This window comes from Flavobacterium cupreum (assembly GCF_003996965.1).
GTDB classification, from domain to species: domain Bacteria; phylum Bacteroidota; class Bacteroidia; order Flavobacteriales; family Flavobacteriaceae; genus Flavobacterium; species Flavobacterium cupreum.
On record NZ_QWDM01000003.1, the window covers coordinates 115,344 to 173,014 of the forward strand.

Below are 57,671 nucleotides of genomic sequence, written 5' to 3' on the forward strand. Positions count from 1 at the left end.
GGTGCGCACCAGGTCGCCCAGAAATTGACCACATACGTACTGTCCTGCCCTTTTTTTATTCTTTCCTGAAGCTGATCAACACTCAGCAGCTTTACGTTCTGACTGTAGGAAAGTCCCGAACAGCTCAGCAAAACACAAATTATAAAAGTTCTTATTTTCATGAGCTAATGGCGTAGTAACCGTTTTTACATATTGATTTACCCTTACAAATATAAACTAATACCGAAATATTTTTAAGAATCAAATCCAACATTTCATACCATTAGGAGCAATTTAACAAAAACTGTTTACGTTAATTTTGAAAATGAAGTTGTGCAAAACCCGGCATTTATTGCCATTGCAGCCAAAATACCTGTTTTTACCCAAATCCCGCCGAAGGAAAGCATTATGAAATTGGATATTGCAGAATAAACTTTAATTTTGCGGAAAATAAAACTCCTGATGAATAATCTGTACGAGCTTACCGTAAACGATACCGAAAAAATTGCGCTGAATGATTTACTTTTTAGTGCTGAAAAAAGCGGCTTTGACGCAAACAATCAAAGAGCATCAGTATCTGGAGGAATTAAAAAAATACGATCTCAAAGCAGATCATAAAATATTGCTGCACGGTCATTCGGGCTGTGGAAAAACAACCACTGCCAAGGCCATTGCCACTGCGCTGAACAAGAATATAGTCATCATTAACCTGAGCACTTTAATCAATGCCCGAATTGGCGAAACCTCCCGAAATGTAAAAGCCCTGTTTGATAAAGCGATTCGCGAGAGAGCTGTTTTATTTCTGGATGAATTTGACCAGATCGGAAAAAGCCGTGACAGCGAAGATAAGGATGTCGCCGAAATGAGACGTCTGGTAAACACCATTATCCAGCTGATTGATTATTTACCGGCAGACAGTTTGCTTATTTGCGCCACCAATCATTACAACAGTATTGATACCGCTTTACTGAGAAGATTTCAGATCCGCCTGAAATTTGAAATGCCGGACAAAAATCAGCTTGATATTTATTACGATAAACTGCTGGAACGTTTTCCTTCCCACCTGCAGGACATTCCCCGACACTTTAATATTTCATATGCCGAGGCTAAAGATTATATTCATACCACAATGAAAAAACAAATTATTGCCGAATTGGAACTTGCCCATAAAAAAAACAGCCTTTAGAATACTTGTTTCTAAACGCTGTTTTTTATTTTGTGAAGAGCGAAAACCCTTAATGCTGCCTTTTTGACATTATCTTTTTTCAGGTCATTTCTCCGTCACCGCTCCGTCACTCCTATACGAAAACTTCGGGAGCGCGTTTTTAGGGCATTTGCGTTTTTCAGACAAATAGTCAGGTACATAATACACAGTTCCTGACTGCAATTCGCCAGAAAACTGTATCATTAATCTTGAATTAAATTATGTTACATTATTTCACAACAGTTGCCTCTACTTCTACTTTTAAAGTTTCGAAAAGCATTTTCACTTCCAGTAAGGTGGTAGTTTGTCGGATGCCGTGTTCGGCGATCCAGTCCTGAAAAATATCGAAACAGGCAAAAAGTTCCGCTTCTGAAGTGGTGTAAACATTCAGCCTCACTATATTTTTACAATCATAACCAGCCTCTTTTACTACTTTTTCCAGATTCGCTAAAGCCTCAGTCAATTGCGTTTTCATGTCGGCGTTGCTGGATATACCGGCAGCGTTAATTGCCGTTTGCCCTGAAACATAAAGCGTTCCTTCTGGATTTTTGACTTCTACTGCCTGTACATAACTTCTTTTGTCCTGCCATTCCCAGGGGTTAATTACCTTCTTTTCCAGTTTGTTTGTTTTGGTTTGTGCCATTACTGGCAAAGCAATTACCATTGCCATTACCAGAATCTTTACAACATTTTTCATTTTTGCAGTTTTAAATTATACCTGCAAAATTGAATCGATTAGAGCATTCTAACGCGTGACAAACATCACAAATGTCAAATGGAAAAGAAAAATTAAGACGAAAGCCGGCTTAAGGTTTCGCGGGAAACGCCGAGATAGGAAGCCAGCATGGTTTTATTGACCCGCTGAAATAACGATGGATGCTGTTTCAACAGCAAATCATAACGTTCTTTTGCACTGGAAGTCAGAAAAGACAATATTCTTCTCTGAGAGGCAATATGTCCTGAATTTGATTTTTTAAGAAGAAAATGTTCCATCTTCTGCAAGGAATCACATAACTTCTGATAATTTTCAATTGAAATACAGAAAACATCGGTGTCTTCAATACACTGCAAAGACATGGTTGCATGAGTATTAGTGAAAAACGCTATAAAATCGCTTTCCCACCAATCTTCCATCGAAAAGGATACAATGTGTTCATTTGCGTTTTCATCGTCGTAAATGAGCTTTAAAAGACCTGAAACGATGTAATAACAATCGACGTTGCTGTCGCCTTTGCTAATAAGAAATTCTTTCTTCTTAAAACTCCGGAAATGAAAATGGGAAAGTACCAATGAAAATTCATCGTCCGTGAGGGTTATTACTTTCTCAATATGTTCTCTTAGTTTTTGATGCATTTGGTTTTTGGAAAATGGATAATTCTTAAATTTTATATGAGCAATGGGAAAGCAAAAATATTCTTTTTATGAACAGCTCCGTTTTTTACAATCATTTAATTGACTCAAAATATCGTAGCAGCCTTGTAATCAAAAAGCAGTTTTTTAAAACCAATTTAGAAGTAAACCGGCTTTCCATTTGGTAAGGTAAAGGAGCAAAAAAATAACAAAAACTTCGTAAAAGCCCCGTCTTTTTAAATCACCTTCAATGCAGAGCTTGCCGTGCAAAAAAAGTATTAACTGCAACTAATGCAAAACGCGCTGGAAATTGTAAGCCGCTGCAAAAAAAACAGCAAATTAATTCTATTCCTTTAAAGCAAATAATAACTTTAAATATAAACACATAAAAATACTGACAATTAACATTTTATAAATAATCATAACACTATAATATCAGCATAAAAGGTATAATAAATACTGTTTTATTTTTTGTTTTGAGCTGATAATAAAAGCAGCACTATTTCATATATTAATACCACTGTTAGGGTGCAAATTCCAAATAAAAGAGACTTATAACCGTTTTTGCAAGTTAGGTTCCCGAAAAACCGGTAAGATTACATTTAGCAACCATATTTACCCAACAAATGGTGAAAATGAATCGCAAAAAATAGCGTATTATACACTGATTTAATTGCTGAGATCATAAAATATACAATAAGTATTGATACCGTCTTTTCTAGATACTATAATAAATCATTCATTCAGATAATAAAACATAAGCTTCTGGTTTACATCATAATTACATCGATTCCTACAAATTTATATTTTAACAAAAAAGTACACTTTTCAGTCCCTTAAAGAGCAAATTTAATTTCTAAACGATTGAGCTGACCTGTTTTAAAAACTTCGAATCCGCCTCCACTTAAAACTTCCCGATTTTTAACGAAAGTCCGTTAAAAAAAATTAAATTTGGGCACCCTAATTCATACATTCAATTATGATTCAAAAGAGAAGTTTTATTGGTTTATCAGCGGTACTGGCATTCCTTTTTTTTGCACCGCTCACCTACTCGCAAACGACTGCTAAAAAAACAGAAAGCCGTTCTAAATTATTTGAAGAAACAACAACCGACAGTGATTACCTCATGGCGATTGAAAAAGCCAGTGCCGTAATGGAAACGGCTTACAACGATGCCGATTTTGACGGGGCAAGCCATCATTTGTTTGGCGAAATCAGAAGAACCCAAAGCAAACTCGATTTAATTTTAGCCAGTTTGAAAGGTGCCAATCCAAACGTCAGGAACCAGCAAATGTACCGTGTTGTTTTGAAAGAGATCCAACAGGAACTGGACGAACAGAATGACGCGATCAACTTACGCAATAAAAACCTTGAAAAAATCAAAGACCGTTTTATCGAATTGCGCAAGGACAAAACGCTGATTGGTCTGATCAAAGACACCATTCGCCGCAAGCAGTTTAAAAACGAATTTGCCAATCTTAGAAAAAAATACAAGAATACCGACAGTCTGATGACTAAAAATCAGGGTATTTTAAACAAAAACAAGAGATTAACCGTAGAAAGAAAGATCGCGGTCTCTAATGCGCTTATTACCGTAGAAAACAAGCTTGAGCAGTCAGGGATCAGTATGCTGAAGAAGGAATATCCTTTTATCTGGAATATTACCGATTCGATCCCCAAAAATCAGGTTGCCCAAACAATCAGTGCAAAAGTACTTATCGAAGAAAGCGTGGCGGCCTATTACCTGAGCTACCGCGCCGGAGGACTGATTACGCTGGCTTTTCTGATGGGATTGCTGGGCTGGTATATTTTCCGCAATCTGAAATACCTGAAAAGTAACGGACATGCCGAAAGTCTGGCGCTTTTTAATTTTAAATACCTGAACAAAGGCGTTGCGATTCCCGTAGCGATTATCGGGCTCAATATCGCTGTGGTAAGCAACCTGTATGCACCCGCCCTGTTTATCGAAATACTCGAACTGATCTTGCTGGGATTCCTTACAATACTTTTCAAAAACAAATGGCCGGCAAATGCCATGAGAAACTGGACATTCCTTTTAGGACTGTTCCTGGCCCTTTGTTTTCTGGACTTATTCATTAGCGTGGGACTATTGCAACGTTGTTGCTTTATAATAATTAACGTCTTTGGAATCCGTTATGGCCTGGTTCAGATCAAAAGCCTGAAAGAGGAATTGTACATTAAAGGTTTCTTTAAATGGGCCAGTATTATTTTTATTGTTTTTAACGGTTTGTCGATTTTGTACAACATTTTCGGACGGGTTTCCCTTTCCAATATGTTGAGCCTGACAGCTTTTATTTCGCTTACCCAGATTATTGCACTGAGTGTTCTTTTAAAAATACTTCTGGAAGTGATTATCCTTCAAATCTACACGACAAGGGTAAAACGCGGAATCGAAAAAATCTTTGATCACGAAAATTTATCCGACACACTCAAAAAGCCTTTCATCATCATCATCAGTTATATGTGGCTGGTGGTAATCGGATCGAACCTGAATATCTGGGAATCGCTGCGCACTTCTTTCGGAGCCATACTCAGCCATCCGAACACCATTGGCAGTATTACCTTTACGTTAGGAAATATTTTATTGTTTTTTATCATTATCTGGATCGCACACTTACTGCAAAAGTATGTAGCGTACTTTTTTGGCGAAATTGATGATGAAAACGAAGAAAACATCAATAAAAGACAGCATTCCAAATTACTTATTACACGTCTTGTGGTTTTAATCGTCGGCTATTTGCTGGCAGTAGCCGCTTCAGGCATGCCGCTGGACAAACTAAGCATCCTTCTGGGCGCTTTGGGTGTCGGTGTCGGATTGGGACTGCAAAGTGTCGTAAACAACTTTGTTTCGGGTATTATCCTGATTTTTGACAAACCGATTCAGATTGGCGATGTGGTCGATATCAGTTCCGAATCCGGCCGCGTAAAATCGATGGGACTTCGTACGACGAAAATCAATGCTCCAAATGGCGCCGAAATTATTATCCCGAACGGAAACCTGTTGTCACAAAACATCACGAACTGGACGTATACAGACAATTTTAAACTGGTTGATATCGCTATTGAAATTACCGGAGATACGACTCCTGATGATATCAATACGACCATAACCGAAGCCCTGGAAAGTATCGCTTTGGTAAACAATTCAAAACCATCGCAAATTTATTATACTGCCATCTCTGACGGAAAATATAAAATTCAAGTCAAATTCTGGTGCAGCATTTACAGAACAGAAGAAAGTGTGAGCACTGCCCGTCAGGTATTGTTCCAAAATTTCAAAGCAAAAGGCCTGACTTTTTCCGCCTAAAAATTAGTTTTAATTAAAATCAAAAAAGCCGTCAAGTATAATGCTTGACGGCTTTTTTATGGATTCTTTTTTACTTAAAACTTCCCTGCAAATTCTTTGGCAAAATCTTCCAGTTTGATTTTTCCATCCACAGGGAAATTACCATTTACGAAATCTGCAGCAATTTTACCGCTTCGCAAACCCGTACCCATTTCGGTATACAAGCCTGCAATTTCTTCCGGTAATCCGGCCTGTGTCATCCCCTGTAACGATTGTTCGTCAGTGAATTCCACCCATGGCAAATCGGTTTCCTCGATTGCAGTTCCGATGGCTTTTGCAATTTCGCCCGGAGTACGCACATCGCTGACAATGTAACGGATATTTTTGCCTGTGGTTTCTTTTTGCAGTTCTTCTGCTGCCGCTGTTGCAATATCTTCAGGGTGTACCAGTGGCATCTTCGCATCAGCAGGATAGTTAGCGCCCATAATCCCCGCTCCTTTTATCATCGGAACGTCATTGTATAAATTGGTAAAGAAAAATCCGGCACGTAAAAAGGTAACCGCTGTATTTTCCAGTTGGTCATACAACCCTTCGATTTGGTAAAGTCCTTTAATAGGCCCGGTTCCGTCCGGCAAGTCTGCACCGATACTGCTCAGCATTACCACACGTTTCACAGCTGCTTCCTGTATCGCGCCCGCGAAAGCTTTACCGGCTTCAACCGTATTCGAAATCACATTACTGCCTCCCAAATTGGGTGGTGTCATGGCAAAAACAGCAGCTGTTCCTGCAAAAGTTTCGGCCAGAAAAGCAGCATCACTAACAGAACCGATAGCCGCCTTTGCCCCTGCTTTTTCAATGGCCTCTTTTTTGTCCGCACTACTGCTGATTACCGTTACCTCATGTCCGGCAGCTACAAGTTGATGGGTTAATGGTTTACCTATGTTCCCTAAAGAACCTGAAATTATAATTTTCATCTTTAAATTGTTTGTATTTATAAAAACAAAGGTATATTTGTACTTACTTTTATACAAGTACTTACCCTAAAGTATGTATCATGACCGCCATCAAAGAAACTTCGACCATACAGGAAAATAAACAATATGCCCTCGACACCTGCCCCGTAACGTATGTAATGGAAAAAATTGGCGGCTACTGGAAGCCCATTATCCTCTATCATTTGTCCACCAGCGATAAACGCTACAGCGAACTTAAAAGAGCCATTCCGGCCATCACCGAAAAAATGCTCATTCAGCACCTCAAACAACTGGAAACCGATGGTCTTGTGATCAGGGAAGCAAAACCGGTTGTCCCTCCTTTTGTAACCTACAGCTTAAGCAATGCCGGAAACGGTTTAATTCCCGTTATTCACGCTATGGCAGAATGGGCTTTTAAGGAAAAGGATGGGGTTTATGGGGGTTAAGTTTTAGAGTAACCCAGCTGTCATTTCTTATCTTTTTACAGTACTTTTTTTTTATTTCTTCTATTTTACATACGGTTTCTCATTCCGGGGAACGAGGAATCGCATCCTGTAATTCCTTCCCTACAGTCAGTAATCTTATTGCTTTACCTCTGCGATTTTCTTTAAAAAATAAAGATCATCCCGAACGACTACTAAGCCAGCTATAGCTCTTGTCTGCCAATTATTTCAAAAAAGCACCACTTATAACTTTCCAAACTTGCTGCCTATTATCATGAATTATTTTTGCATTGAATTTTAAAATGTCAAAAAATATGATTCTACTTTACGGTTCAAAAGCAAAAAAAATGGCTTCTAAAATTTTACCTTATGAAGAATGTCCTTCCTGCAAACAAAAAGGCAATTTAGAATTAACCCTTTACAGAAGCTATATCCATGTTTATGGTATACCAGTTTTAAATGAAGGTAAACAAACAGAAGTTGAGTGTCTGTCTTGTGAATGCTGTATAAAACCTGCTTACAAACCTTTTTTTTTGAAAAAAAGCAAGTACTCCGAAAAAATAGCGGATGAAATCAGGGAGATCAAAAAATACAACAAGCAATCTTTATGGCAACTCGCCTGGACCTCTTTACTAACGATAATTTTTTTAATTTTTCTTACAGTTGAACTGATCAAGAATAATGCAATTAAATATCTGGTTTCTACTGATAAAGAAAACATTGCGTTAATGGAGAACCCGCAAGTGGGTGATATTTATAAAGTTACCATGTTTACTGAACAAGGTGGAAACCGTTTAAGTCTATTAAAATTAATCCGTATAGCACAAGACACTATGGTATTGATTGAAAGTAAACAACATGCCGCTGTTGGAACAGTTTTATCAGATCAGGACTGGAAAAACGTGTCGAATAAAGACGGCGAGGTGTTATGGTATGTTGGAAAAGCTGACAAACTCTACAGAAGACTTACTGATCACTTAAGGAGTGGAAAACTCGAAAATAACATGCTGGATTCGATTGGATTGATTGTAAACCCCAAAGCTTCTACATCAGCGGACCACTTTAAACTAGAGGCCGACTTAATAAAGGAATTTGGAGGAAAAATAAATTTGGCTAATAAGAGGGAGAGTCCTGGTGTGAAAAAGTTAACTAAATCAACTGGAGGATGCACTCTATGATTGCCCCATACTTAGACATAACAGAAGTAAGCTATCTTTCTGAAAAATTATTTAGAATGCTACTTGTGAAGGAAAATAATATTTATGTAGCAGACTTCAAAAAGCATAATATAAATGCATTATCACTTGTTGAGCAAGGGTTAAATATCAAAGAAAAATGGATGTCAAAGGTATCTTCTGAAATAGAAGGGCTGAGGTTGAATAGCTACACTTACCCCTCACTGGTCGATATTAGTAAATTTAGTAAATTAGAATACTTTCAGCTAATAGGAATGGTTAGCAATGGAGAAATACCTTTCACTGAGTTGGATAAATTAAAAGAGGTCGATTTAAATTATCAAGATAAAACCTGCAAGCAGATATTCGATCAACAGAGTGTTGAATATCTAGATCTTAGTTATTACAAGAGCAGGTCTGGTACTGAGTTGACCCGATTAAAAAATCTAAAACAGCTAAACTTAAATCACGCCGTCTTTCCTAATTTGGAGTTTTTATCCGATATGCGTGAAATGAAGAAATTAAGTATTAGCTACAACCCTAAACTTACCCGAATAGAACAGCTTGGCGCAACTAAAGAAACATTAAAATCATTTGGCGTTCAGAATTGCAAAAAAATAAGAGACTGGCATGTTTTGCAAGAAATGAAACAGCTTGAATTTATCTATATTGAGAATTGCGGAGAAATTGAAACGCTCGAATTTTTAAATGAACTCCCAAACTTAAGAGGCTTATACATCATCGGAACGACTAAAGTACTAGATGGCAAACTAAAGAAAATCATTAACAAAGAAAGCGTAGAAAAAATAAACATCGCCATAGGGAAAAATTATGACATCACAAGAGACGATGTAAGAAAATTCGATTTTATTCCCGCTATAAAAGTTAATTAACTGTCAATAGCTCAACCCGATAAGCGCCGCTGAACCGGCAGTGCGCGTACCGTTGCTCTGGGAGTACGCCTTTGGTGGCAGCAGTGTGTGGACTACCCCCGCTCCGGTAGACATTTACCGACCCCTAAGCTCTCCGAAGTCTTCCCACAAAAAGCTGCGCAAACGTCTCTAGACTTTGCGCCCGTAACGATGAGCCAAGCAGTATAATCAACAAAAAAGCAACTCATTACCGGGTTGCTTTTTTCATGCCCCAACTTTCATTTATAATCATTGTAGTGTTATTGTGTGCCTTTTTTTTCGTTTACTGGAAAATATCGATCATCACTAAACGCTACTAAGCCAGCTATAGCTATTGTCTGCCAATTATTTCAAAAAAGTACCACTTATAACTTTCCAAACTTGTTCTCTATTATCCTGAATTATTTTTGCATTTAACATTACAGCAGTAAAAGCTGAGAAATAAAAATAAATATTATGATAGAAACAAAAGACTTTAGCAATCAGTTCCTCGGCTACAATATAGTAGACTGTGAAGTAAGGACCAAGGACATATTCTACTTTATTGCCCGTGAAGACTGTACACAATGGAGTGACTGGGAGGATACTGGAAGTTACCCTAGCACAGCCGATTTAACAGTTCGCGTTATAGCAAATTTCAGATCTTACCCCAAAGATACACAGTGGAGCCATACAGCTCTGGAAGGTCTCGACCTCTGTTGCGCAGGAATATCAAGAAGCCCGAAAGAGCAGCGGTGGTGCCCCCGGAAGAGAAGGAAAACTAAATGGATCAACAGGGAAAACCTGTTAATAATTGGTGGACTTTAAATAGGCGATATATGCTAAATAAAAATAGTCAGTATAGCTTGATAGATATAATTTCCAATATGAAGAAATTGGATTCACGGGATGATAATTTCTGTTTGTACGGTGAGACTGATGACAGATTAAGAGCGGATGGAATCTATTATATAGCAGACTACCCTGATGTTGATGACAATGATAAAGAAGTATATCCGCAAATAGTACAGTCTAAAAAATTGCATTATTTGTATTCAGGGGAACAATTTGCAGATGTTGTAGATTCAGTTCTTGAACAAAATCAATCAGCTTCACTTGATGAGTTTGTGAAAGCATTAAATTACTATTCTGCTAATGATGATTTTCTTGATTTTTAATTTTATGGAGTTGGAAAAACTTTCGTAGATTTTTCCAACTTTTTTACTTCCAGCTTCATGCTAACATATTTTTCAGATTAAACCGCCATCTCCCGAAGCGCCGCCTTCCCCGGAGCGCCGCATCAGTGGCGCTCTTAATACACTGGTTCGCCAGCTTAATATCCCGCCAGATACAGCTCACCGCTATCCCGTATCCAGTCCACGCCAATATGGGGATGAAGAACATCCACGTGTAATAATAACCTAAGCTCTCCGAAGTCTTCCCACAAAAAGCTGCGCAAACGTCTCTAGACTTTGCGCCCGTAACGATGAGCCAAGCAGTATATTCAACAAAAAAGAACTCATTACCGGGTTGCTTTTTTCATGCCCCAACTTTCATTTATAATCATTGTAGTGTTATTGTGTGCCTTTTTTTTCGTTTACTGGAAAATATCGATCATCACTAAACGCTACTAAGCCAGCTATAGCTCTTGTCTGCCAATTATTTCAAAAAAGCACCACTTATAACTTTCCAAACTTGCTGCCTATTATCATGAATTATTTTTGCATTTAACATTACAGCAGTAAAAGCTGGGAAATAAAAATAAAATATTATGATAGAAACAAAAGACTTTTCAAAACGCTTTGTAGGCTATAACATCGTTGATTGCGCGGTAAGAAGGCGTGATTTCTTCTATGGTAAAAATGGGGCTGCTAAGAAAAGTATCGGGCTTATAGAGTTAAAAAAAGGCACTATGCAGCTACCTGCATTAATTCTAATTTCAAAATATCAATATCTGAAGTAATAAAATCATTTTTACTTGTCTTTTTCAACTTATTTAAATCAAAATAACTTAATACACTGTCTTACATTACATTGTATTTGTTAAGAAGTTTTTAACAGAAAACCCGTAAACGACTTGTTAAACTGATATGTAATTTATACTATTGCTGAAATTATCTTAAGAAATAAAAATGAAAAAAATTCCTTTATACATAGCAGTTCTTGCTGTTGTTTTAAGTATTATCTCCATCTATTTTGCAAAATCAAGCTCACAATTAGTGTATGTAGATGTAAACAAATTAATTACAGGTTACAGTAAAACAAAAATAGCGAAAGCTGAGTTTGATAAAAAAGCTAATTTAATGAAAGCGAATGTTGATTCTTTAGTGAGCAATTGGCAAAATGAATTAAAAAACTACGAAAAAGAAAGAGCTAGCTTGTCTCCAAAAGAATTAAAATTGAAACAGGAGTTGTTGTCTAACAAACAGCAGCAAATAAATGGCTATCAGGAAGCCATTCAGAAAAAAATTCAGGAAGAAGACAAAAAAGTAACACAAACCGTAATTAATGATATCAATGATTATATCAAAGAATACGGAAAAGAGCACAACTACAAAATCATATTTGGAGCCAGTGGTGGAGGAAACATCATGTATGCAGATGACTCGACAGACTTAACTGAAGAAGTTTTAAAAGGCCTTAATGCAGAATATGATAAAAAATAATTACCTATTACTTATTCTAATACTACTCATTTCCTCTTGTAACAAAAAATTTGATACACAAGAGGAAATGAACATTTATATTAGTGAAGAAGACAACGGTTACCACTATAAAAAAACCGTTGCCGATGTTGATTTTGTTTTACAATACAGACCCACCGATCTTTTGGTAAAACAAGAACTGGGAGATAACACTGACCCTGCAAAAGTGGAGAAATTTCGAAAACATTACAGCCAGTACCTGTATTTTAATCTCTCTATGTCAAAAAACAACCAGGAACTATTGAATGGTGTTGCTCAGGATAAAGCAAAATTCGGACAAATGGTCAATGAATTAGCTTTTGGTATGGAGGAAAAACTACATGTTTACACTCCCACAAAAGACACCCTTGCCCTGGCCGATTTTATTTACCCCCGAATGTATGGTATGAGTAATTCAACCTCTATAATGATTGTGTATCCCAGAGATTCTAAATACATGAAACAAGAGTATCTCAATTTTGTTATTGAAGATTTAGGTCTCGATACTGGAGATATCAAATTCAAATTAAACACCAAAGCCTTAACAAACGAACCTCAGTTACGTTTTTAAAACCACTACTATGACCAAATATCAAAAGCGCCATCGTATTATTGCCACTTTTTTCTTGTTGATTTTTTTTCCGACTTTATTGCCTAATAATTTGTTTGCTTCTAATAATGGACCAGTTGCACCTGAAGCTTCTAGTTTTGAGCCCATAGATGCAACTGATATGGTGAACTTAATTTCTGGAGATATGTCTTATGTTTTACCTCTTCTAAATATTCCGAGTCCAGAAGGCGGGTATCCACTAACTTTATCGAACCATGCAGGAATTGCAATGGATCAAGAGGCTTCATGGGTAGGCTTAGGATGGAGTTTAAATCCAGGTGCTATAAATCGTGGCGTGACTGGTGTGCCAGACGATTGGAAAAGAGCTAAAGTAAATCAAATTACATACGATGAGGGAGGTGTAAGCAATTCTTATTCTGGAAGTGTTTCCATTGGCTGGGGATCCAATGGTGCTTCTGTAGGACTATATGGTTCTTATACCGAAAACAAATCATTTGGGGGACCAAACTCATATAGTACAGACGGTGGAATACTAGCTAGCTTCGCTGGAATTACTGCAAGTGTAGGAACAAATGGCTCAAATGTAGGTATTGGCGGTTATGGTATAAATGCAAATGTAGGTACAAATGGTGCAAGTGTAGGGATTAATTCATATGGCGCAGACGTAAGTATTAATCAAAGTTTTAAAAATAGTAATACAAGCTATTCAGCTGATTTAAATGTGGGATATGGCACTGAAATTTCATTTAATTCAAAAAGTGGATTATCCGGATCAGTTATTGGTCAGGGATTTACACTTTCTGGTAATAATTATGGAAGAGGAAATATAACTACAAGTACTTCAGGCTTTACTGTGCCAATACAAATTTATGCAGTTAATTTAACATTCGGTTATTCAAGAACACGCTATTGGACTTACGATAAGAAACCTGCAGGATATGAAGGCTCATTGTATTCCGGTGATATGGAAAGTTTAGAAGAGAACACAAATTTTTATGGATTAAATGCTTCCGATTCCTATAGTTCAATATACAAACAAGAATCTGAAAATCAATCATTTGACGACAATTTATCATTTATTGCCTATGATTATTATTCTGTATCTGGTCAGGGAATTTCGGGCTCATTTAGGCCTGGTATTTTTGAAAATGGAAGTTTAAAAAATAATACTAAAAGCGCCACATCATCTGATAATACATCTATAAGCTACAAAGTAGGCACTAACAGGAAATTCACAAAAACTATTGACAATGATAGTAACGATATACATTTTTATTTTGACAATGAACCTTCTTCTTTTTTAAAAATAAGTTCAGATAACTGGGCATTCGGTCCATTTCCTCCAACCACACTGCCGGAAAATTACTCCGATTCTAGTACTTTTAGTAATTTAGTTTATATAGATGGTAAAGTTTATAATGGCTATAATCCAGATACAAAACGAAAAAGAACTGGTAATTACATCTAAACTTTTACAAATAAAGAGATTATTTCTTCGAATAATTCTATAATTATTAATCCTGAAAACTACGACAGAAGTTCTGCACCTGAAGATGGAATAGGAGCCTTTAAAATTACATCACTTGACGGTAAAGTTTATCACTATTCATTACCAGTATATCAAAAAGAGCAATTTACCCGAGGCACTAACCTCGATTTTGATATTAATTCGAAGTTTTACGAGAAGCAACAATTAACACCATATGCAACTCATTGGCTTTTAACTGCAATTACAGGACCTGACTACATTGACACTAATTTAAATAACAAAGTCGATCAAGAGGACTCTGGTTATTGGACTTCATTTGATTATGGAAAATGGAGTGACGGTTATGTCTGGTCAACTCCACTAAAAAATGATGGAGTAACGAAATCTTACAGTTGGGGAATTAAAGAAGTTTATTATCTGGATAAAATTAAAACCAGAACTCATACCGCATTATTTATTAAGGAAGAAAGAAGTGATGATCTATCTTACAGCCTTCAAGTTGGTAATAATGAAAATGATTTACAAATGACGGGAGTAAGGTCAAGAAACTTAATTGTAGGAAAAAATGGATATAAATATTATGATGGTTTTTATGAACTGAATGTTCCTGTATCTTCTCCTCCCGCTTATTGGTACATGGATGCACAATGGGGACAATTTATAAAATTTAATACACACAAATCCTTACGACTAAGCAAAATATTACTACTTAAAAATGAAAATTCTAATCTATCAAAAAGTGCAGGAACTCCTACTCCTTCAAACTTTAAAGGACAGATTAAATTCGTAGATTTTTTTCATGAAGTAAATCTTTTTAATGGGGCGGCATATAGAAATAATACAGTTGTAGGAGCAAATAAAACATGGTATGGCGAATATTATAATAATGTTTATGATTCTCAAGATCTATCAGGAAAAGACTTAGAACAAAAAGCAATAAAAACCATAATCTTTGATTACGCTTTAAATACTAACTCATTAGCCAAAAATGCCCCAAATTTAGAAAGTACAAATTATGGTAGGTTAACTTTAAATTCAGTACAATTTCTTGGTAAAGAAAGTAGTAAAATTATTCCACCATATAAGTTCAGCTACATCAATACAGCTAACTACGATGCTTCAAAAGAAGATAATTGGGGATATTATAAAGATAATCCATCTATGTGGAGTTTAAACAAAATAATAACTCCTTTAGGGGCAGAAATTTCGATAACTTATGAATCTGATGATTTTGATAAAGAAGCTGTGTCTGCTCAGTCAACAGTATTATCAACCAGCGATAAAAATAGTGGTGGAATTAGAGTTAGAGAAATCTCTGTAAAGGAAAATTCAGTAGTAAAAAGCTCGATAAAATACTTTTACAATATTCCCGGTTTTGCAGAAAACAAAGGAGATATTAATTACAAATCATCTGGAATAACATCATATATGCCTTCCAAAACATTCAAAGAAGTTAAGTATTTGTCTGAACTTCCTTCTCCGGGGGTTCTCTACGAATATGTAACAGTGAAAAATTATTCGACAGACAATAAATTGGGAAGTGTCCAGGAATATAATTTTAATGTTTTAACACCAGATATAGCATCAGTTGCTACAAGTCTTAAGATTCCTAACATTTTAGAAATTGAAAAATTGCAAAATTCACCATGGGGTGGCGCATCAAATGGAGAATCTTACGATTTAAATTTCAGTAGATTTAGTATTAAAGATATGACGGCTACAATCGGAAGATTGAAACAAGTAAAAACATTTAACAATGTTGGGCAGTTGCTTTTTAAAACACAAAATAGCTATAAAGACATATCAAACATTCGACAAGGAATTTCTGAAGAAACTTTTAGTATTTATAAAAGAGTAAATGACAATTCTAATTTAACATATCGTCTAGGGAGTACAAGTAAAATACGATTCCCGAATATATTAGAAAGTACCTCTGTTGCTCAAGGAGGGTATACTGCTACCACCTTTATAGATAAACTAAATTTTTTAACAGGGGAAGTTTTAGAATCTCATTCTACTTCAAGTACAGGAAAATCAATTATGTCTAAAACTATTCCTGCCCATATAAAGTATCCTAAAATGGGTTCAAAGGCAGACGATATTACTTATAAAAACATGCTTTCTCAAACTGCTGCCAATTATTCTTACATTCTAAATAACGGTATTTGGAAAGAAACGAGTGTTGGTATAACCACTTGGAATAACGTTTGGGCATATAAAGACATAACAGGATCAGTTGCAGAACCAACTGCAGATAAAGAAAAAATATGGAGAAAACATAAATCTTATATTTGGAATGGTCCCAAAGATCCTGATGGTGTAGCCACTGGTTATGTTAGCACCAATGATACTGATGATGGTTTTATATGGGATCTTCCTGCTGGGGTAGGTGTTAATGTTGCACAACCCTCACAATGGAAACAAATCTCTGAAACCACCTTATATGATCATTTTTCTGCACCATTAGAAATGAAAGATATCAACGGAAATTATAGTTCCTCAAAAAAAGGAGATAACGATAGTAAAATAATAACAACCGGTAATGCACGCTATGGCGAAATGTTTTTTGCCGGCGCAGAAAATATAAGTGGTACAGAAAACACTAGTGCTCCATCAACAAATTGGCTAGAACAAGGATTACAAATGATAAACGCCAGAAGAAGCACTACATATTTTCATACAGGAAAACGTTCGATAGAAGCGACAAATACATCATCGTTTGGCGTTCTTTTAAGTGGTACTCTTATTAATGGGATACCTCAGCATAAAGCGGGCAAATATAAAGTATCTGTTTGGGTCGAAAAAACTAATGCCGATAAAGCGCAACTAAAAGTAAATGGAACTGTTGTTAATTTCATGGCAAATAGTCCGTCTGCCGGAAATTGGATATTAAAGACCGCCTACATTGATGTTCCATCAGGAAATTGCACGGTATATTTAAGTTCAAATGATACAACAACCGTTTATTTTGATGATTTAATGTTACGTCCCTTAGCATCATCCATTGCCGGATATGTGTATAATGAATGGGATGAACTAACCTACATCATTGGAAATAATGGTTTAGCTACAAGATTTGAATATGATAAGGCTGGAAGATTAATCAAGACATATTCAGAAATCATTGATGATTTGCCAAATGGAATTACTGGCGGCTTTAAATTAGTCAAATCAAACACATATAACAATAAATATTTATAAAATAATAATTTTTTATAAATAAAAATATCAGAGTTATAAACCAATAGAAAATCGATGAAAAGATATATATATTATTTAATCTTAGTTCCAATATTTATTTTTGGAAACCCAGGAATTGGTGATAAAAGAAAAACTAGCTTCTTTGATTTAGAAACCTTAGGAAACTATCCTGATTATAGTATAAATTTAGAAAGAACAGATTTTGTTTCAACGAGTGGTGGAGCTAGTGGAACGTTATCTGTTGTAAACAATGTTTTATCACTAAATTTTAGTGGTGGTTGGAATCAAAGTGCAATGAAAACAGGAGTTATAAAGGTATTAACTATTTCTCCCAGTTTACCAGATCTTGAATTAGGTCCAATACTAACAAGTTCTAATGGTTCCGCTAATGGATATAATGTAAAAATTGAAAACAACAGCTTAGTAATTTACAGTATCGGAGGTACTCTTCCGCTGACAACTGGTGCTTATTTTAATATAAGGCAAGATTTAAATGAAGGCAGTGCCCTCTTTATTCCTAGCGATAATCTTAATAATTGGGTCCATAGTGTTGCGTATGACAGTAAAGGAAATGTTATAAGTCAATCCAGATCTTACTTCGACGATTTAGGAAAATCAGATGTTAGTTTGTCAAAAGATTACGTTTCGAAGAAAATTTGGGGCACTGAAACTATGTTTGATAATTTTGGCAGACCAGATAAAACCTCTTTTATCGCACCCTCTCCTCTCGGTACTTTTGAAAAAGTTAATTTTTTTAAGAGCAGTTCGCAAGCACAAGGCGAAGCCTACCCTGCTATTCTTCCTCTTAACAACATAAGTATAAGCAAGGATTATAAAGCCAGTGAGTCTATTTCAGTTGTCGGAGCAGTAAGTCCGGGTTTAACAGTAAGCTTAACTGCTCCCCGTATAACCTTAGGTGATACCTTTACCATAAAAGCCACCTCCGGAAGTAGCTTTAAAATAACGGCGGCAATTTTACCAGATGCATCTGCAAATCCCAGCTTAGCCAATTACTATAGCGATACTAATACCGAAGAACCCTATCAGGCAACAGCCACACATCCGTTTACGCAGAACAATTATGATACGCTTAATCCTGGAAATGTTATAAATGTAACAGGTGGTAATAGAATAAACGGAGAATGGAGAACCGGTTATGCCTACACAGTACCCGCAGCTCAGGAAATGTATTACGTATATGGTTCGGATTATTTTGATGGCCCCGTTACTTCCGGTAAAGAAGAAGTAATTACTAAATTTTATAAATCTGTAAGTATAGATGCTAACGGAAATGAAAACGTTGCCTTTACCGATGGTGAGGGTAAACTGTTGGCATCAGCCCGTTCGGGAGGGGGTACCTCCTATCCGGTTATCTCTCTTATTGGTACACAAGGATTTGTAGATGTGCACATTCCTGCGGGAACATCCGGAATTTCATTGATTGGAGGTCCCTCATTCTACAAAGTTTATGATTTAAAAACCGGATTAATTACAGCTTCCTTAGCTAGTGGAAATGCTTATAGAATTGAAGCTGTAACACCTCCTCTTGTAGATCCTAAAATATATATTACAGCTGGTAAGCCAGAATATGTTGGTACCGTATTAGGTATTACTTACAATGTAAATTATTACGCATATGCCGTCAATGTATACAACAAAACGGGGCAACTCATAAAATCTATACAGCCAAACGGTTATATAGTAAATGCAACAATTGTAGGAACTCCCGCACATATGACCTCGACCAATTTTGCCTCCACCTACAAATTTGCTACTTTAGGACAATTGACAGAAGTATCAAGTCCGGATGAAGGAATAAGTCAGTTTGCTTACCGACAAGACGGCCAGATTCGTTATTCGCAAAGTGCACTCCAAAGTGATACAAAAGTTTCCTATACGGATTATGATACTTTGGGAAGACCACAAGAAAGTGGTGTAATTGCTAACAACTGGTCAACAGCTAAGGCCAATCCTGATGGAGCGTTAATTTCAGGCGTACGCACGGAACAGACCTTTACCATATATGATGATGCTGAAAACAATCTTACATCAGTGGCAATACCTGCCACTCTCAGTTTAAGCAGCGTATTGACGACAGCGGGCATCACAACTACTAATTATGTTCAGAACAATCTTTCCGGCAATGTAGCGATTACCTTTACAAAACCGGGATCCACTATTACGGCTATCACCTGGTACAGCTATGATGTATATGGCAGAACAGAATGGATTGTAAAATACAATGAAGGAATTGGTGCCAAAACCATTCATTACGAATATAATCATCAGGGTGGTGTAAAAAAGGTCCTGTATCAAAAAGACAAAGCCGCCGAGTTATTTGTTCACCAATACACTTATGATACAAACGGCGTATTAACAAAAGCAGAAACATCTCTTGATAACACTACTTTTATCACGCATGCCGACTATACGTATTATAAAACGGGAGAACTGAAAAGAGTGAATATTGCGCAGGGAACCCAGGGCTTAGATTATGTTTATACACTTGGAGGGCAACTTAAAAGTATCAACCACCCTAGTTTAGAAGAAACGAAGGATCCGGGTGGAGACAAAAATGACGTTTTCGGATTAACGCTTGATTATTATGGTGGTGATTATTTGCGAACGGGCAGAAATATTACATCCTCTCCTACAATTGGCGCTGATTATAACGGAAATATAAAAGCAGCCCGCTGGGCCAATAAAGGTGTACTCGCTGATGTCTCAGGTACTTCGGTTAACCAAAAAGGATATTTGTACAATTACAATCGCAACAATTGGTTAACGGAAGCTACTTTTGGAAATGCAAATTCAGCTACTGCTGTAATAAGCCCTGCTGCCAACCTCGCACTGGGTGAAAGAGGATTATCCTACGATGCCAATGGTAACATTAAAACTTTAGTACGTACTAATGAATCAGGAACTGTTGCAGACAATCTAACGTACAATTATAGTAATACCGGAAAAAACCAATTAAATAGTGTCAGCGATGCAGTCACAACTACTGATACAGCTGACATCGAAAACCAAGCCCCAGGTAATTATCAATATGACGCCATAGGGCAAATGATACGCAATAATGCCGAAGATACTGATTATACCTACAATACTCAGGGTCTTGTAACACAAGTAAAAAAAGGAACACAACTTACTGTAACCTTTTCTTATAATGAGAGAGGACAGCGTGTAAAAAAACAAACCATTGCTTATTTAACGGGCGGGAATACCCGTACAGAGACAAATTACTACATTCCCGACTTATCAGGAAGTACAATGTCCGTTTATTACAGTTTGTCGGGAACATTGATCAAACCTCCCATTGCACTTTACCAAAAAGAAATACCTATCTTTGGTTTAAGCAGGTTGGGGATCTATACCAAAGCAACCAATAAAGAGAGTGATGTAATCAGTTATGAAATTACAGATCATTCAGGTAATGTAAGGGCTGTAGTAAGTAAAGAACTGGAGGCTACTGTTATTAAATCCTATGCAGATTATTATCCTTTTGGAGAACAATTGCCAGGACGTAATGCTTTCTCAGATTATCGTTACGCTTTTCAAGGGCAGGAACTTGATGGTGAAACGGGAATGGAAGCGTTTCAGCTGAGACTCTGGGATGGTAGGATTGGAAGATGGTTATCTCCTGACCCGTATGGGCAGCATTCTAGTCCATATTTAGGAATGGGGAATAATCCTATTGGAACTATTGACCCTGATGGAGGGTGGGAATGGGAATGGTGGGCTAAAACAGTTGCTGTTTTTAGTGGCGGAAAAGCGTTTCAAAGTTCCCAAGGTGATTGGGGAGTTCAAACATCTGGCAAATCATCTGATGGGATGTATATAAAGACAGATTTTGGAGGTAAAAGATATAATGTTAATGCGCAAAATTATATAGACGCAAATCCAGATCTGTTTGATACATATGGGCTACAAAAATTTGGGATTAATGTTCAGGAAAATTATGATACTCGCTTTGAAGCCATTGCAAGTATGTTTCAAATTGTAAATCCAGAAGCACCAGCGATGAATCTTTTTAAAGCTGCAAAATCAAGTACAATACTTGGAACTGATGCAGCAACTATGGCTAATGCTGGTCGTATGGTAGAAGAATCTGGAACTCATCAACTCTTATTACATGGAGATTTTGATAATTTTATCATTGATGGGACGAAAACTTCAGCTAAAGAAGTTGCCAAAATAATGCTAAAATCTGGATTCAAAAAAGGAACTCAAATTAGATGTATTTCATGTAATACTGGAAGATTTGGCGATGGTGCAGCTTATCAACTATCTAGATATTTAAAATCACCAGTTTTAGCACCAACAGATATGGTAAGAATATTAGAAGGTGGAGCTTATGAAATACATGCAGGTGGAATTTGGAAACAATTTTAAAATATTATAATAAATAAGAAATTTAAAACATTTATGAAATTAGTTGGATTTATAAGAGAGCATAATGATATAGTTGAATCAGTAGCATACGAAAGTATTTTTTTTAATGTTAAAAATAATGAAGAAACCATTATTAATACCACCAATTATCTTAATAATGGAATACTTGTACTTGCATGGATGGGATATTTTAAAGATTTAGATAATGGTGATTTAATTGCTCCGAACAGTTATTACACAGACGGAAGTTATATTTGGCCTGCATATTTTTCTTATTATCTAAAAAAATATCCAAATTATAAAATTGATGCCGAATTTTTAGAACATCTTACACATATCAGCTTTAACTATCATAAAATAAAAATATCAGATAAATTCAGAAGTGAACTTGAAAGACAATTATCTGAAAAAATGAGATATTAATTTATAATATATTAGTTATCAATATCGAAGAAATTTTTTCTGTGTACGCAAAAATGACACATGAACAAAATAAAAGCAATTTGTAATGGGTTGCTTTTTTTAATTATATGCTTGATTCATCGTTGCGGGCTCAAAGTCAGAGACGTTTGCAGCTTTCCATGAGAACACTTCGGGAAGCAGAGAAAAGTTAGTGATATTACAGCTGATGTTTTAATTGGTCCATTTAGATATGTTTCAGTAACAGCTGCTGATATTATTGGTGGAACTGCTGAATATTCACAATCTTTCAACGAAAAAAATGAAGTTTCTTGGGATAATGTCTCATATGGAATAACAGGAGGAGCAGGAATTAGAGTTCAAGCTGGTGTAAAATATACTATGGTATTGATTCATCCGTCAGGTATATATGGAATTAAGAGAGATGGTGGTTGGGCGTCTGGATATCATTTGGGAAATTTTAGTAGTAATTAAAAAAAATGAAAAATGAAAAAAATGAAAATAGGGATAGTGATTGTTATTATGATTTTCTTTTGGTTTTCTTTTGATTATGTATGGTATCGCAATTTTAAACATTTCTACGAATTATCTATAAATGATAGAATATTAGATATTAAACAGGGAAAAGGTGGAATAAAAATTGTAATTAAAAGAATAAAAGATGATAATTTTTATATTTATTGTGACAATGAAGAATATTTAAAAATTGGAGATTCAATTTCCAAAAAAAGTAAATCTGATGAAATTAAAATATATAGAAAATCAGTAGATACGTTAAAGTGGAGTTATTATAGGAGGATATATATTAGTAAAAACTTAGACTTTTATTCTTTAATTATCAAAATATAGTTATTGGTTTACTTCAGCTCTTCTAAGTCTTCTCATAAAAAACTGTGCAAACGTCTCTGACTTTGCGCCCACAACGATGAACCAAGCAACATAATCAAACAGAAAGGCAACTCATAACCGGGTTGCCTTTTTTAATGTTGAGACGAATCACATCAGACATTCGCCAACAATCTGTACGCAGTACATTTGATTCCTCGTTCTTCGGAATGACAAACTAAGTCTGAAATATAATCCTTCTCCATTCCCTACAAAAAAGTTTCCTGAATAAGAATTTAAAATATTAAATTTAACATCCTAAATCAGAACGTACAAAAAGCATACGTACTCTTTTTTAGGATTACTTTTAATATCAAATCAAAAATAAAACAGCATCAGGATATGGGAAATCAGGACACCATTAGAAAAGTAGCAATTGTGGGGTATAACAGGATTCCGTTTGCGAGAGCGAATACGTTCTATTCAGACGTCAGTAATTTGCAGATGATGACCGCAACACTCGATGGTCTTATTAAAAAATACAAACTGCAGGGTCAATTACTCGGAGAAGTGGTCGGTGGTGCCGTCATCAAACATACTACCAACAATAACCTGATTCGTGAATGTGTCATGAGAACGGCTCTTGATCCCGCCACTCCGGCCTGCGACTTACAACAGGCTTGTGACACCGGAATTGAAAGTGCTATTTATATTGCCAATAAAATTGCTTTGGGTCAGATTGAATCCGGGATTGCGTGTGGTGTTGATTCCATCAGCGATATGCCCATTGCGGTGAGTGAAAAGCTGCGAAAAATACTGCTCGACGCCAGAAAAGCAAAATCATTGGGAGAAAAAATAAAAACCTTTTTGAAAATCCGACCAAAAGACCTGACACCCTTAGTGCCCAGAAATGAAGAATCGCAAACCGGTCTTTCGATGGGAGGACATACCGAAATTACGGCCAAATATTATCAAATCGCCCGAGAAGATCAGGATCAGCTGGCGTTGCAAAGTCATCTGAATATGGCAAAAGCGTATGACGAAGGTTTTTTCAGCGATATGATTACGCCTTTTAACGGACTGGATAGGGACAATAATTTACGGAAAGACAGTACTTTGGAAAAGCTGGCCAAACTGTCTCCCGCATTCGATAAAACCAACGGAACGCTTACGGCCGGAAACTCTACGCCGCTTACCGATGGTGCATCCAGCATTCTTCTGGCAAGCGAAGAATGGGCCAAAGAACACAATTTACCGATTCTGGCGTACATTACCCACGCGGAAGTTGGCGCTATCGAGTATGTAAAAAACCAACAGAATTTATTACTCGCGCCTTTGTTTGCGGCCTCAAGAATGCTTGAAAAAGCAAACCTGACGCTGCAGAATTTTGATTATTATGAAATTCACGAAGCTTTTGCTGCCCAGGTTCTGGCAACGCTTAAAATTTGGGAAAGCCCTGAACTTAGTGCAGCCATTGGACTTAAAAAACCGCTCGGTGCCATAGACAGAAATAAACTTAATGTAAAAGGAAGCAGTCTTGCGGCAGCCCATCCTTTTGCTGCGACGGGAGGAAGAATCATTGGCGTAATGGCAAAATTGCTTCACGAAAAAGGTTCAGGAAAAGGTTTTATCTCTATTTGTGCAGCAGGCGGACAGGGAATTACTATGATTATTGAAAAATAATATATTTTTAAAATCTGTTTTTTGGTCTGTTTTTTAATCACGCAAAGACGCAAAGTCGCAAAGTAAAATTTAATAAAAAAACTTTGCGCCTTTGCGCCTTTGCGTGAAATTAAACCTTCCATAGATGAAGGTATAAATTTGAATAAAATGTCTTTATTCTTATGGAAATCATTGTCATCCTGAGCGAAGTCGAAGGCTTTTCATAGCAAAAGGGCTTCGACTCCGCTCAGCCTGACACCTATTTTGAATGACACCCAACGAGTTAATTTCAGAAAGTTATTTTATTAAATTTTACTTTGCGACTTTGCGTCTTTGCTTGAAATAAACTTTTCATAATAACTCAAAGTGTAAATTATTTTCAATGAGAAAATCCAAAGGAAATACTCATAATAATGATACAGATTACAATTGCAGTAATCACCACATACAGATAATCTTTTTCCAGAAGAAACGAAAATAGCGAAAGTAAGACCCTAAAAACCGGGGTCAGAAAAAGCAACACAATACCCAAAAATATAATAGATTCTCCCCTGCCCTGAATTACACCCTGATAAACAGCCCCAATTACTTCAAAAATATTTCGGTCATTTTCTTTAAAAACCGAGTAATTTTCGATATCACTGCCATGGTGCAGCAAATAAACAATACCTCCGATAAAGGCCACTGATAAAGAAATCCAGACGCCGTAGCGCAATAAATTACCCACAATTTTCTGAAAATCTTTTTCTCCGAATTTTTCCTGTGTCATAACTTTAGATTTTTCCATTAAGTCCGCTGTAAATCATGTTTAACGCCAGTACAAAAATCAGGCACGCAAAAAAGATACGCAGCTTTTTAGGGTTGGTACGAACTAATATTTTGGCTCCTGCCATGGCTCCAAATAACACACCTATCACCACCGGCATGCAGATTCCGGGCTCGATGTATCCTTTTTGAATGTAGATCACCGAACTTGCCATTGCCGTTACGCCCATCATGAAATTACTGGTCGTTGTAGAAACCTTAAACGGAATTCGCATGATATTGTCCATGGCAATTACCTTAAAAGCTCCTGAACCAATTCCCAATAATCCGGACATCATTCCGGCAATTCCCATCATGCTGAACCCTCCTATTACATTTTTGGTTCCATAACGAATTACCTGACCGTCATGCGATGGATAAGATCCCTCTAACTTTAGTTTTTTGGCCAGCGGACTGGATTCCAAAACAATATGTTCTTCTTTTTTTCGTAACGAATTGATGGCCGAGAAAATCAGGGTCAGTCCGAACAAAACGGCGATGAATGACGTTGGGGCTATAACAGAAAGCAATGCTCCTCCCACAGCTCCTAAAGTAGTGGCTATTTCGAGAAAAATTCCCAGACGCATATTGGTAATCCCTTCTTTTACATAGGCTGCGGCTGAACCGGAAGAGGTTGCAATCACAGAGACCAAAGCCGCTCCGATAGCATAATGAATATCGACTCCGAGAACAATCGTCAAAAGCGGGATAATAATGATTCCGCCGCCCAATCCTGATAAGGAACCTATAAAACCAGCTAAAAATGCGCCCAGAATCATGATCAGGGTAAATGTGAGTACTGTCATTTGGATTTATTTATTTGAAAGCTAATTTACGAATACAAATTCGCTATTAAGGCATGCTATTTTCACCCGAAGCCATAAAAAGAAGAAAAAGCAAAACAACCAACTGAATATCAGTAATTTAAAGCTACACTTAAAAACACCTTAAAAATGATGTTTTTTCTAAAAAGGACTTAATTTCTGATTTTTTAAACCGTTAAAAATCCATTCTTTTAATCACAAACTTTGCTTAAAAAAACAATTAAAAAAGAGTGCTTTTTAATCACTTTATAGTATTTTTAGCGTTTCAATTTAATTTGTTTTAAACTTATAAATCCCAAATTTACAAGGTATTAACTTTTTACTTTTTTTATTTTTGAGTACGAAATTAAAATGTATGGTAATTTACAATCAAAGACTTCATTTCGCATTGTTGTTTTTATTTTTATCTTTTGGTTTGCAGGCGCAGATTGAAAATAAAAAGACGTCTTTCGTACATAAAAATCCAGTTCAGACCAGGGAAGAAAAAGCAATCGCCGATTTGTATGCGTTGTACAATAAAGGCGACGATAAAAAGGCTTATGTAAAAGCGCATTCTCTATTAAAGACTACCAAAAATAACCGTTCGACAGCCTGTGCTGATTTACTGCTTGCCTACTATTTTAATAAAAAAGCAGTAATAGATTCTTCTATTTACTACACGCAGCAGGCGCTTAAATTTAATACGGTTGTCAATGACTCCCTAAAAAACAGACTATATGCGTTAGGTTACAACCTGCTTGCCATCAATTATAAAAAAAGAGGCATTCTTGGCGAAAGCAAAAAGTGGCACCTGAAAGGCATTGATGCTTCTCAAAAATACAGGGAGAAAAATCTTTTTTATACGCATACACACGGTCTCGCTTTGGTCTACAGCGAACTGGGTGATTATAAAAATGCCCTGAAGTTGTTCAAACAATGTCTGGAATATAAAGAAGATCCTGAAATTATTTACGGAAGCTACATTAACATCGGGGACATTTATGCCGCCCAAAAAGAATACGAACTTTCAAACCAATACCTGAATAAAGCCAATGCTTTGTGCCAACAGCAAAATAACAACAATTGCAGAGCCATTATTGCGATTAGCCTGGCTGCAAATTTTGAGGCTCAGCACAAAAAGACAGAAGCATTGCGCCTGTATAATGAAGCCATAAAAATTGCCGATGCCAACGAATACAACCAAATTGCATTAATAGCAAGGCTCAATACAGGAAATATGCTGCTGGAATCGAAAAAATACGATCAGGCAAAAGTCATTTACCTCTCGGGGCTGGATAATGCGCTAAAGCTCGGGCTGCTGCACGACCAGACTGTCATTTATAAGGCGCTTAAAGAAATTGCCATTGCCCAGGAAGATTATAGAAATGCTTATCATTATACAAACCAATATTATAAAATACAGGATTCGATCACGCATCTTCAGAATCAAAAGGAGATTAATGAACTGGATGTAAAGTATAAAACATCGCAAAAAGAAAAAGAAATTGAAGCCTTGCAATTTGAAAATGCCACCAGAAAACTGACGCTCGAAAACCAGAATGAAGCGATAAAAAACATGCGCCTTCAGGAAGAGATTTCCAATAAAGTAAATGAAAACAAAATTTTATTTTTTCAGAGCTCCTCAGAAAAGAAACGAAGCGAAATCTCCCTGCTTAAAAAAGACCAGCAATTAAAAGCACTGGAAATTGACCAGCAAAAGAAAACGAGATGGCTTACCATCATTGCTTTTCTGGTGCTTCTGATTCCGATTACCGGGTTGTTGTTTCAATACTACAAACGCCTGAAAGCACAGCGTTTGTTAAACAGCAAACAGGCCGAGATCAGTTCCCAAAAGATCAACGGAATCCTGAAAGACCAGGAACTGAAACTGATCAAGGCTTCGATCAGCGGACAGGACAAGGAACGGGAACGTATTTCACAGGAACTGCACGATAGTATTGGAGGGAATCTGGCCGCGATAAAATTACAGCTGAACCATATGGCCGGCAATAATTTTTCGAATATGGAGAAGATCAACCTGCAGCTGGACGAAACGTATCAGCAGGTAAGAAGCCTGTCACACACTTTGCTTCCGAAAAAATTCAGTCAGAACAAATTTTGTGAGGTTTTAGAATCGTACCTCAACAATATAAGTGCTGCCAGCGCGTTAAAAATTTCATTTCTAGCCTATCCCAAAAAGGGAATAAATGAGATGAGTGAAGGGATACAAATTGAAATTTTCAAAATAATCCAGGAACTGCTGACCAATACGATAAAACACGCCAAAGCGTCGCAGATCGAGATTCAGCTGAACCTTGTGGACGGTGATCTGAATGTGCTGTTTGAAGATAACGGAGCGGGGTTTAATACCTCAAATTATACGCCCGGAATTGGTTATATCAACCTGGAAGCCCGAATTAAAAAATTAAACGGTTCGTTTTTAATCGATTCAAAACTCAAAAGAGGCACTATTGTGAATATCGAAATTCCGTCTTTTGAAGCAATTGCCAATCCTAAAAAGAATCCCATGAAAGGAATTGACCTGAAAGATCAGCTGGATGAATTAAAAAATAAAATTTAAGCTGTTCCTGCGATCTGACTAACCAAATTTTATACGATGAACAAAATCAAAATCCTTATTGCCGACGATCATACCATGTTTTTACAGGGAATCATTTCGTTATTGGAACAGGAATCGAATATTGAAATTACCGGGAAAGCCATCAACGGACTTGAAGCGCTCGAAATCATTCAAAAACAAACTATCGACTTGCTGATTTTAGACATCAGCATGCCTGAAATGGATGGTATTGAACTGAGTAAAATTGTAAAGAAGAAATATCCGGAAATTAAAATACTGGTAGTCAGCACGCACAGTAACGTGAGTATTATTTCCAGATTGATCCGAATTGGCGTGAACGGTTATTTACTGAAAAATGCCGAAAAAGCCGAGCTTTTACAAGCCATCAATACGATTGCAGACGGAGCTGATTATTTTTCGGAAGAAACAGAAGAAAAACATCTTTCGAATAATCTGCGGATTGAAAAACAAGTTTCAACTTTAACGGAACTGAGCTCCCGCGAGAAGGAAATCTTAGTTTTGATAGCGCATGAATACAATACTGCTGAAATTGCCGAGAAAACATTCATCAGCCTCAATACTGTAAACACGCACCGCAAAAACTTATTGTCTAAACTAAATGCCAAAAACACGGCCGGATTGGTAAAATATGCCGTAGAAAATGGCTTAGTCGATTAATCTTATTCGAAACCTCTTCCCAACCTGTAATTTAAAACGAGTCCGAAAGTATCCGGAATTACCACATTGTCAAACGATTTGTTATACGTACAGATAATTTTGAACTTATCGGACACATAAAATCCTGCCAGCAGGTTTACGGTGTCAGAAGTACGGTAACCGCCTCCGAATTCGACTTTGTTTTTATAATTGACCAGCACATTCAGATCAGCCTGAAAAGCCGCTCCTTCCATATATTTGGCCAAAAAACTGGGATTGATGACGATATCTTCCATTCCACCCGTAAAGAAACGGTAGCCGAAATAACCGTAATATACATTTTTTAAGTTGGTATTATTTTTTGAATTGAAAGCACTGTTTAAAACATTAGGCGCCGAAACTCCTGTATAAAGCGATTCGGTATTATACAAAAATCCCAGTCCGACCGTTGGCGTAAAACTGTTAATGTCTTCCTGAAATTCCGGATCATTTTCTAATCCCAGCTGCGTTAGGTTTTCATTATAAAGCATTGCTCCTGCTGTTAAACCAAACGAAATAAAATTAGAACTGTACGCTGATTTTCCGGCTTCATCGGTATTAAAGTAAATCTTATAGGCGTAGGACGTAAAGAAACTCGTGGTGTTGGTGACTCCGATTTCATCGCGGGAAATACCGGCGGCCAGCCCTACTTTATCTGACCAGGCCAGGGTATTTACGGAAATATCAAAACTTCTAGGACTTCCGTCAACAGCCGAATTAAAATAACCGTCTGTGGTAAGAACCAGGTCTGTGTTTTGATGAAAACCTGCCTGAGCCGGATTCAGGAGAACGGTGTTGTAATTATAACTTGAAAATACCGGCGTTTGCTGTGCGGAAGCAGCCGGTAAAAACAAGATCAGCAATAATGTTATAAGGATTATATTTACTATTCTTTTCATGAATTATCTTTTTAAAACAAGGTATCCCTTTAGTTTTTTGAAATGGTGATTGTCTGCATTTGGATCGATTTCGAAGAAATAAGTTCCTTCCGGAAGTTCATTCGCACCCAGATTCCTGCTTTTGTTGGCGATTCCGCTAAAAACATTGGTGGTATTATTGTATCCGGATACCTGGAAAACCAAATCGCCCCAACGGCTGTAAACCGAAACTTTATTTTTTGGATATTGGTTGATATCATCGATCGTCCAGAAATCATTGATGCCGTCGTTGTTGGGTGAAAAACCGTATTTGGTTTCGTCTGTTTCTTTTGGAAGAACCGATATCGTTACTTCATCCTGAGCTTCACAGCCATCATTACTTTTAAAATAGACCGTATAGGTTGTCGTTTCCAATGGTGAAAAGAACGGATTAGCAATTAATGCGTTGCTCACACCCAATGTTGGACTCCAGTTAAAGGTTCCGCTTTGTGTGGCTATGGCTTCAATTTGTATGTTTTCGCCTTCATTTATTTCGACATCATTTCCAGCATCTACTGCTAAAACATCAGCATTAACCTTAAAGGAACAAACGGATTCATTTGTTAAATTGTCTGTTGCTGTAATGGTGATGGTCATTCCGTCTGTAAAATCGCTTCCTGCAGGCGGATTCTGCTGGATCACCGGATTGGGATCTGCATTATCGGTCACCACAATTATACTGGTATAGTCCGGGACTTTCGTTTCAAAACAGGCTACCGACTGATCGGACAAACACGTAATCTTTGGAGGTTCTGAATCGGTCACCACCTGAATGGTAAAAGAACAGTTTGCTTCGTTTCCGCTGGTATCGTATACCGTCATCTTAACCGTCATTCCGTCTACTAAATCTGCACCGTAATGCGGAGTCTGAAATACCTTTAAATTGGTATCACAATTATCTTTTACCGTGATTAAATGGCTGTAATCCGGCAAAGTCAGGGTAGATACTACCTTTTGATTTTCGATACAAGTAATTTGCGGTGCTATAAAATCTGCGGAAGCATTTACTGTAAAACTGCAATACGATTCGTTGCCTGCCATGTCTTTTGCAGTGAGCTGTACCGTCATTCCCGGCGTAAATACAGTTCCTGCTTCCGGGCTTTGGGTAATGGTTATCGTACCGCCGCAATTGTCTGTTGCTGTGACCAAATTGGTATAATCGGCCAATAATGCTCCGCAATCCAGCGTTTGATCCCCAATACACGTAAAGACCGGTTCTGTTTTGTCCGGTGTTACGGAATGTACGGTAAGATCACAAGAAGCCGCATTTCCTGATTCATCCGTGTAGGTAATCTTGATTTTTATTCCGTCATAAAATGGTGTTCCTGCAGGAGGTGTCATGGTATGAGTGATTGTGTTGCTGCAATTGTCTTTTACATTCATTACGGGATCCATAGCATAATCCGGCAACACATCGCCACAACTCAGCGTAAGGTTGGTTGGGCAGCTAAAAGTCGGCGGAAGCAAATCCGGTCCTGAAGCGTGGATGTAAAAACTACAGGAACCTTCGTTTCCGGCATCATCTTTTGCCGTAAATGAAATTAACATTCCATCGAAAAAAGCAGTGCCTTCCGCAGGCGTTTGTATTACCTCTAACGTGGTGTCCCTGTCATCTGACACGAGCACCTGACCGGTATAATTCGGAATTACTGATCCGCAGGCCAATTGCTGGTCTGCCAGACAAATTAAGGCAGGAGCTTGTGTATCCGGCGGAGCGGTGATCGTAAAACTGCAGGTTTCGAAAAGAGAGCTTGCATCGGTAGCGGTTAAGGTTACCGTTGTTGTGGTTCCGTTAAATACTGTTCCTATAGCCGGGGTCTGCGTTACGGTAGGATTAGTATCACAATTATCGGTAACGATTACTCCTATTCTATAATTTGGAATTAAAGCACCAATCGGCAGCACAACATCTTTTGGACAATTCGTGATAATCGGTTTTTCGGTATCGGGTACAATAGCCCTGCCATACAATACATAAGCCTGACCTGGCTTAATATTGACTTTTGCAGTACCAAAAGGAGAGATATAATCGAAAAATCCTACGATGATATCGTCAAAACCATCCTTGTTTAAATCGCCTGCAAAGTTCATTCCTCCGCCATCCTTGTCATAAGCAAAATCGATTTTTGCAGCATCTTTACTGGAAACTGTCCACAGATCTACAGTAGCGGCCCAGGTAGCCTTCCCATACAAAATGTAAACAGAATCATAACTATCCCCAAAAATATAATCATCAAATCCGTCGTTGTTAAAATCTCCAATACCGCCAAAATCTGAAGTCCCTTCTACATTTTTAATTTTAAATCCGTTGGTACCATTCAGGTCTTTTAAATCTACAGCCGCCGCTATAGCCGAAGATCCGAAAAGGATGTATTTTTTACTGAAAGCCATATCATTAAAGCCATCATGATTTAAATCACCTGCTTTATTAACATGCCCATATTGCAGTGATTCTTCGGAACTTGATACCACAAAACCGTTGGTTCCATTTAAATTGGAAAGATCAAATGTAGCAGGAAAACCGGCGCGTCCATAGACGATAAACTTCTTCACCCCTGCATCACTTCCGAAGGCAATATCCGTTATTCCGTCCCCGTTTACATCCCCTAAACCTGCCGCAGATCTTCCTATTTTTTCATCAGGAGCACTGCTTGTTATGGTACAGCCATTTGTTCCGTTGATGTCTTCTCCTTTCATTACAGCAGGAAATGGTCCGTTTTTACCGTAGAGAACATAGGCCTTCTGGGATTGCCCCATACCGGCTATCAGAATATCATTCCGTCCATCGTGATTAAAATCGCCAATATTATCAATAGCGAATCCAACGGAATCACTGTTATTTGTTCCTATGAAGGAAAATCCGTTCGTTCCGTCTAAGTCCGACAAGAAGAATTCAGCTGTAAAATTGCCTGTTTTCCCGAATATTACGTAAACGGCACCCGCTGTAAATGCATTTTCAATTCTTCTGTAAGGGGCGCTAACCATACAATCGTCTATCCCATCTCCATTTACATCTCCTAAGCCGGCCACTATAAATCCCATTTTGTCATCTTCACCGGGATTAACGTTATCGCGGATTTTAAATCCGGTAGTACCATTCAGAAGCCCTAAGTCAACGGTTGCCGGAAATCCGGAAGCGGTCCCGAAAACTACATATGCACCGCCTTTTAAGATGTCTGAATTGTGTGCAAAAGTGCCTGACCATGGAAATTCAATGCCAGCGGCACTCACTATAAAATCAGCCAGGCCATCCCCATTTATATCGCCTGCCCTATTAACACTATAACCAGCCTTACCGAATCCCCGTTCTCCATAAATCACAAAACCATTGGAACTGTCTATATCATTTACAGAAGATACTACAGCGTTACATGCAAATAAAGGAACAGGACTTTTCAGTTTTACCAAAAAAGTGCAGGAACTGGTGTTTCCTGAAATATCGGTAGCACTAATGGTAACATTTGTATCACTGTTGAACAAAGTTCCCTGAGGCGGACTTTGTGTCGTGATCAAATCCCTATTATTCGTATAGGTACAGTTATCAATTAGATTAGGTAAAAGGGAAACATAGTCAGGCAATGTTGAATTAGCAAAAAGTTCCTGATTTACCGGACAGGCAATTGTGGGTGGTGCATTGTCAATACGATCTAATTTTTCTCCGTAAAAAATAAAAGCATTTCCTACATCATTATAAAAACTGGCGCTTCTTATACTTCCTATTCCAAAATCGTTTTTACCATCCTGATTAAAATCACCAATCCCTGCAACATCGCACCCAAAGGAAGCATATGTAACAACTTTATTATCATCAAAAATCTGATATCCCACTGTATTCAGGATATTTTTCTCTTTTATAATTCCGGTTGTATTTTCTCCGAAAACCATATAAACGGCTCCAATACCGCTAATTCCTCTTTTGCAGGAAATCGCAATATCGGCTTTACCATCATTATTAATATCTCCTACGCCGTTGACATTAAACCCGAAACTGCCGGAAAATTTTGTTCCCTGAATTACAACCCCGTTAGCCGGCGTCACATCTGAAATTGCAAAATTACCAGAGATAGCGCTGGCACCAAACAGCACATTGGCTTCACCAACGTACGTAAGTCCATCCACTGTTTTATCGGGAGTTCCGAATACAATATCATTAATTCCATCTGCATTAAAATCACCTGCGGCGGCAACCGATTTCCCCATACGGGCATAGGTCTGTGAACTCGTAATAATTAAAGCCTCAGCAGCCGTTAAAAGATTTACCTGGACCACGGGTGGAAAAACTACATTTTTCCCAAACAATACAATTACCCTTCCGGCAATAATATTGGTGCCATCCGTATAGTTTGGATATCCTAAAATTAAATCGTCAATTCCGTCATTATTAAAATCACCTGCATTTCGGCAGACCGCCTCCTGATTATCGAATGTTGTATAGCCTGTTATGACAAAACCATTTGCACCTGTTAAGGAAGAAGTATTTAAATTAGTAACAGAAGCACCGCCAAAAACAATAGTATGCTTTCTGGCCGGCGTCAGCTCATCTGTTATAATGACATCGCTAATTCCATCGTGATTAATATCTCCGGCATAACTGACATTGCCCACAGCCGTTTTGGCCTGAGAATCTATGTTTATAAACAGACCTCTTGTATTGTCTATATCGGTACGGGTGTACACGGCCTGAAAAGGAGTATTCTTTCCGTAAAAAACAAAGGCATGGCCTTGTCCGGAAGGATCAAAATTGTCTCCTGCAATAATGTCTTTTATACCATCATTATTAAAATCCCCGGCACTATCCAGTGATGACCCCAATTGTTCTTCTTCGGTAACTCCTCTTATGATGAAGCCATTGGTACCGTTTAAGGTGGATACATCAAAAGTGTCGAATGAAAAACCTGATCCCCCAAAAATCACGTAGATTTCACCAACATTAGATATTCCACCAAAATCGGCTCCCGGTGCTGCAATCATCAAATCCGGAATTCCATCTCCGTTTATATCTCCGGCAGACCGGACTCTTTTGCCCAGATCTTCTCCGCCTGATTTCCCATTAACAGAAAATCCGTTTGATCCGTCAACAATTGATTTTTGTACCTGTGCGCAGCCATTTTGTCCATACGACAACGCTACTCCTGCCAGTAAAAACAGGAACAGAATTATTTGGCGCTTATTTTTTTTTTTGAATGTAGTAGAATTGTTTTCCATTCTGAATACTATAGTTTACATATATTTTTACGTTGCAAAACTATAGTATCAGTCTATTTTACTCCTCACTAGAAATAGTGATTTTGATTTTTAATGGAGTCTTAAAGGAATAAAAGTATTCTTAGTCTTTTATTTCACTGTAAATCACCAAAGCTGCCGTGTCAATAGCCTGACGAACGATTTCTTCGGGAGTTCCCTTGAATTCATATCTCCTGGCAATTTCCTTGTGGGGAAATATAAAATGCAGAAATATGGTTCCAACGGGTTTGGCAGCACTTTCGCTTCCGCCGGGTGTTGTTAAACCTGTTAACGCTACACAAATATCAGATGTCACAAAACGATGGAAATTCTGTGCCAACAATTTGGTTACGACCGCAGACTCTGCCGTAAATTGTTTAATGGTTCCTTTCGGGATGAGCAGCAGATCTTCTTTCATGGATTCGTGATAACAGACCAAACCGCCAATTAGTATCCGGCCTGAATTTATAACGGTTGAAAACTCATAACTAAGCTTCCCTGCAGAGGCGCTTTCGACAAAACAAATAGTCAGTTTCTTTTCTATTAAAGCCTGGCAGCATTCGATAACATTTTGACTCGGCATATCGCTCTTAATTTAAATTAAAAAATCGTAAGGTTTATAATCGTATAATGAGATTCGTGAATAAGAACTTTCTCTAATAACAAGTAACCCGACAAATTTATAAGGTAAGCAAAATGAACCTCTTACAAAATTATATTCCAAAAATTACAATATTCAAATACTGGCGAATCTGCCTTTGATTTACTGTTAATTATAGAAGTACGGACTGGGCTTTATGTAAGACGTAATGGTGGTTTCTAATTTAAATTTGTAATAACACAATTAAAAAACAGACTATCACACCTTCTTTCAATAACATGGAAAAGGCGCTGTCAACTAAAAAATTATTAATTCAAAATATAACATTATGAAAAATGAAACCAAGGAAAATTACGGTCAGGTTGAACGTCATTTTCACCATGATGAAGATACACTTACAGATGAAAAAAGAGATTCTTCGGTAGAAAATCTATTTGATAAAGATCCTTTCAATGAAAACGAAAACGAAGCTGAAACAGAATACAAGGAAGATGATCTGCATGATATCAATCATGAAACAAATGATTATAACAGAAATGAAAACATTCCGAATGAGGAACGTGTAATTAATGAGGACGAGCATATCACGAATGATGAACCTGATAATCTGGATGAAGATTTTAACCAGAATGATATCGATCACCTTGAAAAAGACGGTGATTTGGACAATGATGATGATAGTGCAGACCTCGAGGAATCCGACGAGCATTTTCATGAAAACCATCCGAGGGAATAATTTATTTCAAAAAAAAAATTGTAGCATACAGCCGTTGCGAATTGTTCGTGACGGCTGTTTTTTTATGCTCTGTTGTGAAATTTTATAACTGAATGTAAAAACTATATAAATTTGGAAGCAGGTATTGTTGTAATTTTAAGAAATTGATCCTAAACAAATTAAACAATAACTATCATGGATATTAGTACTCAAATTATTTGGCTTTTTATTCTGGCCATTCCGATCTCCTGTATCAGCTGGTCCGTTACTCACGAAGAAATATTTCGCGAACCCAGGGAATGGTGTGTCAAAAATGCTGCAAACGGCCGCACTATTTTAATCCGAAAGGCTTTCTATCTTTTTACCTGTGAGTATTGCTTTAGTCATTATGTCACGATATTTTTCATTATTTTCTCCGATTATAAATTACTGCTGGATGACTGGCGTGGTTATATTATTGCGGGATTTTCTCTGGTTTTTGTGGCTAATATTTATATGAGTTTGTTTGGGTTGCTGAGACAGGCTATTAAAAAGGAAAAAGTAGAAATCAGAAAAATTGAAACCGAGGAAGAACATATTTCCAATTCCTAATTTTCTGCAAACATGGGAATTCTATAACAAATCTGGAAAATTACATAAAAACAAAATATACCTTCTAGTTTTTTACCGCAAAGAACGCAAAATTTTTATCTGAGAGTACCTTAGAAAAATCCAAAGTTAGCAAAGCTTTATAATAATTTAGCTTTGCGAACTTTGCCTTTTATAAAAGCTAAGAGGAAAAAACCAGCGTTCTTTGCGGTTTTTTTATGCTCCAGACTTTCCCTAATCAAAATGTATTAAAAAAACCGCTAACCTAAAGAGCTACCGGTTTTATCACTAATTCAAATTATTTTTGATGTTTTTTCGTCGTAAAGGATCACTTTTATAATCTTCTATAGATTTGATTTTAGACCAATACTCCAAAATGTTTTTAATACTGTACTTGAACTTTTCGTAATCGTACGGTTTGATAACATAACTTTGTGGCGGAACGGAATAAAGATCTATCACAAAGCACTGTGTAAAGGATGTTGTAAAAAACAAACAGGGACAGTTCAATTCTATACTAAGATTTTCATACGTGATATGTATGAGTTTTTCATCGTCTGTATTAAGTAAAACTATATCTGAAAATATTAAAAACGCTTCAATTTTTCTTGAAGTCAGGTAATGATATGCATTACTGGCTGAGTTAAAATACAGAACTTCATTCGAAAATTCCAATTCAGAGAAAATCTCCATAAATAATTTACGATCTCCCTGATTATTCTCTATAAGCACAATAGGTCCATTTATATTCATAATAGTCTGCTTTTAGGTTATAAATAAGAGCATCGAACGTCAATATTGCCTACTATTAATTTGTGAAGCAATAGTATAAAACAAAGATTCTAAATTTTTAGAAATATTTTTTTACAATATCTTTTTGCAAAATTATATAATTATCATTCTGACATTTTCGTGTGAATTTTCAGCTATTAATTTAAGAAAAGATCAGATTCGCTGAAAATTATATAATCACTAAGGTTAATTGTATAATGAAAAATGGCGTTATGGCCTTACTTTTGATAGTTGAAATAATGGATACCAATTATAAATTTAATAGTCATGACAGAAAAGAATTACGATCCTGACAATGACCACTGTCCGGAAAAAGACACGGTAGAAAATCTTCACCAATTACAGGGAAGTAACAATAAATCCGGGACCATCGAAGAATTTACAGCCGATGATGCAAATCATTATTCTTCCGATAAAGTCAAGGACCTGAAACAGAACTCCGATGCTGAAAATAGTATTGCAAAAAAGAAAACGAACTGAAAAGAAGAGTAAATAACAATAATCATTACACTTTTACAGTTTAAAATTGAATCTGAATTGTTTTCAGATTTTATAAATGTTTAATTAAAAATTGAAAATATGTCAAATTTCATTAATCCATTATTAGTTGGAACTACAGCGCATTTAGAACAAAATACCTCCAAAATTTCTGCCAAACAATTGGTTTTGGCCGGAGTGGGTTCCCTTATCATCGGTGCTGCCCTGAAAAAAACCGGACATGCCCAAACTGGTGCCTTTGTAGCTGGTCTTGCCATTCCCCTGCTGACCTCAGCTGTCTATAAAAAAATAAAGTCCAAAAAACTGGAAAACGTAAATAAAAGTACAGACATTACCGGAAATTATTATGAGCATTAAATAATAAAGCACTTCTAAACGAAGTGCTTTTTTTTTGCTTTATTGTGAACAAACCAGTTAGAAAGAAACTAGTTAATATTTCCTTCCACCCAATTTAAGGCTTTATTAAAAGCTTCCTTTTTAAAACCACGGAATTCTCCCGGAACGATATAGCTAAAGCCATTGGTAAAAGAAATAATTTCCTCCGAGTCTGAAACAATGGCTGCCCTGTTCCATTTTCCTAAATGTTTGATGCCAAGCATGGCATCCTGAAGCCAGGCTCCCGCTGTAAAATTTTGTATATCAGTATCCAAAACCAGTAAAAAATTAATTTCATTCGTATTATTTATTAATTTTTCAACGGCAGGAACAACTATGCTTTGAAAATCTTCTTTGGTCACTTCCGCTAATGCACGAAAAGCAACGATATTATCTGTGGTATCAATTTGATGTATCATTTTTCCATTCAGTTAAAATTAGTAATGTGGATGCTTTCATTTTTTTGATATATAAGCTTGGTAAATAGCTGTTATACCGCTATCAAAAGTAATCCGAATCGCTGTTTTCCCCTTATATGATCTCGTTATAATTTTACAAAATCACTATTTATCAACAACTTAAAGATTTTATAGCGTTACTTTTTGATTTTTTAAGATCAACTGTTTTTTCAAAAATCAGATACTTTAGATAAATTAATAACTCAAAAATGATGGATCATGGAAAAGAAGCCAAAAAAATTTCCCGAGCAAAAGCAAGAGCTTCCCGGCAATGAACATAAAATGAATCCGCAACCTGAAATCATTCGGGAGAATTACACAGGAAGTGGAAAGCTACAAGGAAAAACTGCCTTTATAACAGGCGGCGACAGCGGTATTGGCCGAAGTGTTGCCGTGCATTTTGCGCGTGAAGGTGCCAATATTGCCATTGTATACCTGAAAGAAGATAAAGATGCCCTTGAAACCAAAGCGCTGGTTGAAAAAGAAGGCCAGCAATGTCTGCTCATCAGTGGTGATTTAAAAGATGAGAAGTTCTGCAAATCGGCCATTAAGAAATGTCAGACACTGTTTAAAAAAATCAATATCATTGTCAACAATGCCGCGATACAATTTCCGCAGACCGAACTGGAAAAAATTACGCCCGCCCAGCTTCAGAAAACATTCGAGACTAATATTTATCCGTATTTCTATATCACAAAGGCAGCTTTGCCTTTCTTAAAAGAAGGAGATACGATTATCAATACCAGTTCTGTGACCGCTTATCGCGGTAGTGAACATCTGGTGGATTATGCGAGTACAAAAGGTGCCATAGTAAGTTTTACAAGATCGCTTTCGACTATGCTGGCTCCTAAAAAAATACGCGTTAACGGAGTAGCTCCGGGACCTATCTGGACACCTCTTATCGTAGCCAGTTTCGATAAACTTTCCGATTTCGGAAAAGACAATCCGATGGGAAGGGCCGGACAGCCTTCTGAGGTGGCACCTGCCTATGTTTTTCTGGCCTGCGAAGACAGCAGTTATATTACGGGGCAGTTTATTCATATTAATGGCGGGGAGATTGTGGGGTAAAAAGGTTTGCCACGAATTTCACGAATTAGCACGAATTTTTTAAATAAGTGGGTAAAAAAGCGGATATACTGTTTGGTATATGCGCTTTTCTTTTATTTTGAACTGCATGGTTTTTTGTATTTTTTAAGTTTGTGATGACAGCAGTACATAAAGGGGCAACTTATTCCTGTAAACGATGGTGAATTGTGGGATAGCATCTCATTCTATCTATAAACAATTTAAAATATAACATTACGCATGGCGACAAACCCGACAGGGTTTAAAAACCTGTCGGGTTTAGATTGGCGAAAAAAAAAGCGGATATACTGTTTGGTATATCCGCTTTTTTTATTTTGAGCTGCATGGTTTTTTGTATTTGTTAAAAATGTATTGCGTAACAGGTCTTAACGCTTTCTCATTTTCAGGATGTATACCGTGCGTATTAAAAAAATCCGCTGCATCGCCTGTTTTAGCGTACCAGATAATTGGTTTTCCATTTTTAAAACAGGTAGTCGTATCACATACTGTAACTTTTTTTAGTTCAAACTTAATCTCATCAAATGGTTCAATTGTAAATGGTATTAATCCGTTTGCGCTTAAATCACAATCTACTTTTTCATAGTGATCATTTGACCATTGCATACATTGTTTCTTTGGAAAAGCATAACGGCTTATGATAAATCCGAGGCCAAAAACAATAAAAACTCCTAGTATAATAAACTTTACTTTCTTTTTGAAGTTGTCTGAAATTTTTGGTTTGAAATTTTGGATAAAATTAAATCGTTTTTGAGCTATCAGCGAACCTTCAAATTTATCTTCTTCCTCAACTTTTTCATTCTCATTCTTTTCCTCTTTTCCTTCATCATTTTCCAAAGTTGCAAATGCCAAAGGAATTTTAGGGGCAGTAACTGGATTTCCTACCTTAACTATACCCATTTCTCTGTATTTCTTAAAAGGCCGAGGCTGAAAATCTACTAAAACGGCTGCCAATTCTACGGCAAATTGATTGGCAGGATCTTTTGCCCCTCTTAAAAAACTCCCAATTGGCCTAAACTTATCTGTTTGTTCCCTAAAATGATTCCTCTTTTCGGGATTAAAGTCAAACTCAAAGAAAGAAGAGAAGGTACTTAAATCATCCGCATTACTATTTGACTTAAATCTCTCCCAACATAAATTTCTAAGATTGGCTTGTGAGGGAGGCGTTAAAAAATTAAAATAGACACCTTCTTTTTCAATCTCAAATTTTGCTCTCACAGCATTTTTATAATCTTCAAAAGTAATTTTTTGCATAAGCATTCAGGATTTTTTAGGAATTCTCAGGAACAAGCAGGAAACTCAGGAAACAGCAGGAATTCCGGGAATTCCTTGTCAATGCAGGCTTGTAAGCGTCGCATCTTTGCCATATCAAATTAGTTAACGTTTTGATCTGCAGGTCAAAAACAAATGTACAAAACTAGTTCAATTAAAAAGTGCGGAAAACCGTAAGACGGAGTTTATCCCGGGAAGTATAGATGAAAATCTTATAGTTCTACGCACTTCACTTCCCAACCTCTTAGGTATTGTTTACAAGCTCCGGACAGAATCCGGACGGCCATACCTATGTCAATTTTAAATTCTTTCAAGATGAAAAAATTAATCATAGTGGGAACATTCGCACTTTTTACAGCTACATTATTTTCCTGCACAGCAGACGAATTAGATACTCCGGTGAAAAAAGAAACTCTAAAGAAAATTGATCCGGTACCTTCTTACGCCGACGGACCTGGTGACCAGCCGGTAATTGTTTTACCACCGCCAAAATAATATTTTATTTTAGGTACTATTTTTAGTATTAATTAGTAATTTCGGGGAAAGTAACTATCATGCTACGGTCCCCGATTTTGTATTTATTTCTTTTTCTCTTTTTGCTTTCCTGCAAGGAGCATACCACTACACCGGTTGATCCTACCCTCTTTACCAAAGAAGCCAAAATACTTCAGGAGAAGGGCTTTTCCAATTTACAAAAAAGCAACTTTAACAGTGCCTTCTATTACTTTAATAAATCAAAAATAACATTTGAGACCTATAAGGACAGCACCAATATTGTCTACAATTTGATGCAGATGGCTTATATACAGCAAATAAATGGCGATTATTATGGCAGCAAGGAAACCTTAACCGAATCCCTTCCCTACCTTAAAAATGACAATAATTACGCAGTAGCGATCAATAACTTTTTCGGAATTGCCGATAAGGAACTTTCCTTATACGATGATGCGATTCTTTATTATAAAAAAGCCATTAAAGATTCAAAAGACACACTATCCAAACAAGCGCCTTTAAATAACATTGCCGTTGTTTATATCAAACAAAAAAAATATCCTGAAGCGATAGCTATTTTAGAATCTATAGTGAAGAGCAATATTTTAAGCGATAAAATAACAGATAAAAGGTCGCCTGAAGTCCACAAAAGCAAAGCCAGAGTGCTGGATAATCTGGGTTTCGCTTATTTTAAAAATGGAATGTACGACAAAGGGCTTGAATTTATGAAGGAGAGCCTTGCCTTAAGAAAACAGATTGATGATCCGTACGGAAGCATTGAAAGCTACCTGCATTTAGCCGAATATTATTCCGGAACTGATCGTAATAAATCGAATCAAAATGCGCAGACGGCCTATGAACTCGCTACGAAATTCAATAGTGTTGATGAGCGGCTGAAAGCATTGTCTTTTTTAATTTCCAATGGTTCGGGTACGCAGTATGCCCAGAAATATATTGTGATTAACGACAGTATTATCAAAATCAGGAACAATTTCAAAAACAAATTTGCCAAGATTAAATACGATTCCAAAAAAGAAAAAGAGGAGAACCAGAAACTGAAGTTAGAGCGGGTTGAAAACTTATTATCGCTGCAGGAAGTAAAATACCAGCGCATCTTTTTTATAATTGGTATTGCAGCGCTTTTCTTTTTTATCCTTTACCTGAGAAAGCGAAGTCGAATTGAAAAAATAAAAACAGCCTACGACACCGAAACCAGAATTGCCAAAGACATTCATGATGAACTGGCGAATGATGTTTTTAACGCAATGACTTTTACGCAGACACAATCCTTAGATACCGAAAGTAAAGAAACCCTGATTCAGAAACTGGATCATATTTATGCACGGGTGCGCCGAATTTCGAGGGAAAACAATACCATTGATACAAAACTTAATTATGCTGCCAACTTAAAGGAAATGCTTTCTACCTATAACAGTCCGGGTACCAACATAATTATTACGAGCATCGAAAATGTCAATTGGGAAACTGTTGACGACTTAAAAAAGGTAGCCGTTTACAGGGTTTTACAGGAATTAATGGTCAATATGAAAAAACACAGCGGCGCTTCTGTGGTGGTGGTAAAGTTTGCCACTGAAGAAAATTCTATCCTGATTAATTATACCGATAACGGACAAGGAACCGATAAAAATAAAATTATTAAAAATGGGCTCCAAAATATGGAAAACCGTATTCTGGCCATAAAAGGATCTATTATTTTTGAAACAGAACCCGGAAAAGGTTTTAAAGTAAAAATAACTATGCCTAAATAACTCTATATGTTTAAAAAAGTAATTGTAGCCGAAGACGTTGATGCCATCAGTTTAGGAATTGAACAAGTCTTGAAAGAATTAAATATTGTAAACTTTCAACATTCAAAATATTGTGATGAAGCATTTCTGAAAATGCGCGCCGCCATTAATCAAAATGAACCATATGATTTACTGATTAGTGATTTGTCTTTCAAAACAGGACATCGCGAAGTAAAGATTAAAGACGGTGACGAACTAATTCAGAAAGTGCGCGATTTACAGCCTGATATTAAAATTATCGCTTTTTCGGTCGAAGATAAAAGTTATCGCATTAAATCCCTTTTCGACAATTCGGGGATTGATGCGTTTGTGCTAAAAAGCATGAACAGTATTGAGGAACTAAAAAAAGCCATTCATATAGTCTCCACTTCAGATCAGACCTTTATTTCTCCTGAAGTCGCTTCGGCCTTGCAGGAAAAAAATAATTTCGAAATGGACGATGTTGATATTCAAATTTTAAAACACCTGGCTTCGGGTACTTCACAAGATGAAATTATAGAAATTTTTAAAAGCCTGGAAGTGAAGCCTAACAGCAAAAGTGCTATCGAAAAAAGGCTTTCAAAGCTCAAAGACTTTTTTAAAGCAAATAATACCATTCATCTGGTTTCGATTACGAAAGATATGGGGATTATTTAGTCCCATTATTCTACTTTTATTACGTTATCAAGCTCCTTCGGGGGCTTTTTTTATGGCCTGAATTTAAAATAATCCGGATTATGGTTTTCCGTAAAATACTGGTTTTAAATAGGTTTAAGTTTGGATTATTAAAATATAAATAAACCAAAAATCATGAAAAATTATTATGTAAACAAAAATGCACAATCGAACGGTGATCACGAAGTGCATACAGAGGATTGTAAATATTTGCCAATTTCAACTAATAGAAAACTTCTTGGTGAATATTCAAGCTGCAAGCCTGCAGTTACGGAAGCAAAGAAAACCTATTCTCAGTCTAACGGTTGCGAAACCTGTTGTTCCGATTGTCATACCAGCTAAAGTATCATGGGCTTTCGATTTCAAAAAAGAGTAAAACTTGGAGGAGGACTTGGATTAAACATCAGTAGATCCGGAATTTCTCCAAGTTTAAGAACAAAAATGGGAACTTTTAGTAAAAATGGCTATTCGACCAAAACCGGTATATCCGGAGTACGATACCAAAATAGTGGCTGTTTGGTATTCTTTCTATTTACAGGAGCCATAACATTTTTAATTTATACAATAAAACATCTATAATTATGGGATACAGAAAAGGATATTACAAAAAAGACGGAACATACGTTCAGGGACATTATGCCAATAACAGATCCAAATCGTTTTCAAATAAAAATAATGGATGCCTGGTGCTTCTTTTAGCAGCATTGTTATTGGCGTTACCAATATCATGTTCAGATTCATCTTCATCTTCAGAACCAACAACTTGTCCCACTAAAACCTGTGGTGATTTTTCATCTCAATCTGCTGCACAATCTACCTATAACAGTAATAAAAGCTGTTATAAAAATCTGGATGCCGACGGAGACGGAATTGCCTGCGAAAATTTATCAAAACAAATATCAAAACAATGATAACACTAGAACTTAAAAGCCATTTCCTCAGATTATATCAAATGGCGTTATCCGATGATCAGTTTGATGTATTAGAACTTCAGATGCTGTATCATTTTGCCGATGAACGCGGCATTCCGAAAGAGGAACTCGATAAACTTTTCCAGAATCCGGTGAATAGCGAATTTGTTATTCCCGAAGAGCTGACGACACGAATAGAATACTTATACGATTTTACAAGAATCATCTGGGCCGACGGGAAAATTACCGATGATGAATTGAATATGCTGAAGAAGTATTGCAGGAAGTTTAATTTCCTGGACGAAAACATCACTGATTTATCGAACTATCTCATTGATTGTGTGCAGAAAAACATTCAAAAGGAAGAAATTATTAGTCAATTAAATGCTTAGCTTATGAAATCACTTACACAACTATTCAGCCTGAAAAAAACCGAGGATTCTCCCTTCAGTCTTTTTCAGGAAAATGAAGAAGACAGAGAACAAATCAGAATCACCTATTACCAAAGCGGATTTGCAGCTTCTATTAAAGCAACCGGAAAACCTATTGTACTAAAAGCCTGTCTCCAGAACCTTTATATGAGTTTTGAAGACCAGTGCCGAAAACAAAAACTGGAACAGGACCGACTGAAGCAGCCGTATCGCGAAGAACAGGAAAAAAACAGAACGGAACTTAAGAAATGTGAAGCGGCCATTCGCATTTACGAAAAGAAAGAACAGGACATTAATGATAGTGTTGACCAGATCAAAAATGAAATTATTGAAGTCAAACGCAATCCTGACAAATACGGAATCGAAGACGGAAAAGGCCTGAAAGCCCAGTTTTATATCGGCTTGTTTTTGCTTCTTCCTATAACGCTTTATGTACTTGTTTTTTATATTTCAGCTTCTTATTCTGCCTTTTTTAAAGAGTTTGCCAATGATAGCCTGACAGCCGCTATTTTTGATGCGGATGCACTGACCAATTCTTTCAAAGCAAGCTGGCTTGAAGGTGTGCTGGTGGTTACGATTCCGTTTGTCTTTATGGGATTGGGTTATGTCATTCATATGGTTCAGAAAGGAAAAGGCCTTAAAAATCTCTTCAGAATGATTGCTTTGTTCCTGACCACTTTTTTGTTTGATGCCCTGCTGGCTTACCAGATCGAAAAGAAGATTTATGAGTTTAATAAAACAACCGATTCTTCCCCTTATAATCTAAATATTGCTTTGGGAGAAGCGGAATTCTGGATGATCATTTTTGCCGGATTTGTGGTCTACATTATCTGGGGACTTGTTTTTGATTTTGTCATGAAGGAATTTGAAAACATTGATAAAATCAGAGCTTTCATAAGAGGTAAAAAAGAAAATCTTCTTGATCTGGAAAAACTAAAAAAAGACTATATCAATAAGACCAATGACTTCAAACAACAGGTGATTACCATTACCGGAAAAATCTCGGAACTTCAGTCCAAAATCGATGGTTTTGTATTTCCTGTAAAAGAATATTTGCATTACCATCACCAATACAAGGAAGGCTGGTTTCAGGCCATCAATACGGAAATAGCCCTGGCTCATAAAGAAAAAACAGAACTACTGGAAAACTGTGAACTTCATTCCGAAGAACATCTGAGTAAGCTAAATTTAACCGATCCGGACTTTCAGCATTTGGTATATTTTAAAAATTAATTTTATGAAAAACGTACTAAAAACATTGACTCTTTCCTTAGTATTGGCTGTTGCTTTTTCCTGCGGAAAGGATTCTGATAAAAACGAAAAAGAATCCGTAACTAAAAATCCTGCCGCAGAAAATTATAACATTAGCCTGCTGCTGGATTTATCGGACAGGATTAGCCTGGAGAAAAATCCAAATCCGACCATGGAATATTACCAGAGGGATTTAGGATACATTAAATCGGTTTCGGAGTCCTTTACACAACATTTAAAATCCAAAAGAATACGGCAGATTAATGATAAAATGCAATTGTTTTTTAACCCTGAGCCGAAAGATCCGGAGATCAATTCGATTTCAGAAAAACTGAAAATTGTTATTGATAAAGATAATGCTTCGAAGGATTTACTGAATTCCATAAACTCCAATTATGCCGCGCAGACCTCAAAAATCTACGAATCGGCCCTAAAAGACAATAACTTTGTCGGGTCGGATATCTGGAGCTTTTTTGATGCCAAGGTGAAAGATCAATGTATTCAAAGCGGAGCTCGTAACATACTCGTTATCCTGACAGACGGCTATATGTATTACGACAGCACGATCATGAAAGAAGCCAACCGAACCACTTTTATTACGCCTGATTTTATCCGGAAAAATGGACTGAATACAAAAGACTGGGAGCAGAAATTACAAAAGGAAGATTTTGGTTTTATCAAAGCCGGCGATGATTTATCGAATCTGGAAGTTTTGGTTTTGGGAATTAATCCCGGTAAAAATAATCCCTATGAGGAGAAAGTGATAAAAGCCTACTGGACCAAATGGTTTACTGAAATGAAAGTAAAACATTTTGAAATCAAAAGTGCCGGTTTACCGTCTGATATGGAAAAAATTATCAGGGATTTTATATTGGAAAATCAGCATTAATTTGCAGCGCATTGAAACAAAACTACGTACTAAGAGGATTTTATAATCCTCTTTTTTTTTACAGCCAAAAACCAGTAGCTATTCACCGATTTACGGATTGCCATAAGCTTCCGATTTTTATTGGTTTTACATTTGAATAAATAATCAAAAGAACTAATAAATTATAAAAGATAAAATTGAAACTGTTTAAATTCAGGTATAAATACGCATCTATTGCATCGTATTCAAGTCTAAATTTATAACCTGTTTAAAATGTATCAATTACGTTCAGAATTAAACCCTGATGATTTGATGTATCATTCCACAACCTTTCTTAACAGCTGAAAATTATGATAAAAAAACTACTCTTTCTATTTCTGTTCCTGTTCATTAGCTGCAAAAAAGTAGTGCAGCCCCCAAAAATAAATAACTTCTACAAAGAAGCCATTACCGCCAATGACCGAAAAATTATTACGCCGGAAGAAGCGAAAACCTATCATGTTGATACCGATTATCAATACGAATACCGCACCGGTAAATCCGGTCATTATGAGTATAACTATGATGTCAAAGGTGTCAGCGCCCAGGGTGATTCTGTTTTTGGAAACATTAATGTCCAGGGAAAAGTTGGTGCCGGAATACTGCGTTTCGATACCATTCCGGATATTGAAATCAAAACGGAATGGACTGGTCAGGGAAAACTAAAAGCAACAGACAATCAGGCCAATGAATACTTTTTAATAGTCGATTAAAACATCAAAACTCAGCTTATGAAATATGCCCCACTCCTGCTATTGATACTCCTTACCTCTTTTCATCCTGTAGAAACGAAAGTTTATATCTGTGGTCCCGTGGGAGCAAAAAAATACCATTATAAGGAAAACTGCCGCGGACTAACAGCTTGCAGGCATGAATTGACAAAAGTATCCGTTTCGCAGGCTCAGGGCTACGGACTGACGCTTTGCGGCTGGGAAGATTAAAAGGTTTCAAATTCGAAAATTCGGTAAAAAAGAAAAGCCTGCTCAAATTAATGAACAGGCTTTTACGTAAAAATAAACTAACACAAAAACTTAATTATACCCTTGATTTTGTTTGAATACTTTTTGATCGATAACGGTTTGTGGAATTGGAAATGCTCTTCTGAACGGTTGGGAAGCCGCTTTTGCAGTTCCGGCCAGATCAAATTTTCCAAAACGGATACTTTCCGGTCTTCTTTGCAATTCCCAGTACAATTCGAAACCTAATTCTTTGTATAATTGCTCTGCATCTAAAGAAGTAAGGGCTTTTCCCGGAGCATTTGCAAATAAGGATTCTCTTGTTCTGCTGGTACGCAATTTGTTTAAATCGTCCATTGCTAAACCTGTACTTCCTTTTCTGAAATAAGCTTCTGCTCTCATGGCATACATTCCACCTAAACGGAATAACGGAATATCAACATTACTGTTACCGTTTCCTCCTTCCGGATCAAATTCATATTTAAAAACACGTGCTCCCTGATTGATTTCATTTTGGGCAAAAACAGATTTATTAGGATCTGCAAATGTTAATGTTGGCGTAAAATTCATTCTTGTACCCGTACTTTTTTCCATAAACAATGGAGAAACTTTAATACGGTTTCCTACCATTTCAAGAGATCCCGAAGGCAATAATATAGGCCCATACTGAAGTCCGGCCTGAATTCCTCTGTTAAAATGAAACCATGGCAGGTTGGCACTTTTAGGTACGATGTCAGTTGCAGGAACACTTACATCTGTACCATCATTCATAAACCAGGTACCATCAGCATATTGGTAATGCTGCTCAAATCTTGGATCGTCGTGATTACCAGCCCATGAGGCATAGAATTCCGGAGTGGTACAAGCTGCATTTGTTCCTCTGTTTGCGGCAGATGCTCTTTGGTTACGCTCCATACATACGTAAGCGAAACTGTTAGAACCGTTTCTGATGTAATCTATCTTTTGAGTAATGGCAAAAATAAGCTCTTTTCCATTTTCATTATTTCTTGCAAAGTTTTTGAAAAAATCACTTTCCAGACTATATTTCCCTGAATCGATTAGTAATGAGGTATAATAAATTACACGGTCCATGTCTGTTCCTGTACCTGATACGGCAGGTTCATTAAAATTAAAAGCTGACGCAGCATTATAACGGTCTTTAAATACCGCACGATTCAGGTACATTGTAGCTAAAAAGGCATAACCCGCTTGTTTGGTGAATCTTCCGTGGTGGGTACGTTGTGTACCAATGTCAGCTAAATCAGGCAGTAAAGCTTCAACATCAGTGATCAGTTTATCAATCTGAGTATCTGCTTTTAAAATTTGTAAAGTCGCTTTTGGATCCATTGGATCTTTATAGGGAGCCTGTCCGTATAAATCCAAAGTGGTATACGTGTAAAAAGCCAAAAGTGCTTTTGCTTCTGCAGTAAATAATTTCTTTTCAGGAATTGAACTTTGTTCAGCCGATTGGATAGCTGTTATACAACGTGTGATACCATTTGTTAATAGATCCCAGTTGCCTACAATAATTGAATTACTGGAGCTCCAGGTAAATTCGTGCATGTCTCTCCATTTTCCGCCATCTCCCCAGTCACTCCCGCGGGTTGGCAAAATAGCTTCATCTGTAGTATATTCCTGCATGGCAAAAATGGCTCCATGATCAACGAAGGTTCCGTCACCCAATCTGTCATAAGCGGCAGCAAGTGAACCCGCAGGATCTGAAACTGTATTTCCGGGTATTTCATCTAAAAAAACTTCATCCAGATCGGTACAGCTGTTCAGAAGAAAAATAAAAGAGAATAATGTTAAAAATTTTATGCTTAAAAATGTCTTTGTCTTCATAATTTATAATTTTAAAGTTGCTCCGAAACTGAACGTTCTCGAAGTTGGATAAGCTGCGTAATCAATACCGATAGACTGGTTTCCGTCGGTTGCTTTAGGAGTGTTTACTAATGGATCAAATCCTGTGTAATTTGTAATTGTAATTAGGTTATTTCCTGTAACATAAAGTGTTAAGCCATTCATCCAGTTCAATCCTTTCAAATCAAAATTGTACCCTATACGTGCCGCATTTAATCTTATAAAATCAGATTTTTCCAGGAAAAGTGTAGACAAAATTGGCGAGTTTGTTGGGTTTGCCCCTGACTCATAATATCCTGTTGCCACGTTACGATCTGATGCTAAGTTGTTAATATTTAAAGCATTCAATCCTGTATTATTCAACAAATAACCACCTGTTTGTCCAATAATTGAGAATGAAAAACTAAAGTTTTTATATCTCATATCACTGTTGAAACCGTAATAAAAAGTTGGCAAAGCTCCTTCAATAATAATTCGGTCGCTGTTATCAATTTTACCGTCTCCATTCTGGTCTTTAAATATGTTTGCTCCATTTTGATCAAAACCAGTGTGCTCTAACAAATAGAATGAACCAGCCGAGTAACCGCTTTTGTAAATATTAGCATTAACACCTGATTGTCCAGGACCGGAAATAGCACCTGTTAAGATTTCTGAAAGCGGTAAGTTTTCAATTTTGTTGTTTAATGTTGATCCGTTCACATCAACATTCCAGCTGAAATCTTTGCTGTCGATGATTTTAGAACCCAGGGTAATCTCAATACCCTTATTAACAATTTTACCGTCAATATTTGTCCAGATAAATTTTGTCTGACTCAAAGGAGTTGAATTTATAAACAAAATAGCATCTGTAGTTGTTTTATTAAAATAGTCTACAGTTCCATAAAATTTGTCATTCCATAAATTAAAATCAAGACCTAAATTATATTGTGTAACAACTTCCCATTTTAAATCCGGATTTGCTGTTCTGGAAACAGAAACACCATTTACAAGATTTAAATCATCATATAAATAATATCCGTCCGGGCCAGCCAAAGAGTAACTGGCCTTAGTTTGTTTATTTGGTACTTCCTGATTTCCTGTTTGTCCCCAGCTTGCTCTAAGCTTTAGGTTATTGATTGTTTGAGAATCTTTCAGGAAATTTTCATTAGAAATATTCCATCCTAAAGCAAATGAAGGGAAATAACCGTATTTGTTATTATCTCCAAAACGTGTAGAACCATCAGCTCTCATAGAAGCTGTCAATAAGTATTTATTATCAAAACTGTAATTTAATCTTCCGAAATAAGATTGCAATTCGTTTTCCTGAGCATAACCTGTTGTACCAGACTGCGTTCCTGCAAAACCTGGATTAATAGATGGTTTTACACCTGCTCCCTGCGCTGAAATTCCATCAATACTGAAACTTGTTCCCGATCTTTCAAATTTTTGATAAGAGAATCCGCCAAGAACTTCAAATTTATGTTTATCTAATGCCTTACTATAAGTTAGGTAATGTTCAATCAATGAATTTTTTGAATCCAGATTGTTCTGAACATATTTACCTTTTGGATTTAAATCGGTAAGGTTGGGATAAATTGTAGTATTTCTTTCTGATGTAGAGCGATCTATACCAATATTTAATTTATATTCTAATCCGTTGATAATTCTGAAAGAAGCCTCCAGATTTCCTAAAACTCTTAACGTACGCGTTTGATCTTCATAAATGCTTAATAAATAAGCCGGGTTATAATGTGCGTTCATATTAAAATTGGTGTACTTTCCGTTAGCATCAAAAACGGATCTGGTTGGATTAGCCATCAGAGTATGTACGATCAATTGTCCGTTAGAACCACCATCATCACTTGTTGGAACTCCATCATCTGTAGTCTGGCTCGCAGTAAGATTCAGTTTTACATTTAAACGTTTGTTGTCTAAAAAGGATTCGGCAGCATTAATCCTACCGGAAAGACGTTTAAAATTACTGTTATTAATAATTCCCTGCTGATCCATTTGTGCAACAGATGCATAGTAGTTGCCTGACTCTGTTTGTTTAGCAAAAGACAATGAATTATTTTTAGTAACTGCACTTCTAAAAATAACATCCTGCCAGTCTGTGTTTCCGCCATGATCAAATGCTTTATCTTTTATAGCACTTCTATATTGTTTTGCATCTAAAACATCTAATTTATGAGCAACTCCCGAAACTCCCATATAAGAGTCAAACGTTAATGTTCCTTCGCCTTTAGATCCTTTTTTAGTGGTAACCAATACCACTCCATTAGATCCTCTTGCCCCGTAAATAGCCGCTGCAGAGGCATCTTTAAGAACTGTAATCGATTCGATATCACTTGTATTCAAAAAGTTTAATGGATTTTTTGCAGTTGAACTTCCAAAACCAACATTAGTTCCGGCAGGGCTGGTATCATCATTAGACAATGGCATACCATCCACCACAAACAAAGGTGTGCTTCCGCTTCTGATAGATCCAACGCCACGAATCGTAACATTTACACCAGCTCCCGGCTCACCGCTTGTACTCACCACACGAACTCCGGCCACTTTTCCTTGCAATAGATTATCGACAGAAACGTTTACACCTTGCTTAAAATTAGTCGCTTCTAGCTGTGTTACCGCTCCGGTAACGTCTTTTTTAGACTGTTTACCATACCCTACAACCACAACTTCACTCAATTCTGAGGTATTTGGCTCTAATTTTATGGTCATGAAATTCTGTTGTACAGCAACCGTTTTCGTTTGATAACCCAAATAAGAAATTTCAATTGTTTTGCCTTCCGTTACCGAAAGTTCGAATTCCCCGTCAAAATTAGTAATGGTAGCATTTTTAGTGGCTGTTTCTAAAATAGTTACGCCCGGCATTGGTACATCGTTTTCGTCAACAATCTTTCCTTTTACCTTAATTTTGTCTGCTGCTTCCGAAATTTTAACCGGAGCAGTTTTCTGAATTAAAACTAATTTTCCGTTGATGTTGTAATTGAAATTCGCTTTTTTAGAAAGGTCACTTAAAATTACAGCTACAGATTCGTTCGTATAATTTACTGTGTAAACCGTATTATCTGAAATAATGGCTTGCCCGTAACTGAATTTGTAATCTGTTTGCTGGCTTAATTTCGAAAAAATAGAAACCAGTGTTGCTTTTTCTATTTTATTATTTACATTTGATTTTTTGTAATGCGTTGTACTGTAACCACTTTGAACGGTCAGTAACGCCAGCGCTAAAAAGAAGATTCCCTTCAGAAGATTTAAATTGATTCGTTTAAAATACATGATTTAAGTTATTGGTTTTTCGATACTTAATTATTAATCGCAGTTGTTCTCAGCAGCTGCTTTTTTTGTTTTTTTAATTCACTTGTATTATTCCGTCATAGGTGCTGAATTTTAGGTTTGTGATATAGTTTATTTGTTTTAGGACACTATCAAGTGAAGCATTCTTTTCGATAAAAACAGTCACTGGCGTGGTGAGCACAGCTTCGTTTTTGCAGGAAAAAGTTACTCCGTACTTATACTGTAAAATGGTAATAACCTGTTTTAATGTCGCCTGATTGAGCGTAATGTCTGTGTTGTACCAATTGATTGAAAGTGATTTATCGATTGCAAGTTTGGTCAGTTTGTCACCGCTAAACAAAGCTTCTTCATGCGGAACCAAATCAACACTCTGATCTTTCGTAGAAACATTTACTTTTCCGGTTACCACAAGTACTTCACATTTTGATTTTGAAAACTGAATATGAAAAGAGGTTCCGACAACCCTTGTTTTGATTGGTCCGGATTGAATAATAAAAGGATGTTTTTTGTCTTTTGCCACGTCAAAAAAAGCATTTCCTTTCAGTAAGGAAACTTTTCTTTCGTCGCCCTTAAACCGGGCGGGATACTGAAAAGAAGAATTTGCTGCCAGATAAATTTTCGTACCATCACTTAACCGGATTGATTTTGGAGATGATGCAGTTTTAAATGTTAATTGCTTTTCGATTGATGCACTCGGCTTATAAAGAATTCCTAAACCAACAAGAAAAAGAATACTGGCAGCAGCCATATATTTCAAATACGGACTAAAAATTTTCTTCTTCGCTATATGAAGCTGAATCCCTTTGTATATATTTTGGGAAACTTCGTCGCTGTTACCCATCGAAGCATCGTCCCATTTTGATTTTTTAAATTCAGTAAAGGCAAAATGATCTAATAAATTTTCCTCCGCTTTTGAGGTTTTATGCTGAGCACTTTTTTCTATAAGATACCCTAAACTGTGTTTGATTCTCTTTATCATAATACTTATTGTTATGTATAAGTACCGGAAACCGGAAATCGTACTATCCGGAAATATTATGAAACCATTAACAGAAAGTTATTTTAAAAAATTTTGATGCAAAACGATGTAAGGTGCAAGCCAGGCCAGGTCTTTCAGGCCTTCACGCAGTTGTTTCAGACCGGAAGAAATTTGGTTTTTGACCGTTTGTTTTGATATTCCAAGTTCCGCAGCAATCTGGTCGATGGACATATCCTGAAATTTATACATCAGTAAAACTTCTTTTCTTTTTTCGGGAAGTTTGTCTAATAAGGAATAAAGCAGATCCATAACTTCAGGATCTATGGAGGTGAAATTATCAATAATATAATCTTCAAATTTATCTTCCAGAATGGTCTTGTCGAAACGGTTGTTCTGGTAATGTTTAAAAACCTGATTCTTGACCGCCCGAAATAAATAAGGCTCGATTGCATTAATGCTGAGCTCGTCCTTTCTTTCCCATAAGTCAATAAAAACATCCTGAACAATGTTCTGTGCCAAGTCTTTATCCTGAGTCATGGTATACGAAAAGGCGTTTAGCTTTTTCCAGTATTCTGTATACGTTTTTTCAAATATTTCAGGGTTTTTCATAAAAATATTGGGGACTGTTTTATACTGTAAAATAATAAAATGTTATACCAAAGTTTTTTGCCTGAAGGTTAACTTTAAATTAAATAATAAACTCTTTTGCTGTAGTAATACTACTTTTTTGCCCAAGAAATGATACTGCGTTTGCGATTTGTTTTTTTTAAACTAACATAAAAACCAGATGTTGATTTTAATTTAGTACACTCAAAAGAGGAAGTATTCTCAGCTCTTCTCTCCTCGCCTTTTAATCCTCATTAGATCACATTATCAATTCAAATTATGAAACAGATCCTGTTTGCATTATGTCTTGCCGGCACCCTGCAATGCACTGCACAAATACAAAACGAAAACCTGAAAATAAACCAATTACAAGTCATTGGTTCCCACAATAGTTACAGACACGCTATCGAAACGGATTTATACAACCTGATTCAGGCGAAAGACACTACACGCTCCCTTAAAGGTTTGCAATACACTCATATTGGCATCACAGAACAACTGAACAAAGGCCTTCGCAATTTAGAAATTGATGTTTTTGCGGATTCGAAAGGTGGAAAATACGCGCATCCGAAAGGACTGGACATCGTAAAATCACAAGAAGCGTACGATCCTAAGGGATTGATGAATAAGCCGGGTTTTAAGGTTTTTCACATGCCGGATATCGATTTCAGGACTTCCTGTTATACTTTCGAAATCTGTCTGCAGGAGCTTAAGAAATGGTCGGATGCGAATCCGGATCACGTTCCTGTTTTTATCACTTTGGAACCTAAGGACGGAGAAGCGAACTTCTTCGGAACGAAACCGGAAGATTTTACACCGGAAGTATTTGATGCTTTGGATAAAGTAATCCGTAAAGAATTGGGAAACAGTAAACTGATTACACCGGATATGGTGAGAGGAAAATACAGCACGCTTGAAGAAGCGGTTTTGCATAACAATTGGCCAACACTGAAAAAAGCAAAGGGAAGATTCTTATTCCTGCTAGACAATAACGGCGCAAAAAGAGATTTGTACGCATTAAATCATCCGTCCCTAAAGGGACGCGCCGTTTTTATCAACGCTGAACCAGGAAAACCCGAAGCAGCAGCCTTATTCAGAAACAATTCCACAGATCCCGAAATTGCTGAACTTGTTAAAAAAGGATACATCATACGCACCAGAGCCGATTCGGATACCAAAGAAGCAAGAGCCAATGACTATTCGCATTTTGAAGCAGCCAAAAATTCAGGAGCGCAGATCATTACGACCGATTACTATTTGCCAAGTACGTTTTTCAATTCGCCTTATCAAATTAAATACGATGATGGGACGTATGCCAGAGTTAATCCTGTCAATGGAGTAAAATAGTTTCAGGTTTTTTTAGTTTCAGGTTTCAGGTTTTACTTTGTGGTTGAATCTGAAACCTGATTTTTTTGTGGTTATTTTAGTTCACGCAGATTTTGCAGATTCTGCAGATTTTTACACTGTATTTTGCTAACTAACCAAAGCTGTGTGATTTCTATGTAGGATATTCGAACGGTAGCGAACAAACGAAGTAAATCACATACACAGAGCAGGAA

52 protein-coding genes (1 of these 52 only partly in view) are annotated in these 57,671 nt (G+C 36.8%); 35 read left to right on the forward strand and 17 right to left on the reverse strand.

Annotated features, from left to right (window positions below; translation table 11 throughout):
* Nucleotides 1-161, reverse strand: partial view of a TlpA family protein disulfide reductase gene (locus D0817_RS05265; protein ID WP_127337358.1) — the start only. The gene continues 313 nt to the left of window position 1, outside the view; the window shows 161 of its 474 coding nt (coding positions 1-161); its start codon is at nt 159-161; its stop codon lies beyond the left edge, outside the window.
* Nucleotides 162-493: 332 nt separating this feature from the next.
* Here D0817_RS05265 and D0817_RS05270 point away from each other — a divergent pair, with 332 nt between their 5' ends.
* Nucleotides 494-1,165 (forward strand): AAA family ATPase, encoded by a 672-nt coding sequence (locus tag D0817_RS05270; protein WP_438590671.1) that lies wholly within the window; start codon nt 494-496, stop codon nt 1,163-1,165.
* Nucleotides 1,166-1,249: 84 nt separating this feature from the next.
* Here D0817_RS05270 and D0817_RS25635 read toward each other — a convergent pair whose 3' ends face one another.
* The 3 genes from D0817_RS25635 to D0817_RS05280 all read right to left on the reverse strand — a co-directional run bounded on the left by D0817_RS25635 (nt 1,250) and on the right by D0817_RS05280 (nt 2,536).
* Nucleotides 1,250-1,387: a hypothetical protein gene (locus D0817_RS25635; protein ID WP_161568416.1), complete on the reverse strand. Its 138-nt coding sequence runs from the start codon at nt 1,385-1,387 to the stop codon at nt 1,250-1,252.
* A 25-nt stretch (nt 1,388-1,412) separates the two neighbouring features.
* Entirely contained in the window at nt 1,413-1,802 is a 390-nt protein-coding gene (locus tag D0817_RS05275; protein WP_127337636.1) for a RidA family protein, read from the reverse strand.
* A 170-nt stretch (nt 1,803-1,972) separates the two neighbouring features.
* Nucleotides 1,973-2,536, reverse strand: a complete 564-nt coding sequence (locus tag D0817_RS05280; protein ID WP_127337359.1) for a Crp/Fnr family transcriptional regulator — start codon at nt 2,534-2,536, stop codon at nt 1,973-1,975.
* Nucleotides 2,537-3,512: 976 nt separating this feature from the next.
* Between D0817_RS05280 and D0817_RS05285 the strand changes: the two genes are divergently transcribed.
* Nucleotides 3,513-5,861 (forward strand): mechanosensitive ion channel family protein, encoded by a 2,349-nt coding sequence (locus D0817_RS05285; protein WP_127337360.1) that lies wholly within the window; start codon nt 3,513-3,515, stop codon nt 5,859-5,861.
* Nucleotides 5,862-5,935: 74 nt separating this feature from the next.
* On the opposite strand, the gene D0817_RS05290 is transcribed toward D0817_RS05285, so the two are convergent.
* Nucleotides 5,936-6,814 (reverse strand): NmrA family NAD(P)-binding protein, encoded by an 879-nt coding sequence (locus D0817_RS05290; RefSeq protein ID WP_127337361.1) that lies wholly within the window; start codon nt 6,812-6,814, stop codon nt 5,936-5,938.
* 80 nt (nt 6,815-6,894) lie between these two features.
* On the opposite strand from D0817_RS05290, the gene D0817_RS05295 reads away from it, so the two are divergent.
* The 14 genes from D0817_RS05295 (at nt 6,895) to D0817_RS05360 (ending at nt 24,590) form a co-directional block, all read left to right on the forward strand.
* A complete protein-coding gene (locus tag D0817_RS05295) occupies nt 6,895-7,260 on the forward strand; it encodes a winged helix-turn-helix transcriptional regulator (protein ID WP_127337362.1) in 366 nt (121 codons plus the stop codon).
* A gap of 344 nt (nt 7,261-7,604) precedes the next feature.
* Entirely contained in the window at nt 7,605-8,435 is an 831-nt protein-coding gene (locus D0817_RS05300; RefSeq protein WP_161568417.1) for a GIY-YIG nuclease family protein, read from the forward strand.
* Nucleotides 8,432-9,325 carry a leucine-rich repeat domain-containing protein gene (locus D0817_RS05305; RefSeq protein ID WP_127337364.1) on the forward strand — a complete coding sequence of 298 codons (894 nt, stop codon included), beginning with the start codon at nt 8,432-8,434 and terminating at the stop codon, nt 9,323-9,325. Before D0817_RS05300 ends, D0817_RS05305 begins: the two co-directional genes overlap by 4 nt.
* Before the next feature lie 474 nt (nt 9,326-9,799).
* A complete protein-coding gene (locus D0817_RS05310; RefSeq protein WP_127337365.1) occupies nt 9,800-10,150 on the forward strand; it encodes a hypothetical protein in 351 nt (116 codons plus the stop codon).
* A gap of 11 nt (nt 10,151-10,161) precedes the next feature.
* On the forward strand, nt 10,162-10,500 hold the full coding sequence (locus D0817_RS05315; RefSeq protein ID WP_127337366.1) for a DUF7716 domain-containing protein: 339 nt from the start codon (nt 10,162-10,164) through the stop codon (nt 10,498-10,500).
* A gap of 593 nt (nt 10,501-11,093) precedes the next feature.
* Entirely contained in the window at nt 11,094-11,285 is a 192-nt protein-coding gene (locus D0817_RS05320; protein WP_127337367.1) for a hypothetical protein, read from the forward strand.
* A 169-nt stretch (nt 11,286-11,454) separates the two neighbouring features.
* Nucleotides 11,455-11,988: an OmpH/Skp family outer membrane protein gene (locus tag D0817_RS05325; RefSeq protein ID WP_127337368.1), complete on the forward strand. Its 534-nt coding sequence runs from the start codon at nt 11,455-11,457 to the stop codon at nt 11,986-11,988.
* Nucleotides 11,989-12,055: 67 nt separating this feature from the next.
* On the forward strand, nt 12,056-12,577 hold the full coding sequence (locus D0817_RS05330) for a hypothetical protein (RefSeq protein ID WP_238160823.1): 522 nt from the start codon (nt 12,056-12,058) through the stop codon (nt 12,575-12,577).
* Between the two features lie 10 nt (nt 12,578-12,587).
* Nucleotides 12,588-14,045 carry a hypothetical protein gene (locus D0817_RS05335; RefSeq protein WP_127337370.1) on the forward strand — a complete coding sequence of 486 codons (1,458 nt, stop codon included), beginning with the start codon at nt 12,588-12,590 and terminating at the stop codon, nt 14,043-14,045.
* 546 nt (nt 14,046-14,591) lie between these two features.
* Nucleotides 14,592-17,267, forward strand: coding sequence for an RHS repeat protein (locus D0817_RS05340; RefSeq protein ID WP_127337371.1), 2,676 nt, complete (start codon nt 14,592-14,594; stop codon nt 17,265-17,267).
* A 54-nt stretch (nt 17,268-17,321) separates the two neighbouring features.
* Entirely contained in the window at nt 17,322-21,662 is a 4,341-nt protein-coding gene (locus D0817_RS05345; RefSeq protein ID WP_127337372.1) for an RHS repeat domain-containing protein, read from the forward strand.
* 33 nt (nt 21,663-21,695) lie between these two features.
* Nucleotides 21,696-22,085, forward strand: coding sequence for a hypothetical protein (locus D0817_RS05350; RefSeq protein WP_127337373.1), 390 nt, complete (start codon nt 21,696-21,698; stop codon nt 22,083-22,085).
* A 483-nt stretch (nt 22,086-22,568) separates the two neighbouring features.
* Entirely contained in the window at nt 22,569-22,931 is a 363-nt protein-coding gene (locus D0817_RS05355; RefSeq protein WP_127337374.1) for a hypothetical protein, read from the forward strand.
* Between the two features lie 378 nt (nt 22,932-23,309).
* Complete coding sequence (locus D0817_RS05360; protein WP_127337375.1) at nt 23,310-24,590, forward strand: acetyl-CoA C-acetyltransferase; 1,281 nt, start codon at nt 23,310-23,312, stop codon at nt 24,588-24,590.
* 358 nt (nt 24,591-24,948) lie between these two features.
* Here the strand turns inward: D0817_RS05360 and D0817_RS05365 are convergent, their stop codons facing one another.
* Nucleotides 24,949-25,356, reverse strand: a complete 408-nt coding sequence (locus D0817_RS05365) for a DUF1634 domain-containing protein (RefSeq protein ID WP_127337376.1) — start codon at nt 25,354-25,356, stop codon at nt 24,949-24,951.
* A complete protein-coding gene (locus D0817_RS05370; RefSeq protein ID WP_127337377.1) occupies nt 25,343-26,179 on the reverse strand; it encodes a sulfite exporter TauE/SafE family protein in 837 nt (278 codons plus the stop codon). Before D0817_RS05370 ends, D0817_RS05365 begins: the two co-directional genes overlap by 14 nt.
* Before the next feature lie 373 nt (nt 26,180-26,552).
* Between D0817_RS05370 and D0817_RS05375 the strand changes: the two genes are divergently transcribed.
* Together D0817_RS05375 and D0817_RS05380 are read left to right on the forward strand one after the other, a co-directional pair.
* On the forward strand, nt 26,553-28,757 hold the full coding sequence (locus D0817_RS05375) for a tetratricopeptide repeat-containing sensor histidine kinase (RefSeq protein ID WP_127337637.1): 2,205 nt from the start codon (nt 26,553-26,555) through the stop codon (nt 28,755-28,757).
* Nucleotides 28,758-28,793: 36 nt separating this feature from the next.
* On the forward strand, nt 28,794-29,435 hold the full coding sequence (locus tag D0817_RS05380; RefSeq protein ID WP_127337378.1) for a response regulator: 642 nt from the start codon (nt 28,794-28,796) through the stop codon (nt 29,433-29,435).
* Nucleotides 29,436-29,437: 2 nt separating this feature from the next.
* Here the strand turns inward: D0817_RS05380 and D0817_RS05385 are convergent, their stop codons facing one another.
* From D0817_RS05385 to D0817_RS05395, 3 genes are all read right to left on the reverse strand, one after another.
* A complete protein-coding gene (locus D0817_RS05385) occupies nt 29,438-30,352 on the reverse strand; it encodes a PorP/SprF family type IX secretion system membrane protein (RefSeq protein ID WP_127337379.1) in 915 nt (304 codons plus the stop codon).
* Nucleotides 30,353-30,355: 3 nt separating this feature from the next.
* A complete protein-coding gene (locus D0817_RS05390) occupies nt 30,356-35,575 on the reverse strand; it encodes an HYR domain-containing protein (RefSeq protein ID WP_127337380.1) in 5,220 nt (1,739 codons plus the stop codon).
* A gap of 121 nt (nt 35,576-35,696) precedes the next feature.
* A complete protein-coding gene (locus D0817_RS05395; protein ID WP_127337381.1) occupies nt 35,697-36,176 on the reverse strand; it encodes a CinA family protein in 480 nt (159 codons plus the stop codon).
* Nucleotides 36,177-36,522: 346 nt separating this feature from the next.
* Here D0817_RS05395 and D0817_RS05400 point away from each other — a divergent pair, with 346 nt between their 5' ends.
* Entirely contained in the window at nt 36,523-36,930 is a 408-nt protein-coding gene (locus D0817_RS05400; RefSeq protein WP_127337382.1) for a hypothetical protein, read from the forward strand.
* 174 nt (nt 36,931-37,104) lie between these two features.
* Complete coding sequence (locus tag D0817_RS05405) at nt 37,105-37,500, forward strand: hypothetical protein (RefSeq protein WP_127337383.1); 396 nt, start codon at nt 37,105-37,107, stop codon at nt 37,498-37,500.
* Between the two features lie 285 nt (nt 37,501-37,785).
* On the opposite strand, the gene D0817_RS05410 is transcribed toward D0817_RS05405, so the two are convergent.
* Entirely contained in the window at nt 37,786-38,250 is a 465-nt protein-coding gene (locus D0817_RS05410; protein WP_127337384.1) for a response regulator, read from the reverse strand.
* A 306-nt stretch (nt 38,251-38,556) separates the two neighbouring features.
* Between D0817_RS05410 and D0817_RS05415 the strand changes: the two genes are divergently transcribed.
* Both D0817_RS05415 and D0817_RS05420 read left to right on the forward strand, forming a co-directional pair.
* Nucleotides 38,557-38,769, forward strand: a complete 213-nt coding sequence (locus D0817_RS05415) for a hypothetical protein (RefSeq protein ID WP_127337385.1) — start codon at nt 38,557-38,559, stop codon at nt 38,767-38,769.
* A gap of 99 nt (nt 38,770-38,868) precedes the next feature.
* Nucleotides 38,869-39,144: a PrgI family protein gene (locus D0817_RS05420; RefSeq protein ID WP_238160824.1), complete on the forward strand. Its 276-nt coding sequence runs from the start codon at nt 38,869-38,871 to the stop codon at nt 39,142-39,144.
* Nucleotides 39,145-39,212: 68 nt separating this feature from the next.
* Here D0817_RS05420 and D0817_RS05425 read toward each other — a convergent pair whose 3' ends face one another.
* A complete protein-coding gene (locus D0817_RS05425) occupies nt 39,213-39,581 on the reverse strand; it encodes a SpoIIAA family protein (RefSeq protein WP_127337387.1) in 369 nt (122 codons plus the stop codon).
* 258 nt (nt 39,582-39,839) lie between these two features.
* Here D0817_RS05425 and D0817_RS05430 point away from each other — a divergent pair, with 258 nt between their 5' ends.
* The gene (locus D0817_RS05430) at nt 39,840-40,688 is read left to right on the forward strand and encodes an SDR family oxidoreductase (protein ID WP_127337388.1); all 849 of its coding nucleotides are present in this window, start codon (nt 39,840-39,842) and stop codon (nt 40,686-40,688) included.
* 327 nt (nt 40,689-41,015) lie between these two features.
* Here D0817_RS05430 and D0817_RS05435 read toward each other — a convergent pair whose 3' ends face one another.
* Complete coding sequence (locus D0817_RS05435; protein WP_127337389.1) at nt 41,016-41,957, reverse strand: hypothetical protein; 942 nt, start codon at nt 41,955-41,957, stop codon at nt 41,016-41,018.
* A gap of 333 nt (nt 41,958-42,290) precedes the next feature.
* Between D0817_RS05435 and D0817_RS05440 the strand changes: the two genes are divergently transcribed.
* From D0817_RS05440 to D0817_RS05490, 11 genes are all read left to right on the forward strand, one after another.
* The gene (locus D0817_RS05440; protein ID WP_127337390.1) at nt 42,291-42,470 is read left to right on the forward strand and encodes a hypothetical protein; all 180 of its coding nucleotides are present in this window, start codon (nt 42,291-42,293) and stop codon (nt 42,468-42,470) included.
* A 59-nt stretch (nt 42,471-42,529) separates the two neighbouring features.
* A complete protein-coding gene (locus D0817_RS05445) occupies nt 42,530-44,236 on the forward strand; it encodes a tetratricopeptide repeat-containing sensor histidine kinase (RefSeq protein ID WP_127337391.1) in 1,707 nt (568 codons plus the stop codon).
* A gap of 6 nt (nt 44,237-44,242) precedes the next feature.
* Nucleotides 44,243-44,911, forward strand: coding sequence for a response regulator (locus D0817_RS05450; RefSeq protein ID WP_127337392.1), 669 nt, complete (start codon nt 44,243-44,245; stop codon nt 44,909-44,911).
* 153 nt (nt 44,912-45,064) lie between these two features.
* Complete coding sequence (locus D0817_RS05455) at nt 45,065-45,271, forward strand: hypothetical protein (protein WP_127337393.1); 207 nt, start codon at nt 45,065-45,067, stop codon at nt 45,269-45,271.
* A 6-nt stretch (nt 45,272-45,277) separates the two neighbouring features.
* Complete coding sequence (locus D0817_RS05460) at nt 45,278-45,508, forward strand: DUF4236 domain-containing protein (protein WP_127337394.1); 231 nt, start codon at nt 45,278-45,280, stop codon at nt 45,506-45,508.
* A 2-nt stretch (nt 45,509-45,510) separates the two neighbouring features.
* Nucleotides 45,511-45,840, forward strand: coding sequence for an excalibur calcium-binding domain-containing protein (locus tag D0817_RS05465; RefSeq protein ID WP_127337395.1), 330 nt, complete (start codon nt 45,511-45,513; stop codon nt 45,838-45,840).
* Nucleotides 45,837-46,232 (forward strand): hypothetical protein, encoded by a 396-nt coding sequence (locus tag D0817_RS05470; RefSeq protein WP_127337396.1) that lies wholly within the window; start codon nt 45,837-45,839, stop codon nt 46,230-46,232. Before D0817_RS05465 ends, D0817_RS05470 begins: the two co-directional genes overlap by 4 nt.
* 3 nt (nt 46,233-46,235) lie before the next feature.
* The gene (locus D0817_RS05475) at nt 46,236-47,504 is read left to right on the forward strand and encodes an ABC transporter permease (RefSeq protein WP_127337397.1); all 1,269 of its coding nucleotides are present in this window, start codon (nt 46,236-46,238) and stop codon (nt 47,502-47,504) included.
* Between the two features lie 4 nt (nt 47,505-47,508).
* Complete coding sequence (locus D0817_RS05480; protein ID WP_127337398.1) at nt 47,509-48,411, forward strand: hypothetical protein; 903 nt, start codon at nt 47,509-47,511, stop codon at nt 48,409-48,411.
* Nucleotides 48,412-48,740: 329 nt separating this feature from the next.
* Nucleotides 48,741-49,142: a hypothetical protein gene (locus tag D0817_RS05485; RefSeq protein ID WP_127337399.1), complete on the forward strand. Its 402-nt coding sequence runs from the start codon at nt 48,741-48,743 to the stop codon at nt 49,140-49,142.
* An 18-nt stretch (nt 49,143-49,160) separates the two neighbouring features.
* Nucleotides 49,161-49,370 (forward strand): hypothetical protein, encoded by a 210-nt coding sequence (locus tag D0817_RS05490; RefSeq protein ID WP_127337400.1) that lies wholly within the window; start codon nt 49,161-49,163, stop codon nt 49,368-49,370.
* A gap of 90 nt (nt 49,371-49,460) precedes the next feature.
* On the opposite strand, the gene D0817_RS05495 is transcribed toward D0817_RS05490, so the two are convergent.
* The 4 genes from D0817_RS05495 to D0817_RS05510 form a co-directional block, all read right to left on the reverse strand.
* On the reverse strand, nt 49,461-51,227 hold the full coding sequence (locus D0817_RS05495; protein ID WP_127337401.1) for a RagB/SusD family nutrient uptake outer membrane protein: 1,767 nt from the start codon (nt 51,225-51,227) through the stop codon (nt 49,461-49,463).
* A gap of 3 nt (nt 51,228-51,230) precedes the next feature.
* Entirely contained in the window at nt 51,231-54,509 is a 3,279-nt protein-coding gene (locus tag D0817_RS05500) for a SusC/RagA family TonB-linked outer membrane protein (RefSeq protein WP_127337402.1), read from the reverse strand.
* A 73-nt stretch (nt 54,510-54,582) separates the two neighbouring features.
* Nucleotides 54,583-55,506, reverse strand: a complete 924-nt coding sequence (locus D0817_RS05505) for a FecR family protein (protein ID WP_127337403.1) — start codon at nt 55,504-55,506, stop codon at nt 54,583-54,585.
* A gap of 78 nt (nt 55,507-55,584) precedes the next feature.
* Nucleotides 55,585-56,115: an RNA polymerase sigma-70 factor gene (locus D0817_RS05510; protein ID WP_127337404.1), complete on the reverse strand. Its 531-nt coding sequence runs from the start codon at nt 56,113-56,115 to the stop codon at nt 55,585-55,587.
* A gap of 276 nt (nt 56,116-56,391) precedes the next feature.
* On the opposite strand from D0817_RS05510, the gene D0817_RS05515 reads away from it, so the two are divergent.
* Nucleotides 56,392-57,459, forward strand: a complete 1,068-nt coding sequence (locus D0817_RS05515; RefSeq protein ID WP_127337405.1) for a phosphatidylinositol-specific phospholipase C1-like protein — start codon at nt 56,392-56,394, stop codon at nt 57,457-57,459.
* Nucleotides 57,460-57,671: the final 212 nt, after the last annotated feature.

Bases quoted from the DNA above. Each gene is read 5' to 3' on its own strand.
- D0817_RS05490 (WP_127337400.1), top strand. From the start codon at position 49,161: ATGAAATATGCCCCACTCCTGCTATTGATACTCCTTACCTCTTTTCAT.
- D0817_RS05500 (WP_127337402.1), bottom strand. From the start codon at position 54,509: ATGTATTTTAAACGAATCAATTTAAATCTTCTGAAGGGAATCTTCTTT.
- D0817_RS05340 (WP_127337371.1), top strand. From the start codon at position 14,592: ATGACGGGAGTAAGGTCAAGAAACTTAATTGTAGGAAAAAATGGATAT.
- D0817_RS05455 (WP_127337393.1), top strand. From the start codon at position 45,065: ATGAAAAATTATTATGTAAACAAAAATGCACAATCGAACGGTGATCAC.
- D0817_RS05445 (WP_127337391.1), top strand. From the start codon at position 42,530: ATGCTACGGTCCCCGATTTTGTATTTATTTCTTTTTCTCTTTTTGCTT.
- D0817_RS05425 (WP_127337387.1), bottom strand. From the start codon at position 39,581: ATGATACATCAAATTGATACCACAGATAATATCGTTGCTTTTCGTGCA.
- D0817_RS05485 (WP_127337399.1), top strand. From the start codon at position 48,741: ATGATAAAAAAACTACTCTTTCTATTTCTGTTCCTGTTCATTAGCTGC.
- D0817_RS05315 (WP_127337366.1), top strand. From the start codon at position 10,162: ATGCTAAATAAAAATAGTCAGTATAGCTTGATAGATATAATTTCCAAT.
- D0817_RS05440 (WP_127337390.1), top strand. From the start codon at position 42,291: ATGAAAAAATTAATCATAGTGGGAACATTCGCACTTTTTACAGCTACA.
- D0817_RS05270 (WP_438590671.1), top strand. From the start codon at position 494: ATGATTTACTTTTTAGTGCTGAAAAAAGCGGCTTTGACGCAAACAATC.
- D0817_RS05515 (WP_127337405.1), top strand. From the start codon at position 56,392: ATGAAACAGATCCTGTTTGCATTATGTCTTGCCGGCACCCTGCAATGC.
- D0817_RS05450 (WP_127337392.1), top strand. From the start codon at position 44,243: ATGTTTAAAAAAGTAATTGTAGCCGAAGACGTTGATGCCATCAGTTTA.
- D0817_RS05435 (WP_127337389.1), bottom strand. From the start codon at position 41,957: ATGCAAAAAATTACTTTTGAAGATTATAAAAATGCTGTGAGAGCAAAA.
- D0817_RS05310 (WP_127337365.1), top strand. From the start codon at position 9,800: ATGATAGAAACAAAAGACTTTAGCAATCAGTTCCTCGGCTACAATATA.
- D0817_RS05390 (WP_127337380.1), bottom strand. From the start codon at position 35,575: ATGGAAAACAATTCTACTACATTCAAAAAAAAAAATAAGCGCCAAATA.
- D0817_RS05360 (WP_127337375.1), top strand. From the start codon at position 23,310: ATGGGAAATCAGGACACCATTAGAAAAGTAGCAATTGTGGGGTATAAC.
- D0817_RS05350 (WP_127337373.1), top strand. From the start codon at position 21,696: ATGAAATTAGTTGGATTTATAAGAGAGCATAATGATATAGTTGAATCA.
- D0817_RS05330 (WP_238160823.1), top strand. From the start codon at position 12,056: ATGAACATTTATATTAGTGAAGAAGACAACGGTTACCACTATAAAAAA.
- D0817_RS05280 (WP_127337359.1), bottom strand. From the start codon at position 2,536: ATGCATCAAAAACTAAGAGAACATATTGAGAAAGTAATAACCCTCACG.
- D0817_RS05320 (WP_127337367.1), top strand. From the start codon at position 11,094: ATGATAGAAACAAAAGACTTTTCAAAACGCTTTGTAGGCTATAACATC.
- D0817_RS05300 (WP_161568417.1), top strand. From the start codon at position 7,605: ATGGCTTCTAAAATTTTACCTTATGAAGAATGTCCTTCCTGCAAACAA.
- D0817_RS05410 (WP_127337384.1), bottom strand. From the start codon at position 38,250: ATGAATATAAATGGACCTATTGTGCTTATAGAGAATAATCAGGGAGAT.
- D0817_RS05460 (WP_127337394.1), top strand. From the start codon at position 45,278: ATGGGCTTTCGATTTCAAAAAAGAGTAAAACTTGGAGGAGGACTTGGA.
- D0817_RS05355 (WP_127337374.1), top strand. From the start codon at position 22,569: ATGAAAAAAATGAAAATAGGGATAGTGATTGTTATTATGATTTTCTTT.
- D0817_RS05380 (WP_127337378.1), top strand. From the start codon at position 28,794: ATGAACAAAATCAAAATCCTTATTGCCGACGATCATACCATGTTTTTA.
- D0817_RS05285 (WP_127337360.1), top strand. From the start codon at position 3,513: ATGATTCAAAAGAGAAGTTTTATTGGTTTATCAGCGGTACTGGCATTC.
- D0817_RS05415 (WP_127337385.1), top strand. From the start codon at position 38,557: ATGACAGAAAAGAATTACGATCCTGACAATGACCACTGTCCGGAAAAA.
- D0817_RS05495 (WP_127337401.1), bottom strand. From the start codon at position 51,227: ATGAAGACAAAGACATTTTTAAGCATAAAATTTTTAACATTATTCTCT.
- D0817_RS05475 (WP_127337397.1), top strand. From the start codon at position 46,236: ATGAAATCACTTACACAACTATTCAGCCTGAAAAAAACCGAGGATTCT.
- D0817_RS05370 (WP_127337377.1), bottom strand. From the start codon at position 26,179: ATGACAGTACTCACATTTACCCTGATCATGATTCTGGGCGCATTTTTA.
- D0817_RS05385 (WP_127337379.1), bottom strand. From the start codon at position 30,352: ATGAAAAGAATAGTAAATATAATCCTTATAACATTATTGCTGATCTTG.
- D0817_RS25635 (WP_161568416.1), bottom strand. From the start codon at position 1,387: ATGATACAGTTTTCTGGCGAATTGCAGTCAGGAACTGTGTATTATGTA.
- D0817_RS05430 (WP_127337388.1), top strand. From the start codon at position 39,840: ATGGAAAAGAAGCCAAAAAAATTTCCCGAGCAAAAGCAAGAGCTTCCC.
- D0817_RS05375 (WP_127337637.1), top strand. From the start codon at position 26,553: ATGGTAATTTACAATCAAAGACTTCATTTCGCATTGTTGTTTTTATTT.
- D0817_RS05470 (WP_127337396.1), top strand. From the start codon at position 45,837: ATGATAACACTAGAACTTAAAAGCCATTTCCTCAGATTATATCAAATG.
- D0817_RS05405 (WP_127337383.1), top strand. From the start codon at position 37,105: ATGGATATTAGTACTCAAATTATTTGGCTTTTTATTCTGGCCATTCCG.
- D0817_RS05480 (WP_127337398.1), top strand. From the start codon at position 47,509: ATGAAAAACGTACTAAAAACATTGACTCTTTCCTTAGTATTGGCTGTT.
- D0817_RS05290 (WP_127337361.1), bottom strand. From the start codon at position 6,814: ATGAAAATTATAATTTCAGGTTCTTTAGGGAACATAGGTAAACCATTA.
- D0817_RS05510 (WP_127337404.1), bottom strand. From the start codon at position 56,115: ATGAAAAACCCTGAAATATTTGAAAAAACGTATACAGAATACTGGAAA.
- D0817_RS05325 (WP_127337368.1), top strand. From the start codon at position 11,455: ATGAAAAAAATTCCTTTATACATAGCAGTTCTTGCTGTTGTTTTAAGT.
- D0817_RS05345 (WP_127337372.1), top strand. From the start codon at position 17,322: ATGAAAAGATATATATATTATTTAATCTTAGTTCCAATATTTATTTTT.
- D0817_RS05420 (WP_238160824.1), top strand. From the start codon at position 38,869: ATGTCAAATTTCATTAATCCATTATTAGTTGGAACTACAGCGCATTTA.
- D0817_RS05505 (WP_127337403.1), bottom strand. From the start codon at position 55,506: ATGATAAAGAGAATCAAACACAGTTTAGGGTATCTTATAGAAAAAAGT.
- D0817_RS05365 (WP_127337376.1), bottom strand. From the start codon at position 25,356: ATGGAAAAATCTAAAGTTATGACACAGGAAAAATTCGGAGAAAAAGAT.
- D0817_RS05295 (WP_127337362.1), top strand. From the start codon at position 6,895: ATGACCGCCATCAAAGAAACTTCGACCATACAGGAAAATAAACAATAT.
- D0817_RS05465 (WP_127337395.1), top strand. From the start codon at position 45,511: ATGGGATACAGAAAAGGATATTACAAAAAAGACGGAACATACGTTCAG.
- D0817_RS05400 (WP_127337382.1), top strand. From the start codon at position 36,523: ATGAAAAATGAAACCAAGGAAAATTACGGTCAGGTTGAACGTCATTTT.
- D0817_RS05305 (WP_127337364.1), top strand. From the start codon at position 8,432: ATGATTGCCCCATACTTAGACATAACAGAAGTAAGCTATCTTTCTGAA.
- D0817_RS05395 (WP_127337381.1), bottom strand. From the start codon at position 36,176: ATGCCGAGTCAAAATGTTATCGAATGCTGCCAGGCTTTAATAGAAAAG.
- D0817_RS05335 (WP_127337370.1), top strand. From the start codon at position 12,588: ATGACCAAATATCAAAAGCGCCATCGTATTATTGCCACTTTTTTCTTG.